General features: G+C 61.9%; 50 protein-coding genes, 1 tRNA gene, 1 pseudogene and 1 riboswitch (2 of these 53 only partly in view). Of the genes and pseudogenes, 32 read left to right on the top strand and 20 right to left on the bottom strand.

Annotated features, from left to right (window positions below; genetic code table 11):
• From Q1K29_RS08705 to Q1K29_RS08670, 8 genes are all read right to left on the bottom strand, one after another.
• A protein-coding gene (locus tag Q1K29_RS08705; RefSeq protein ID WP_300393425.1) for an ABC transporter ATP-binding protein crosses the window boundary here: on the bottom strand, positions 1-151 show its 5' end (the start). The gene continues 611 nt to the left of window position 1, outside the view; the window shows 151 of its 762 coding nt (coding positions 1-151); the start codon lies at positions 149-151; its stop codon lies beyond the left edge, outside the window.
• The gene (locus tag Q1K29_RS08700; RefSeq protein ID WP_300393422.1) at positions 144-1,136 is read right to left on the bottom strand and encodes an iron ABC transporter permease; all 993 of its coding nucleotides are present in this window, start codon (positions 1,134-1,136) and stop codon (positions 144-146) included. The genes Q1K29_RS08705 and Q1K29_RS08700 overlap by 8 nt, the downstream gene beginning before the upstream one ends.
• Positions 1,133-1,984 (bottom strand): ABC transporter substrate-binding protein, encoded by an 852-nt coding sequence (locus Q1K29_RS08695; RefSeq protein WP_300393419.1) that lies wholly within the window; start codon positions 1,982-1,984, stop codon positions 1,133-1,135. Before Q1K29_RS08695 ends, Q1K29_RS08700 begins: the two co-directional genes overlap by 4 nt.
• Positions 1,985-1,993: 9 nt before the next feature.
• On the bottom strand, positions 1,994-3,841 hold the full coding sequence (locus Q1K29_RS08690; protein WP_300393416.1) for a TonB-dependent receptor: 1,848 nt from the start codon (positions 3,839-3,841) through the stop codon (positions 1,994-1,996).
• Between the two features lie 167 nt (positions 3,842-4,008).
• Positions 4,009-4,200: riboswitch (cobalamin riboswitch) on the bottom strand.
• Between the two features lie 45 nt (positions 4,201-4,245).
• Entirely contained in the window at positions 4,246-4,704 is a 459-nt protein-coding gene (locus tag Q1K29_RS08685; protein WP_300393412.1) for a GIY-YIG nuclease family protein, read from the bottom strand.
• Between the two features lie 13 nt (positions 4,705-4,717).
• A complete protein-coding gene (locus tag Q1K29_RS08680; protein WP_300393409.1) occupies positions 4,718-5,953 on the bottom strand; it encodes an HlyD family efflux transporter periplasmic adaptor subunit in 1,236 nt (411 codons plus the stop codon).
• A gap of 3 nt (positions 5,954-5,956) precedes the next feature.
• Positions 5,957-8,320 (bottom strand): ABC transporter permease, encoded by a 2,364-nt coding sequence (locus Q1K29_RS08675; RefSeq protein WP_300393406.1) that lies wholly within the window; start codon positions 8,318-8,320, stop codon positions 5,957-5,959.
• The gene (locus tag Q1K29_RS08670) at positions 8,317-9,048 is read right to left on the bottom strand and encodes an ABC transporter ATP-binding protein (protein WP_300393402.1); all 732 of its coding nucleotides are present in this window, start codon (positions 9,046-9,048) and stop codon (positions 8,317-8,319) included. The genes Q1K29_RS08675 and Q1K29_RS08670 overlap by 4 nt, the downstream gene beginning before the upstream one ends.
• 203 nt (positions 9,049-9,251) lie before the next feature.
• Here Q1K29_RS08670 and Q1K29_RS08665 point away from each other — a divergent pair.
• Positions 9,252-10,205: pseudogene (locus tag Q1K29_RS08665) on the top strand (bifunctional enoyl-CoA hydratase/phosphate acetyltransferase); the annotation flags it as partial.
• A complete protein-coding gene (locus Q1K29_RS08660; protein WP_300393399.1) occupies positions 10,202-11,395 on the top strand; it encodes an acetate/propionate family kinase in 1,194 nt (397 codons plus the stop codon). The pseudogene Q1K29_RS08665 and the gene Q1K29_RS08660, both read left to right, overlap by 4 nt.
• 6 nt (positions 11,396-11,401) lie before the next feature.
• On the opposite strand, the gene Q1K29_RS08655 is transcribed toward Q1K29_RS08660, so the two are convergent.
• From Q1K29_RS08655 to Q1K29_RS08640, 4 genes are read right to left on the bottom strand one after another with little or no spacing between them, the layout of a single operon-like run.
• Positions 11,402-12,682: a TolC family protein gene (locus Q1K29_RS08655; protein WP_300393396.1), complete on the bottom strand. Its 1,281-nt coding sequence runs from the start codon at positions 12,680-12,682 to the stop codon at positions 11,402-11,404.
• Positions 12,679-12,882, bottom strand: a complete 204-nt coding sequence (locus Q1K29_RS08650; protein ID WP_300393393.1) for a DUF2892 domain-containing protein — start codon at positions 12,880-12,882, stop codon at positions 12,679-12,681. Before Q1K29_RS08650 ends, Q1K29_RS08655 begins: the two co-directional genes overlap by 4 nt.
• Positions 12,883-12,904: 22 nt before the next feature.
• Positions 12,905-13,372: a thioredoxin domain-containing protein gene (locus Q1K29_RS08645; protein WP_300393390.1), complete on the bottom strand. Its 468-nt coding sequence runs from the start codon at positions 13,370-13,372 to the stop codon at positions 12,905-12,907.
• Positions 13,369-14,652 (bottom strand): FAD/NAD(P)-binding oxidoreductase, encoded by a 1,284-nt coding sequence (locus Q1K29_RS08640; protein WP_300393388.1) that lies wholly within the window; start codon positions 14,650-14,652, stop codon positions 13,369-13,371. Before Q1K29_RS08640 ends, Q1K29_RS08645 begins: the two co-directional genes overlap by 4 nt.
• Positions 14,653-14,799: 147 nt before the next feature.
• Between Q1K29_RS08640 and Q1K29_RS08635 the strand changes: the two genes are divergently transcribed.
• From Q1K29_RS08635 to Q1K29_RS08600, 8 genes are all read left to right on the top strand, one after another.
• A complete protein-coding gene (locus Q1K29_RS08635; RefSeq protein WP_300393385.1) occupies positions 14,800-15,159 on the top strand; it encodes a rhodanese-like domain-containing protein in 360 nt (119 codons plus the stop codon).
• Between the two features lies 1 nt (position 15,160).
• The gene (locus tag Q1K29_RS08630; protein WP_300393383.1) at positions 15,161-16,150 is read left to right on the top strand and encodes an efflux RND transporter periplasmic adaptor subunit; all 990 of its coding nucleotides are present in this window, start codon (positions 15,161-15,163) and stop codon (positions 16,148-16,150) included.
• Entirely contained in the window at positions 16,147-19,440 is a 3,294-nt protein-coding gene (locus Q1K29_RS08625; RefSeq protein WP_300393381.1) for an efflux RND transporter permease subunit, read from the top strand. The genes Q1K29_RS08630 and Q1K29_RS08625 overlap by 4 nt, the downstream gene beginning before the upstream one ends.
• The gene (locus Q1K29_RS08620; RefSeq protein WP_300393377.1) at positions 19,437-19,781 is read left to right on the top strand and encodes a metalloregulator ArsR/SmtB family transcription factor; all 345 of its coding nucleotides are present in this window, start codon (positions 19,437-19,439) and stop codon (positions 19,779-19,781) included. The genes Q1K29_RS08625 and Q1K29_RS08620 overlap by 4 nt, the downstream gene beginning before the upstream one ends.
• A 108-nt stretch (positions 19,782-19,889) precedes the next feature.
• Positions 19,890-21,434 (top strand): AAA family ATPase, encoded by a 1,545-nt coding sequence (locus tag Q1K29_RS08615; RefSeq protein ID WP_300393374.1) that lies wholly within the window; start codon positions 19,890-19,892, stop codon positions 21,432-21,434.
• Between the two features lie 55 nt (positions 21,435-21,489).
• Positions 21,490-22,293, top strand: coding sequence for a hypothetical protein (locus Q1K29_RS08610; RefSeq protein ID WP_300393370.1), 804 nt, complete (start codon positions 21,490-21,492; stop codon positions 22,291-22,293).
• Positions 22,294-22,304: 11 nt separating this feature from the next.
• Positions 22,305-23,699, top strand: coding sequence for a hypothetical protein (locus Q1K29_RS08605; RefSeq protein ID WP_300393367.1), 1,395 nt, complete (start codon positions 22,305-22,307; stop codon positions 23,697-23,699).
• Between the two features lie 48 nt (positions 23,700-23,747).
• Positions 23,748-24,608: an NAD(P)H-hydrate epimerase gene (locus tag Q1K29_RS08600; RefSeq protein ID WP_300393363.1), complete on the top strand. Its 861-nt coding sequence runs from the start codon at positions 23,748-23,750 to the stop codon at positions 24,606-24,608.
• A gap of 6 nt (positions 24,609-24,614) precedes the next feature.
• Here the strand turns inward: Q1K29_RS08600 and Q1K29_RS08595 are convergent, their stop codons facing one another.
• The gene (locus Q1K29_RS08595; RefSeq protein ID WP_300393360.1) at positions 24,615-25,940 is read right to left on the bottom strand and encodes a glycosyltransferase family 4 protein; all 1,326 of its coding nucleotides are present in this window, start codon (positions 25,938-25,940) and stop codon (positions 24,615-24,617) included.
• A gap of 261 nt (positions 25,941-26,201) precedes the next feature.
• Between Q1K29_RS08595 and Q1K29_RS08590 the strand changes: the two genes are divergently transcribed.
• The 8 genes from Q1K29_RS08590 to Q1K29_RS08555 all read left to right on the top strand — a co-directional run bounded on the left by Q1K29_RS08590 (position 26,202) and on the right by Q1K29_RS08555 (position 35,377).
• Positions 26,202-27,629: a circularly permuted type 2 ATP-grasp protein gene (locus tag Q1K29_RS08590; RefSeq protein ID WP_300393357.1), complete on the top strand. Its 1,428-nt coding sequence runs from the start codon at positions 26,202-26,204 to the stop codon at positions 27,627-27,629.
• A complete protein-coding gene (locus Q1K29_RS08585; protein WP_350213456.1) occupies positions 27,629-28,567 on the top strand; it encodes an alpha-E domain-containing protein in 939 nt (312 codons plus the stop codon). The genes Q1K29_RS08590 and Q1K29_RS08585 overlap by 1 nt, the downstream gene beginning before the upstream one ends.
• A 15-nt stretch (positions 28,568-28,582) precedes the next feature.
• Positions 28,583-29,386: a transglutaminase family protein gene (locus tag Q1K29_RS08580; RefSeq protein WP_300393351.1), complete on the top strand. Its 804-nt coding sequence runs from the start codon at positions 28,583-28,585 to the stop codon at positions 29,384-29,386.
• A complete protein-coding gene (locus Q1K29_RS08575; RefSeq protein WP_300393348.1) occupies positions 29,387-30,121 on the top strand; it encodes a proteasome-type protease in 735 nt (244 codons plus the stop codon).
• Positions 30,122-30,194: 73 nt separating this feature from the next.
• Positions 30,195-30,270: transfer RNA gene (locus Q1K29_RS08570), tRNA-Lys, on the top strand.
• Between the two features lie 216 nt (positions 30,271-30,486).
• Entirely contained in the window at positions 30,487-32,823 is a 2,337-nt protein-coding gene (locus Q1K29_RS08565; protein WP_300393345.1) for an EAL domain-containing protein, read from the top strand.
• A gap of 173 nt (positions 32,824-32,996) precedes the next feature.
• Positions 32,997-34,571: a hypothetical protein gene (locus Q1K29_RS08560; protein WP_300393342.1), complete on the top strand. Its 1,575-nt coding sequence runs from the start codon at positions 32,997-32,999 to the stop codon at positions 34,569-34,571.
• Positions 34,572-34,603: 32 nt separating this feature from the next.
• On the top strand, positions 34,604-35,377 hold the full coding sequence (locus Q1K29_RS08555; RefSeq protein WP_300393338.1) for a hypothetical protein: 774 nt from the start codon (positions 34,604-34,606) through the stop codon (positions 35,375-35,377).
• Between the two features lie 49 nt (positions 35,378-35,426).
• Here Q1K29_RS08555 and Q1K29_RS08550 read toward each other — a convergent pair whose 3' ends face one another.
• The 5 genes from Q1K29_RS08550 to Q1K29_RS08530 form a co-directional block, all read right to left on the bottom strand.
• Positions 35,427-36,431 (bottom strand): NAD(P)-dependent alcohol dehydrogenase, encoded by a 1,005-nt coding sequence (locus Q1K29_RS08550; protein ID WP_300393334.1) that lies wholly within the window; start codon positions 36,429-36,431, stop codon positions 35,427-35,429.
• A 145-nt stretch (positions 36,432-36,576) separates the two neighbouring features.
• Positions 36,577-38,898, bottom strand: coding sequence for a TonB-dependent receptor (locus Q1K29_RS08545; protein WP_300393331.1), 2,322 nt, complete (start codon positions 38,896-38,898; stop codon positions 36,577-36,579).
• 252 nt (positions 38,899-39,150) lie between these two features.
• Entirely contained in the window at positions 39,151-39,930 is a 780-nt protein-coding gene (locus Q1K29_RS08540) for an enoyl-CoA hydratase-related protein (protein ID WP_300393327.1), read from the bottom strand.
• Positions 39,931-41,214: an amidohydrolase family protein gene (locus Q1K29_RS08535; RefSeq protein WP_300393323.1), complete on the bottom strand. Its 1,284-nt coding sequence runs from the start codon at positions 41,212-41,214 to the stop codon at positions 39,931-39,933. It lies immediately after the preceding gene.
• A 92-nt stretch (positions 41,215-41,306) separates the two neighbouring features.
• On the bottom strand, positions 41,307-42,794 hold the full coding sequence (locus tag Q1K29_RS08530; RefSeq protein WP_300393320.1) for an amidase: 1,488 nt from the start codon (positions 42,792-42,794) through the stop codon (positions 41,307-41,309).
• 122 nt (positions 42,795-42,916) lie between these two features.
• On the opposite strand from Q1K29_RS08530, the gene Q1K29_RS08525 reads away from it, so the two are divergent.
• The 14 genes from Q1K29_RS08525 to Q1K29_RS08460 all read left to right on the top strand — a co-directional run bounded on the left by Q1K29_RS08525 (position 42,917) and on the right by Q1K29_RS08460 (position 56,315).
• A complete protein-coding gene (locus tag Q1K29_RS08525; protein WP_300393317.1) occupies positions 42,917-44,296 on the top strand; it encodes an L-serine ammonia-lyase in 1,380 nt (459 codons plus the stop codon).
• Between the two features lie 64 nt (positions 44,297-44,360).
• On the top strand, positions 44,361-45,425 hold the full coding sequence (locus Q1K29_RS08520; protein WP_300393314.1) for an MBL fold metallo-hydrolase: 1,065 nt from the start codon (positions 44,361-44,363) through the stop codon (positions 45,423-45,425).
• A gap of 88 nt (positions 45,426-45,513) precedes the next feature.
• Complete coding sequence (locus Q1K29_RS08515; RefSeq protein WP_300393311.1) at positions 45,514-45,780, top strand: hypothetical protein; 267 nt, start codon at positions 45,514-45,516, stop codon at positions 45,778-45,780.
• A gap of 11 nt (positions 45,781-45,791) precedes the next feature.
• Complete coding sequence (locus tag Q1K29_RS08510; protein ID WP_300393308.1) at positions 45,792-46,106, top strand: YbjQ family protein; 315 nt, start codon at positions 45,792-45,794, stop codon at positions 46,104-46,106.
• The gene (lepB, locus tag Q1K29_RS08505; RefSeq protein ID WP_300393305.1) at positions 46,103-46,975 is read left to right on the top strand and encodes a signal peptidase I; all 873 of its coding nucleotides are present in this window, start codon (positions 46,103-46,105) and stop codon (positions 46,973-46,975) included. Before Q1K29_RS08510 ends, lepB begins: the two co-directional genes overlap by 4 nt.
• Before the next feature lie 75 nt (positions 46,976-47,050).
• Complete coding sequence (locus Q1K29_RS08500; RefSeq protein WP_300393302.1) at positions 47,051-48,223, top strand: GNAT family N-acetyltransferase; 1,173 nt, start codon at positions 47,051-47,053, stop codon at positions 48,221-48,223.
• Between the two features lie 73 nt (positions 48,224-48,296).
• Positions 48,297-48,905: a histidine phosphatase family protein gene (locus Q1K29_RS08495; protein ID WP_300393299.1), complete on the top strand. Its 609-nt coding sequence runs from the start codon at positions 48,297-48,299 to the stop codon at positions 48,903-48,905.
• A 75-nt stretch (positions 48,906-48,980) separates the two neighbouring features.
• Entirely contained in the window at positions 48,981-49,229 is a 249-nt protein-coding gene (locus Q1K29_RS08490; protein ID WP_300393296.1) for an exodeoxyribonuclease VII small subunit, read from the top strand.
• Positions 49,230-49,239: 10 nt separating this feature from the next.
• The gene (locus Q1K29_RS08485) at positions 49,240-50,124 is read left to right on the top strand and encodes a polyprenyl synthetase family protein (protein ID WP_300393293.1); all 885 of its coding nucleotides are present in this window, start codon (positions 49,240-49,242) and stop codon (positions 50,122-50,124) included.
• Between the two features lie 44 nt (positions 50,125-50,168).
• Complete coding sequence (dxs, locus tag Q1K29_RS08480; RefSeq protein ID WP_300393290.1) at positions 50,169-52,091, top strand: 1-deoxy-D-xylulose-5-phosphate synthase; 1,923 nt, start codon at positions 50,169-50,171, stop codon at positions 52,089-52,091.
• Positions 52,092-52,174: 83 nt separating this feature from the next.
• The gene (locus tag Q1K29_RS08475) at positions 52,175-52,792 is read left to right on the top strand and encodes a hypothetical protein (RefSeq protein WP_300393287.1); all 618 of its coding nucleotides are present in this window, start codon (positions 52,175-52,177) and stop codon (positions 52,790-52,792) included.
• A 76-nt stretch (positions 52,793-52,868) separates the two neighbouring features.
• Positions 52,869-53,522 carry a hypothetical protein gene (locus Q1K29_RS08470; protein WP_300393283.1) on the top strand — a complete coding sequence of 218 codons (654 nt, stop codon included), beginning with the start codon at positions 52,869-52,871 and terminating at the stop codon, positions 53,520-53,522.
• Positions 53,523-53,867: 345 nt separating this feature from the next.
• Positions 53,868-55,613: an AMP-binding protein gene (locus Q1K29_RS08465; protein ID WP_300393280.1), complete on the top strand. Its 1,746-nt coding sequence runs from the start codon at positions 53,868-53,870 to the stop codon at positions 55,611-55,613.
• Positions 55,614-55,631: 18 nt separating this feature from the next.
• Positions 55,632-56,315, top strand: a complete 684-nt coding sequence (locus tag Q1K29_RS08460) for a DUF938 domain-containing protein (RefSeq protein ID WP_300393277.1) — start codon at positions 55,632-55,634, stop codon at positions 56,313-56,315.
• A 51-nt stretch (positions 56,316-56,366) separates the two neighbouring features.
• Here Q1K29_RS08460 and Q1K29_RS08455 read toward each other — a convergent pair whose 3' ends face one another.
• Positions 56,367-56,798 carry a hypothetical protein gene (locus Q1K29_RS08455; protein ID WP_300393275.1) on the bottom strand — a complete coding sequence of 144 codons (432 nt, stop codon included), beginning with the start codon at positions 56,796-56,798 and terminating at the stop codon, positions 56,367-56,369.
• A gap of 49 nt (positions 56,799-56,847) precedes the next feature.
• A protein-coding gene (locus tag Q1K29_RS08450) for an acetyl-CoA acetyltransferase (protein ID WP_300393272.1) crosses the window boundary here: on the bottom strand, positions 56,848-57,220 show its 3' portion. Its footprint extends 1,136 nt past the window's final position; the window shows 373 of its 1,509 coding nt (coding positions 1,137-1,509); its start codon lies beyond the right edge, outside the window; the stop codon is at positions 56,848-56,850.

Below are 57,220 nucleotides of genomic sequence, written 5' to 3'. Positions count from 1 at the left end.
CGAGCGCGGCGCGCAGCAGGCTGGTCTTTCCCGCGCCATTGGGGCCGAGCAGGGCGACAAGCTCGCCGGGCACGAGGCGGAGCGTTGCGCCGTGGACAAGCGTCGCCGAACCGGCATCGATGGAGAGATCCTGCGTGACGAGGTCAGCCATTCAGCGCCCGCCTCCTCATTGCGATCCAGACGAAGGCCGGTGCGCCGATTAGCGCTGCGACGACGCCGAGCTTCAACTCGTTGGTGGTTGGCAGCAGCCGTACACCGATGTCTGCGAGAACGAGAATCAGGCCCGCCAGAAGGGCAGACGGAATGAGCGAGCGGGCCGGGTCATGGTTCACGAAGGGCCGGATGATATGCGGCGCGACGATACCCACAAAACCGATCGCACCAGCCAGCGCCACCGAGCCCCCGGTGGCGAGGCCCGCGCCGAGCACGGTCAGGATACGCTGGTTGCGGAGGTTCAGGCCGACACCGCTGGCGGCTTCCTCGCCCAGGGTCAGGGCCGACAGGCCGCGGCGCGAGGCGAGCAGGATGGCGGCGCCGGCCATCAGGAAGGGCGCAGCAAAGCCGATCTCACGGAAGCTGCGATTGGCGACCGAGCCGAGCATCCAGTTGATCATGTCCGACAGGGTGAAAGGGGTCGGCGCAAGGTTCATGAGCAGGCTCATCGCCGCGCCCGCGAAACTCGATATGCCGACGCCGATAAGGATGAGCGTCACGACAGAGCGGGTGCGGATCGCGGCCAGCGCGATAAGGGCGGTCGCGACGAGCGCGCCCAGTATCGCCGCAATGGGAAGCACCCATGGCGAGAGGGCGGCCACGCCGTAATAGAGCGAAACGGTTGCGAAGAGCGAGGCGGAGGCGGAGACCCCAAGCACGCCGGGTTCGGCGAGCGGGTTGCGCAGGAGCCCCTGCAGGCTCGCGCCACTGATGCCCAGCGCAGCGCCGGCCACGAAGGCGGCCAGCGCGCGGGGCAGGCGGATCTGCCAGACGACCAGCTGGTCGGCTGCATCCGCGCCGCCGAACAGCGCGGCCAGGACACGGCCTGCGGGCATGGGTGTCGAGCCGAGCAGGCAGGCGGCGAATAGCGCCATAAGCGAGGCGGCTGCGAGGGCCGGGATGAGGAGGCGGTTGCCGGTCATGGGTCTTTCTTTCCGGCAAGGGCCTCGATGGCATCCATAAGGAACCACGCCCCGCAGGCCGTCCAGGCCCCTTCGATCGGCACGACATCTTTGCGGGCAAGTTGTGTTCGGGCGATCGGGTGGTGCATCGGACTCCACACATCCGGACTGGCCGCATGATCGGCGTTGAACAGGGCCGGCACGATGATGTCTGGCTGGTCCCGTGTGAGCCGCTCGAGCGGGATCGGGCGCCAGCCGGGCGTCTGCTGGAAATTGTCCAGCCCTGCGGCGAGCAGCATCTGGTGGACCAGTGATCCCGGCCCGGAGGTGACGCCGCCTGATGTCATGTAAAGGGCCGTCTTGCCGTCATGCTGCGCCTTGAGCGCGTCGAGCCGTGCGCGGAAGTCCTTGGCCAGGGCCTCGCCGCGTTCGCCCTGCCCAAGCCCGTCAGCCATGTGCTGGATGACGCCCGGAATGGAGGTCATGTCCGATCCGTCGATGCTCGATGTCCAGCCGACATTCAGCACCGGAACGCCGGCCTGTTCGAAGAAGGCTGAGGCTCTTGGCCCGCCGCCATAGGAGCGAACGATGAGATCAGGTTTGAGGACGAGAACGTTTTCGGCGGAGGGTCTCACGGTCGGCACACCTTTGGCCGCCGCACGCATATAGGAGAAATCCTTCGTCGCATCCGGCGAGATGGCGAGGATCTGCTCGCGGTCGGCGAGCTTCAGGACATACTGGTCAGCGCAGTAGTCGAGACTGACGATCCGCATCGGACGGCTGCTCTCTTCTGCTCGCGGCGTGGGAGGGGCACCGCAGGCAGCAAGCCCGATGGCGAGAGAAGCAAGGAGGATCGTCAGTCTCGACATGGACGGGTCCTAGTAACGCAGCCGGATGCCGACCGAGCCGGACAGGCCCGGCGTGCCATAGCCGAGGATCTGCTGATAATCCTCGTCAAACAGGTTTTCGACGCGGCCATAGAGCTCCACGCCATCATTGAGGGTGTAGCGGCCCGTCAGGTCGACCCGCGTCCAGCCATCAAGCGTTGTGCCGTCGGTATTGGCCTCGTCGCCATTATAGCGGACCAGAACAGCGCCTGAGAACGGCCCATCCGGATCAAGCGAGACGGTCACATCGCCGGACTGCTCGGGCAGGCGGCTGAGTTCGTTTCCGTCACCGTCCTCGGCGTCGAGCCAGGCATAGTTCGCCGACACGTTCAGCCAGTCGGTCAGGGCATAGCCACCGTAGAGTTCAATGCCTTGCGAGTTGACCAGCGCGATATTGTCGTAGCCGGCGCTGAAAGAGAAATCGATCATGTTCTCCGTTTCCTGATCGAAATAGGTGATCCCGGCCTCGGCCCGGCCATCGCCTGAGCGCCAGTCGATGCCGACATCGAAAGCTTCGGAGGTTTCCGGCTGGAGATCGGCATTCGGCTCGGTCAGGCCGCAAAAGGTGCAGATATAGGTGAGCTGGTAGATGCTCGGCGCCTTGAAGCCCTGAGCCCAGCTTGAGCGGAGCGTGACCTGTCCGGTCGGGTTCCACGCTGCGGCGACCCGGCCTGTGGTTTCGGAGCCGAACGTCTCATGATCGTCCATACGCACACCGCCCGTCAGGGTAAGCGTGTCGACAGGTTTGACTTCATAAAGCGCGAACAAGCTGTCGATGGAGGATTCCTCGCCGCCTGAGCTGGTCTCCTCACGCTCGGCCCCGAAAGCGAGCGTATTGCGCTCGTCGATGTCGAGCGTGCCCTGATAGCGATAGAGCAGCCGGTCGCCCTCAGCGGAGAAGCTCGGAGCGCCATTGGCGAAGCTTTCGCGGGAAATGTCGGAATAACCGAGCTGGACGAGGTTCTCGAGTCGGCCATCGAAAAGCGGGGCCTTGAGAGAGACGGTCGAGGCGAGGGTCTCGTTTTTCGTCATCTCGTCGCCATCGCCGACGCTGCCTTCGCCAGTGGCACTGAAGCTGTCATAATCGGCTTCGGCATCGGTCCAGAGCGTGGTCGCTTCGAGACGGGCGCCGGCAGGAAGGTTCAGCCCGCCGCGGACCGACAGGGTGGTCGACTCATAGCCATCGTCTTCCGTGTTGCCATTGTCCTCGTCGGCCTTGGATATGCCGTCCGACGAGATACCACTTGCGCCGAGGCGGAAGTCACCGGCATCGCCAGCCCCTTCGAGCGAGACACCGCCGCGAACGGTGTTGAACGAGCCGTATTCAGCAAAGGCCTGGCCGCCAAAGCCCTCTTCGGGCGTCTTCGTGGTAATCGAGACAACGCCGCCAATGGCGTCTGCGCCCCAGAGGGTCGATTGCGGGCCTTTCAGCACCTCGATCCGTTCGATGCTGGAGGTGTCGAGGAAGCCGAAATCATAGGCACCGCCGACCGCGCTTGGATCGTTCACCGCAACGCCGTCGATGAGCACCAGTGTCTGGTCGGTCGATGCGCCGCGGATGCGCACGCTTGCGGCGCCGCCAAAGGCACCGTTCTGGTTGATCGTGACGCCCGGCGCGGAGGCCACGGCATCGACCGCGAAGTCGAAGTCGAGTTTTTCCAGATCCTCCTGGGAAATGATGTTGACGCTGGAGCCGACTTCCGTCGCCGTCTGGTTCAGGCGCGAGCCTTCAACGATGACCGGGCCAAGCCGGTTTTCTTCACTGTCTGAATCCTGTGCGAAGCCCGGCAGAACAATGCCGAGAGCCGCCGCGCTGAGCAGAGCTGTCTTGTAAGACATGGGTATACCCCTCATGCGCACCCCGCCGCCCGGAAGACAGGTGCACGTCATAACGACAAATACTGGCCTCATGACGGATGCCATGCGGGCGGCCAGGCCGGGTTTTCGGATGTCGCTACAAAAGGACAGGCATACGCCTTCCCGCCCGCTGAGACTTTCCCCGGTCTCCGGGCGAACGACGCGATGGCAGGTCTCCTGGCTCGCCGATCGTCGCTTTTGGCCGCCTTCCCAGGGCGAAGTGCCCCAGTGGCTTGAGTGGCCATCAGCTCCTGGCTGACAGTTGCGGGTACAGCACCGGATTTACACCGGCTTCCCTCTTAGCCCCCTGTTAGGGGAGCACCATCTGAGCGCTCTGATGTTGCAAGTGCGAATGGCTGTCAATAGGCGCCGGATGAGACGTCCCGCTATAGTGGCTTCAGCAGATGGCTCCTGCAGCGGGTGCAATCCGTGCTGCCGAAGCCGTCAATGGCGATGCCAAACCGGCCGGTCCTCAGGAGATGTGCGGCCAGTTCGCACTCATCGGCGCCGGCGATCGCCAGTGCGCTGAGGGCATCGGCTTCCACGGTCAGCGCGTCGACATGCCAGTGATGTTTCTTGTCCCTGCGAAAGTGACGCCTGAGACGCGCGGCAAGACCGCCCGGCCCCTTGGCGCTGCCGGCATAGATATAGGCGCCTGGCGGGAGTTGGCCGGTGCTGCGCCGATTGACGCGGGTGCCTACGGCCTTGCTGAGCTCGATCACGAGCAGATAGGCGCCCGCCTCGGCGTTCAGCGAACTCATATCCTCAGGCACGGCCCGAAGGGGCGCCATTCCCGCCGTTTCCAGCGCGAGGCGAATATCCTCAACCGTCGAGCGTGCGCTCATCCGGACGCCGCGATTATCGCTCTGTGACGCGGATGCCATCTTCAAGGTCGGGGCCGGGATAGAGGATGACCGCTGTGCCCGCGCCGAGCCCCGATTCGATCGCGGCGAGATTGCCGTTGTTGCGGACGACCTCGACAGGGATTTGTCTCGCCCGGCCATCCTCAACGGTGAAGACAGACCAGTCACCATTGTCGCGAAACAGGGCCGCGGAGGGCAGGGTGAGTGCATCTTCGTCTTCCCAGATGACGATGCGGACCTCGACGCGATAACCGTGCCCGAGGCTTGAGCGGGCATCGAGCGGGTCGGTGAAGCGGATGATGGCGTTGACGCGCTGTTCTTCCACACCGAGAGCGGAATATTTTGTGAAGCCCCAGGGTTCAACGCGCTCGACCACGCCGTTCAGCACGGCATCGCCGCCCCAATTGTCGATGAGAACCTTGTCGCCGGCTTCGACCTGCACCGCATCAGAAGACAGGAGTTCGGTGATCACTTCGAGGTCGTTCGAGACATCACCGATTTCGAGGATGGGCTGGCCGGGGCTGAGTGTGGTCTCGCTCTCCTGCATGACGCGCAGGACGCGTCCGGTTATCGGCGCCTCCAGCGGGATCGCGCCACCCTCGCCGGGATTGCTTGTGGCAGCCGGTGATCCGGTATCGCTTTCGCGGAATTCGATCAGGCGCGCGCGGGCGTTGGCGAGCTCGGCTTCACGCATGGAAATCGCTGCCTTGGCCGTGTCGACGGCAGAATCAGCCGCGCGCTTCTGGCGCTGGGCCTGCTCGAGATCGGCCTGGGAAACGGCGCTGCTCTCGCGCAGGCGCGTGGCGCGGGCGAATTCTGTGTCGGCGAAATCCTGTTCGGCCAGCGCGCTGTTGAGATCGGCGCGGGCCACCCGTAAGGCGGCCTCGGCCGCGCTGACCCCGGCGCGGGCCTGTTCACGGGTACGCATGTCGAGGGCGGAGGGTGGCGCTGCAAGCATCCGCGCAATCACGCTCTCGCCACCTGTTACTTCGTCACCGGCTTCAACTTCCACCCGTAACAGGCGTCCGCCAATCGGCGCAGCGACGACATAGGCGTCACGCACGCGGGTTCGGGCTTCCTCGTCGACCGTGACAGCCATCTGCGTTCGTTCGACCGTGCCAAGATCCACCGCTATCGGGCGCGGCCAGAATGACCAGGCCAGCAGGAGGACAAGTGCAACGGCAGCGATGCCGAGGATGATGGGGCGTGAGCGCAGAGACTTCCGGGCCATGTCCTATTCCCTCGATTTTAGAGCAGAAACGAGTTCGAGCCGGTCCACGTCACGCTTCACCAGCCAGCCTGCAATGATGGCAGCGATAATGACGGCCATGGCGCCATTGCCGATACTGTCGGGACCGACGTCTGCCGGAATGGTGTAAAGATCAGTTGAAAATCCGGCTGCGATAGCACCAGCAAGCCCTATGCCGATCAGCGCGCCTATTGGCAACGCGGCAAGGGTGATGAGCCCCAGTTCGCCAAGCAGGACGTAAGCCGCCTCGCCCTTGGTGAAACCAAGGACCCTGAGACTGGCGAGATCATGCGCCCGCTCGGCATAGGCGATCCGTGCCGAGTTGTAGACGATGCCGAAGGTAATGATCGCCGCAATGATCGCCATGTAGTAGCGGGTGGCGCCGGCCCCCTCATTCATCATGCGCTCTAGCGACTGGCGGGCGTCTGCCTTGAGCGTGATCCCGGCCACAGCGGGCATGTTCTTGATCGCTTCATAGACCTCTGTCTCATTCGCGGCATCGATCCGCAAATAGGCACCGGAGACGCGCTGAGGTTCGTTGAGGGCGTCATTCAGGGCCCCGATTTCATAATAGGCCGGCGCGCCAAGCAGGCTGCGGAACGTTCCGGTGACAGGCAGGGAGAGGACGGGCCTGCGCCCCTCGCGGACTTCCACGGTGACCTCGTCCCCCGGCTGTATCGCCAGTTTCCTTGCCAGCGGGTCAGACAGGATGACGCCATCCTTGCGGGCATAGACCTGCTCGACATCCTCGCTCATGGCGCGGTTGAGTTCAGCCGGGCTGACGGACCCGCTCAGCGCGCCGCGATGGGTCTTCACGCCATTGCGGAAGACGACCGAAACACTGCGGAATGGCTCGACCTCGATCACCCCGTCGAGGCGTTTGAGTTCAAACAGTGTCTTCTCGCCAAGCGGTTCCACGAATGTGACCGTTGCATCGCTTCGGTCGATCACATTGAAGCCCAGCGAAACCGCCTTGTCGAAGCCGCCGAGGACGCCAAGCATGGCCACCGCCAGACCCATCCCGACGGCAATGCCGATCGTCGACGCGAAAGCACGCATGGGTTGGCGCGCGACGCGGCGCACGATCATGCGGGTCGGCTGGTCGAGATAGCGTTTGAGCGCGGCGACGAGCCGGGCGGAGCCGGAATAGTCTGCGGGGGCAGGCGGGCGCATGGCCACGGCCGGCGCGAGCGCGAAGATCTTGCGAAGGACGAGAAACCCTCCCGCAGACGCAGACGCGACACTGACCAGGATGGCGGTCATGAAGGAGCCCGGATCGACCCTGAAGAGCAGGAAGGGAAACTTGTAGTATTGCCGGTAAACACCTGACAGGGCCTGGCCGGACAGGACGCCGAGCGCACACCCCAGCAGGGCCCCGGTGATGGATACGAGCAGGATGAATTTCAGATAATGCCAGCCGATTTCGGTGCTGGTATAGCCGAACGCTTTCAGGAGGCCGATCTGTGTCCGCTCCGCCTCGATCATCCGTGAGATGACGATGTAAAGAAGGAAAGCGGCGACCCCCATGAACACGGGAGGGACGGATCGTGATGAGACGCGCAGCCCGCTGATTTCCTCCGTGATGAAACGGTTGGAAATCTGGTCGACCAGACCATAGGCGCCCGTCCCGCCATAGCGCATGAGGATACGGTCCGCCGCATCGATGATGGCTGGAGCCTGTGCGCCGCGCTCCAGCGAGATCAGCGCCTCGTTGAAGGCGCCATCGAGATCGAGGGCGGCAGCAAGGGCCTCCTCATTCATCCAGATAACGGCGAAGCGGGCGTCGTCGGGCGCCAGTTCGCCCGGTGCGGTCGAGTAGAGAAATTCCGGCGCCTGTGCGAGGCCGGCAATCCGGAACGTATGCCGGGCTCCATGGATCGTTGCCGAGATGCTGTCTCCCGGCTCGAGATCATGCGCGTCTGCAAATCCCTGAAGCAGCAGGATTTCATCCATATGGCGCGGGTCGAGCCGTCGGCCCTCGGCGAGATAGACCGCATTGAGGCGTGGTTCGCCGAACGCAGGCAACGACACGGCCTGGGCGCGGACCGGAACGGTCTGATCCTCGATGTCGACGAGCGCTCCGCCGACCACCCGGCCTTCAACGGCGGCCACGCCCGGAATCTCTGACAGCCGAGTGAGCAGATGGTCCGGCGCACGCTTTACCGGGGCAAAGACATCGGCCAGCCGGTAGCGGTCGTAATAGGCTTGCCGCGTCTGCTCCAGCGAGTTTACCAGTCCGCCCATCATCACCAGAAGCAAGACGCCCACAGCGATGACGAGCCCGATGGCCGAGGTCTGCAGCTTCATCCGCCAGAGATCGCGCAGCAGCTTCCGGTCGAGCGGACTCACCACTCGATCTCCTCTGCAGACAGGCGTGTCTCGTTGACTGTCACGTTCCGCACTGCGCCATCGGCCATTTCGATGACGCGGTGGGCCATGGCGGCTGTGGCGGCGGCGTGGGTCACGATCATGACCGTGGTGCCGAGATTTGCGTTCACATCCTGCAGCACGCGAAGAACCTGACGCCCCGTGGTGGAATCGAGGGCACCCGTCGGTTCGTCGCAGAACAGGACGGTGGGGCGCTTGGCAACCGCACGCGCAATGGCCACGCGCTGCTGCTCCCCACCGGACAGTTCTGACGGGAAGTGATCCTGACGATGATCGAGCCCGACAAGGCTCAAGGCCTCATCGGCAGGCAACGGGTCGTCGGCAATCTCGGTGACCAGATCGACATTCTCCCGCGCCGTCAGGCTCGGCATGAGGTTATAGAACTGGAAGACAAAGCCGACATGATGGCGGCGGTACCGGGTCAGCGCGACATCGGCCATTGCCGTCAGCTCCTGATCGAAGAAGTGCGCGGTGCCGGCTGTGGCGCGATCGAGCCCGCCAAGGATGTTGAGAAGCGTTGACTTGCCAGAGCCGGATGCGCCGAGGAGGACGACGAGGTCGCCTGCCGGCACCTTGAGATCCACACCCCGCAGGGCATGCACGGCCGCCGGGCCCTCGCCGTAAACGCGCGTGAGCTGCTGTACGCGAAAGGCCGTGCCTGTCCGTTCCGCCTCACGCGACCCTTTCATACATTCATCCCCAAACCATTGTCCTTGTCTGACATTAGCGCGTCCGGCGGCTTCTGTCGTGGTCTGCGGAGATGCAAGCGCATGCCCGCCTTGAATGGTATTCCCACACTCAACAAAATCCGGCCGGGATCAAATCCGGCAGAATACCTAGAACCTGTCGGGGGTTATCGTGTTAGTCAGGGGAGCGAAGAGAGAAGGTCTATTCACGGATGCCAACTATGCCCCCATCAGCCGCCGAGGCCGGCAAGGAATTCAGGAAACTTATCGAGCGCGCAACAGGGGCGCCCCTGCGCACAGCGGTGGTACATCCTGTCGACCACCTGTCCCTGACCGGTGCCATGGACGCCAGGGAGGCCGGCCTTATCGACCCGGTGCTCGTCGGCCCCGGGGACAAGATAAGATCGGCGGCCGAGGAGGCCGGGCTTGATCTTTCCGGGGTGGAGATTGTCGATACGCCGCACAGTCATGCAGCGGCGGCCAGAGGGGCCAGTCTCGCAAGGGAAGAGGCGGTCGGTGCCATCATGAAGGGGGCGCTGCACACCAATGAACTGATGCAGGCCATCATTGACCGGGCGGCCGGGCTGCGGACCGAACGGCGCATGAGCCACGTCTTCGTGCTCGAGACGCCGGCATATCCCAGGCTCCTGCTGATGACGGACGGGGCCATCAACATCGCGCCGGACCTGATGTGCAAGCGCGATATCGTGCAGAATGCGATTGACCTGGCCCACCATATCGGGATCGACGCGCCACTCGTTGCCATCCTCTCCGCCACCGAAGAGGTCGATCCGAACATCGCCTCAACAATCGATGCCGCCGCGCTCTGCAAGATGGCCGACCGGGGACAGATCAAGGGCGGTGTCGTCGACGGGCCACTGGCTTTCGACCTTGCCGTTTCGCCAGAGGCGGTCGCGACGAAGCGGCTGGTCTCTTCTGTGGCCGGCGCAGCTGACATACTCGTCGTGCCCACGCTGGAAGCCGGCAACATGATTGCCAAGCAGCTCGACTATCTTGCTGGCGCTGAAGCCGCCGGGCTGGTTGTCGGTGCGAAAGTGCCCGTCATCCTGACCAGCCGGGCGGACAGCGCGGCTGAACGGGTCGTGTCCTGTGCGCTGGCCAAACTTCACGCCCGGCCTGCGGAGGAGGGGCCGGTTTGAAACGTCAGGGCGTCCTCACCGTCAATACCGGCTCATCCAGTATCAAGCTCTCTGTCCACGGCCTTGAGGGAAACCGCCTGGGAGAGCGGCTCCTGCGGGCTGATCTTTCCAGAATCGGTGGTGATATGGACTTCGCGGCAAGCTGGCCAGGGGGAGAGACGCACGACGTCCCCGGACGCATTGCCGAGGCCGGGCGCAAGTCGGAGAAACTGGTCGCCGCCTTCGCCCAATGGGCGTCCGAGCGTCTTGATGTAGACCTTCGTGCTGTGGGTCATCGGATCGTACATGGCGGCGGGCGCTTTGCGGGACCTGTGCGTGCGAGCGATGAAGTTGTGTCGGAGCTTCAGGCGCTTTCGCCGCTGGCTCCGTCTCACCAGCCAGCCAATCTTTCAGGCGTGGCTGGCATTTCAGGTCTCTGGCCGGACATGCCCCAGAGCCTGTCCTTCGATACGGCCTTTCACAGACGCCAGCCTGACGTCGCCCAGCGCTATGCGCTCCCACGCCGGCTGACAGAGGAAGGGATCGTGCGCTTTGGCTTCCATGGGCTGTCCTATGCGCATGTTGCCGACGTGCTTCCAAGCCTCGTGCCCGGGCACGATCATGGCCGGACGGTCGTCGCGCACCTGGGAAGTGGGGCAAGCCTGTGTGCGCTTCTGGATGGCAAGAGCGTCGCAACGACGATGGGTCTCACGGCGCTTGATGGCCTGCCCATGGCGACGCGTTGCGGTGACCTCGATCCAGGCGTGGTGCTGCACCTCTTGGGGGAGGGCGGATACAGCCTGAAAGAGGTCTCGCACTTGCTTTACAAGCAATCCGGCCTGCTCGGCGTCTCCGGCCTCAGCGGTGACATTCGTGACCTTTTGGCAAGCGACGCCCCTGAGGCGGCAGAAGCGGTCTCGCTGTTCGTCTATCGAACGGTAAGGGAGATCGGATCGCTTGTTGCGGCATTGCACGGGCTCGAAACCATCGTGTTTACCGGCGGCATCGGGGAGAATTCCGCTGTCATCCGCCGTGATGTCTGCCGGGAACTCGACTGGCTCGGCGTGGTGATCGATGACGCTGCGAATGAGGAAGGCCGCACGATCGTTTCGGCGAGCGGCTCTTCCGTCCAGGTCCTCGTGATTCCCGCAGATGAGGAAGCCGTCATTGCCCGCGAGACGGCCGAGGTCCTGAGCGCAAGCAAGGCGTAAGACCGGTCAGAAGCCTTCGACCAGCTGACTTTCCAGGCCTGACAACATGGCCAGAAGCCGTGCCTTTGCCACGAGCAGGTCGGCTTCGGCGGACCGGCGCGCAATGGCAGCCCGGCGATAGTCGTCTTCGGCATCGAGCATATCGACCAGCGTGCGAAGGCCGAGGTCCTGTTCACGGCGGGCGCCGTCGGTTGCGATCTCGGCGGCTGTTTCGGCGCTGGAGGCGGCCTCAAGCGCTTGTCGCTGCGCGATCACCCTGTACCAGAGCGCACGCACCGTATCGTCCAGCTCAAGCTGCCGGGACCGAAGCGCTGCGGCCGCGGCCCGGCGTCCAGCGCCGGCCTTGTTGATGGCGGCAGGCTTCACGCCATTGGTGAACAGCGGAACTTCGACACTTACAAATGCGCCGGCATCGGTGATCTGGTCCTCGAAGAAGAAGTAGACGTCTTCTCCTGTCGAAGCCCGCGCCTTGAGCGATACCTTCGGCCCGAACTCGCCGCGGACCTGGTTCTCCCGTGATCTTGCTGCCTCCAGTTGCGCGCGAGCGGCCGCGAGTCCCGGATTGTTCTGACGCGCCATCGCCAGGGCTTCGGCCTGTGTCGGGGGAAGGGTGAGATCGACGGTTTCGGGGTTGAGGGGCGTTGCCTCATCCAGCCCGGTCAGACGCTCAAAGCGTGACCGCGCGGCGGCAAGGTCTGCCTCCCGGCTGGCGAGGCGGGCGCGGGCCGATGCCAGGCGCGAGGCGGCCAGGGCTGTATCGGTTCGCGTTGCAAGCCCCTGATCGAGCCGGCTGGCCGTCTCGTCATTGCGAAGCTGCAGCGTCTCCACCTCATTTTCGGTGACGTCCAGTGCCTGCAAGGCCAGCCACAGGCGCGTATAGGCCTCTACGGTATTCAGTGCGACGGATTCCTTCGTTCCTGCGATGGTCTCTTCTGCAGAGCGGATCCCATGCCGCGCGGCGCTTTCAGCGGAAGCGAGGCTGCCGGACGTGTAAAGCGGGAGTTCAGCCTGCAGGCCGACCTGGCGGGGAACCTGGCTGATGCTGCCCGTCGTGAAGTCCGTTTCCGAGACGCCAAGCTGGGCCTGCGCGCCAACGCTGATCCCGCGCTGGCCACGGGCCTGATCGAGGTCTGCCGCAGCACTGTCCAGCGAAGCTTCGGCGCTCTCGATATCGGGCGACGTCGCGATCGCCTGCCGGACCGCGTCGGCGAGGCTGACCGGTTCTGCCACCGAATATGGAGCAGACAAGAGCAGGGCAGCGAGGGAAAGCGTCAGCACCCGCATCATTTGAATGCGTTCCCGGGGCGCACGCCGGCAAGCTTGAAAAGGATCGCTGCCGGGCAGAAGCCGGTTATCGACGCCTGCAGCATGTTCAGTCCGGCAAAGGCTGTGAGCAGGAACCACCAGGGCGAAACCCAGTATCCGAGGGCCAGGCTTATCAATACGATCAGCCCGGCAAAGGCGAGTACAGCACGATCAAGGTTCATTTTCGAATGGTCCTTTCTACGGTCAGGATGAAGGTGTCGGCGTGAGAGCTGCCGAATTCTGGAGCCAATTGATGAGGGCCGGGGTGGTCATGGCCCCGGCATGCTGGTCGGCGATCCGGCCATTATCGATCAGGAAGAGGGCCGGGATGCCGCGAACCTGCAGGCGGGCGGCTGCTTTCGGGTGGGCATCGGAATCAACCTTGAGAAAGCGCAGATCGCCCTCGAAATGCTTTGCGGCCTCAGCGTAGGCGGGGGCCATCATGCGGCACGGCCCGCACCAGGGGGCCCAGACGTCCAGGAGAAAGGCGCCTTCGTCGCGAGCCATCAGCCGGTCGAGCGTTTTCGCATCGATGTCGACGGGCGTATCGGTGGCAAGCGATGCGGCGCAGGCGCCGCATTTGCCCTTGGTCAGCCTGCCTTCGGCCGGGACGCGATTGACTGCGCCACAGCTGAGGCAGACGACGTGTTGTTTCTGGCCGCCGGAGGTCATCCTCTTTCCACTCCTTTCAGCTTGTGCGTCTTGAGCAGGCTGAGGGCGGCGTTCTCATAGAAGGTTTCGGACTGTCCGGTGCGCAGCTTGTGCAGGAAGTATTTTTCGAAGCCGACTTTTGCGAGGTGGACCCAGCCGCCGGAGGCCGACCAGTTCACATTGCGGGGCGGGATCTGCGGCTGCGCAATGAAGGCTACGCCGCCATCGCCGAAGTCGGCGAGACAGACCGCATTCCAGCTTGCCCGGTGATCGGGTTTCTCGCCCTTGATCATCTGCGCGATGTTGCGCGCCGTCGCCTCGACCATGGATTCGATCATGAAACCGGTCTTTGGCACACCGACCGGGACCGGCGTCTTTCCGACAGGGGGGATGGCGATACAGACGCCAATGCCGAAAATCTCGGGGTAGGTCGGGTTCTGCTGATGCTCATCGGTCAGGATAAAGCCGCGCGGATTTGAAAGACCCTCGACATCGCGGACCGCAGCCACGCCCCGGAAGGGCGGCAGGAACATTGAATAGTCCGATGCAATCTCGTGGGTCTCTTTCACCGAGCCATCATCGTTCACCTCTTCGGCAATGACCTTGCCCGCTTCTGCGCGCACGATACGGGCATTGGTGACCCATTTGATGTGGCGGTCGCGCATCTCGCTTTCGAGCAGGCCCTTGGTATCGCCGACGCCATCAAGGCCGAGATGGCCGATATAGGGTTCGGGCGTCACGAAGGTGATCGGCACGCGGTCGCGGATCTTGCGCTTGCGCAGTTCGGTCTCGATGATCATTGCGGTCTCATAGGCCGGGCCGAAGCAGGAGGCGCCCTGTGTTGCGCCGATGACCATCGGTCCCGGCTTCTCGCAGAAGACCTCGAATGCCTTGGCGGCATCCTCGGCATGATCGATATGGCAGACGGATTGTGTATGGGCGGATGGTCCGACGCCCTCGATCTCATCGTAGGCCAGTTCGGGTCCGGTCGCGATGACGAGGTAGTCGTAATCGACCTTTGATCCGTCGGGCATGTGGACGCATTTGGCGGGTGGATCGACTTTCTCCGCCTTGCCGACGATCAGCTCGATACCGCGCTTGCGCAGCGGCTTGGCGAGATCGATGGTAATCTCTTCCCGGTCGCGCCAGCCAACCAGAACCCAAGGGTTCGATGGAACGAACTGATAGTAGTCACTTTCGCTGATGACGGCGACATCGTGCTTTCGATCCAGCGTTTTCCTGATCTCGAAAGCCGCGACAAGGCCGCCCAGTCCAGCGCCCAGAATAACGATTTTTGCCATGGTCTTTTCCTCCACCGCTCATAATTAATGTATTTTAGAACTTTAGCAACTAAGCAATATCCCTTATATCGCGTTTTCGAACGATGAGCTAAATCAAAACCTGATAAGCCCGGCTTGGGTATTCAGGCCTGGGCAGAGGAGATGAAAATGACCGACGAACGTGATCTGTCGCCGGAAGACGTATTGGCTGACCTGAAGCGGGGTGACGCCTTGCTGGTCGATGTCCGCGAGCCGGCGGAGTTCGCCTATGAACGCATACACGGTGCGCTGCTTCATCCGCTGTCAACATTCGAGCCGAAAGCGATCCCCACGGATGGTCATCGCCGGGTAATCTTCCAGTGCGGTTCCGGCAAGCGCTCGCGCAAGGCGCTGGACACCTATATGAAAAGCACCGGTGGCGATGGAGCCCATCTCGCCGGTGGTCTTGGCGCGTGGAAGCAAGCCGGTCTTCCCTGCATCCGAATTGATCCGTCCACGGGCAACGTCATCGACAGCGGGAAATACTGACATGATCGCACGCATTCTCTCAGGCCTGGTTGCGGCAGTGCTGATCAGCCCGCTTGCGACCGCCCAGACGATGACGGTCCAGGAGGCGGTCATCACTGACTACCGGCCGGTCGTGGCCCGTATCGAGGCGACGGACTCCGCGGAGGCAACCTCCCGCCTGCAAGGTGTCGTCACCCGTCTGACGGTTGACGAAGGCCAGACGGTGAAAGCTGGCGAGGTCATTGCTGTCGTCATCGACGAGAAGATTGCGCCCCAGATATCGGCCCTGACCTCACGCATTGAGGGGCTGACCTCCCAGATCGAGCAACAGGAAGAAGATCTCGCACGGGCCGAGACGTTGCTGGACGATGGGTTTTACCCGCGGGCCCAGTTCGAGCGGGAACAGACGGCACTCAATGTTCTGAAAACCAACCGCACGGCAGCCCGGCAAGAGCGCCAGAGCGTTTCGGCCCGCCGGTCGGAAGGCGAAATCCGCTCACCGGCGGATGCCCGCGTGACCGATGTTCTGATTGTCGAAGGCAGCGTTGTCTCTCCGGGACAGGTCATCGCCCGTCTGGCCACGCTGGGCGGCCTTGTCCGGATTTCCCTGCCTGAACGCCATCTGAGTTTCCTTGAAGAGGGCAAGCAGGTCTCCCTGCGCCTGCCGGCCCGTGACAATGAGACCCGTACGGCTCGGATCGAGAAGATATATCCGGCGCTGCGCGACGGCGCCGTGATTGCTGACGCTGTTGTCGATGGCGGCCTGAATGCGCTTGTCGGCGAACGCGCGGATGTACTCGTGCCGGTCGGAGACCGCCGGGCTATCGTCATTCCGCGAGAGTTCGTTACTACGCGCTACGGCGTCGATTTTGTCAGTGTCAGGGTTGGCGAGCGGTTTGTCGAAGCACCGGTTGTGCTGGCGGAGCCGCTGGCCTCCACCACCACATATGAGATCCTGTCCGGTCTCCGGCCGGGTGACGTCATCGCGGCAGCGGAGACCGAAAGTTCATGAAAGCCGATATCTCCGGGTCGATTACGCGCGCGACCATCCGCTCGCCTCTGACCCCGCTCCTGCTGCTGGCCGCACTGGCCGTCGGTCTTGTCGCGCTCCTGACGATCCCGCGCGAGGAAGAGCCCCAGATTTCCGTGCCGATGGTCGATATTCTCGTCCAGTCGCCGGGCCTTCGTGCCGCAGATGTCGTCGAGCAGGTCAGCGAACCGCTGGAGGAGATCGTCAAGGCGATCCCCGATGTCGAACATGTTTACAGCCAGAGCCGTGATGACGGCGCCGTAGTGACCGCGCGCTTCATGGTCGGCACCGATTCCGATGATGCCATCCTGCGCATCCACGAAAAGATCCGTGCCAATATCGACCGCATTCCGCCGGAAGTCCCGATGCCGCAGGTCGTCGGGCGCGGCATTGATGACGTCGCCATCGTGACGCTCACCCTCTCGCCAGAGCCGTGGACCGGGCAGGTCTGGACCGATACCAGCCTGCGCATGCTCGGCGATGAGCTGATGAAGGAGCTTCTCAAGATTGAGGATGTCGGCCTGACCAACATTGTTGGCGGCCGCTCGCTGGAACTTCGCATCGAGCCCGATATCGAAGCCCTCGCGACCTATGGCATTCCCGTGCAGTCCGTCGTGGAAGCTGCCTCGCAAGCCGTGCGGGCCGGGCCTGTCGGTATGGCGCGCCAGGAAGGACAATCCATTCTCGTCCAGGCGGGCGACCGGCTTGTCGCGATTGGCGAACTGGAGCGTTTGCAGCTCCGCGCGGCCGATGGCCGGAACGTCTATCTCAGTGATGTCGCATCCATTCGCGTCTCGGGTGTCGAGATGGAAGCGCGGGCCTGGACGCTGGAACGCTCCGAAGCCGGCGCAGGCTTCAGGACCCTGCCAGCCGTCACCCTGTCTCTTGCCAAGCGGCCCGGCGCGAATGCGGTTGTCGTTGCCGAGCAGATCCTTGAGCGCCTTGAGCATCTCGAGGAAGAGATGATCCCCGAAGGCGTGAACATCGAGGTCACGCGAAATTATGGCGAGACGGCCAATCACAAGGCCAATGAGCTGCTCTTTCACCTGGGGCTGGCAACCGTCTCCATCGTGATCCTGATCGCTTTCGCCATTGGCTGGCGCGAGGCGCTGGTGACGCTGATCGTTATTCCGACGACCATCCTCCTGACGCTCTTTGCGTCGCTGATGATGGGCTACACGATCAACCGCGTCAGCCTGTTCGCGCTGATCTTCTCCATCGGTATCCTCGTCGACGATGCCATCGTGATGATCGAGAATATTGCGCGCCACTGGGCGATGAAGGACGGGCGCTCGCGGGTGCAGGGCGCCATCGACGCCGTCTCCGAGGTCGGTAACCCGACCATCGTTGCGACGCTCACGGTTATCGCGGCCCTCCTGCCGATGATGTTCGTCTCCGGCCTGATGGGGCCATACATGGCGCCGATCCCGGCGAATGCGTCGGCAGCCATGCTGTTTTCCTTCTTCGTCGCTGTGGGCATTGCGCCCTGGCTGCTCATGAAGATCGCCGGCAATGCGCCGCTGCACGGTCACGGTGCGAGCGGCGAGGAGAACGCGCTGTCTGGGCCTGAGGCCACGCGCCTTGGCCGTTTCTACCGCTCGGTGGCCGGCCCGATCGTCGCCTCGCGGCGCAATGCCTGGATATTCCTCGCGCTGGTCGGCGTCGCTACGCTTGCCTCGCTCACCCTGTTCGCGACAAAGGCGGTGACGGTGAAGCTGCTGCCCTTCGACAACAAGTCGGAAATCCAGGTCGTGCTCGACATGCCGGAAGGCGCGGCGCTGGAAGATACCGAACGCACGCTCTTTGCGCTGGCCGCTGAAATGCAGGATGTCGAGGAAGTGGAGTCCGTCCAGGCCTATGCCGGCACGGCCGCACCTTTCAATTTCAATGGGCTCGTGCGCCACTACTTTCTGCGCAAGTCGCCCGAACTGGGTGACCTGCAGGTAAACCTGCTGGAAAAGGGAGAGCGCAAGCGGTCCAGCCATGACATTGCGCTGGACCTTCGTGACCGCCTGTCGGTGGTTCCCCTACCAGAAGGGACGCGTGTGAAAGTGGTCGAGGTTCCGCCGGGGCCGCCCGTCCTGTCGACGCTGCTGGCTGAAATCTATGGCCCCGATACTGAAACACGCCGTGAGACGGCGGCGATCCTCGAGCAGCTCTTTGTCGAGACGCCATTTATCGTCGATGTCGACAACTCCTATGGCCGTCCACCGCCGCGCATGGTGCTGTCGGTCGACGAGACGCTGGCCACGGATCGTGGCGTGGCCGAGCAGGATGTGCTCGACACCATCGCGCTCGTCTATTCCGGGCAGACCGTGGGTGTCGTCCCCCGCGGCGAGGGGCGGGATCCGCTTCCCGTGACGATCCGCCTGCCAAAGGCCGCCAAGGTCTGGTCGCAGCAGGTGGCGAGCCTTCCGGTTCCGCGCAGGCTCGCATCCGGCGCCAGCCAACCCGTCGAGCTTGGCACGCTGGTCGCCCCCGTCATGGAGCCCGGCTCGCAGACCATCTTCCGCCGTGATGGCTATTTCGCTGACATGGTCATGGGAGAACTGGCGGGCCGGTACGAGGCGCCGATCTACGGCATGCTGGAAATCCAGGACCGTGTGGCCGCCTTTGACTGGGCCGGAGCAGGCCTCGAAGAACCCGCCATCCGCCTTTACGGGCAGCCCGAGGACGAGACCTCGACAACTATTCTCTGGGACGGCGAATGGGAGATCACCTATGTCACCTTCCGGGACATGGGGATGGCTTTTGGCGTCGCCCTGATTGCCATCTACATCCTGGTGGTCGCCCAGTTCGGGACCTTCCGCACGCCGCTGCTCATCCTAACGCCTGTGCCGCTCACGCTGATCGGCATCATGATCGGGCACTGGATCTTCGGCGCGGCCTTCACGGCGACATCCATGATCGGCTTTATCGCGCTGGCGGGGATTATCGTCCGCAATTCGATCCTGCTGGTGGATTTCGTCAAGCACGGCCAGACCGGGGAGCGGCCGATCAAGGAGGTCTTGCTTGATGCCGGCGCGATTCGCTTCAAACCGATCCTCCTGACGGCGCTCGCTGCGATGATCGGGGCGGCAGTGATCCTGACCGATCCAATTTTCCAGGGCCTGGCGATTTCACTGCTGTTCGGCCTTGCTTCTTCCACCGCGCTGACTGTGCTTGTAATACCAGCGATCTATATCGCCTTGAGGGGGCCCGACTGGACCCCGGAGCCCAAGACAGAGCCGGATGAGGGCTCGATGCAAAACACGAAAGTTTCGCCCGCATGAGCACACCCGCAACCCGCCCGACAAATGCCGATGCTTTTGAGGTGCTATCCACCCAGTTGGAAGAAGCCTGCGGCACGCTGCGCGCCATGGCCAATGAAACGCGTCTGAAGATCATGTGTACGCTGACCAATGGCGAGATGCCGGTCCACCAGCTTGCTGCAACAGCCGGACAGTCGCTCTCTGCGGTCTCGCAGCATCTCGCGAAACTGCGCGCCGAGGGCCTGGTCGAGACACGCCGTGATGCGCAGACGATCTATTACCGGATAGTTGACGGTGTCGGGAACGCGATCATTGACACACTTTGCAACTATTACGGCGAGGGGCCGGTCGGGGAGGCCTGAGCATCCTCACTTGGAGTGCTCTCCCGGCAGTCCGGGGTCGGCCCGGACGTCCCCTTGGACGACCCCCTGCTGAAATGTATGGTCCAGTCGGGAAGTCGAGAGTGCGGAATGGTGCAGAGCAGAGCCGCAAGCCGAACAAGCGCTGATATGCTGGCCGATCTGATTGAGGCCGGCGGCATTGAGGATGTGGCTGGCCCTGTCACCCGTTTCGAAACCCACCTCAGCGAAATCCTTCTGGCCGGCGATCGGGCGTTCAAGCTCAAGAAGCCCGTTCGCATGCCGTTCGTGGATTTCTCCACCATCGAGCGCCGCCACGCGGCCTGCCGCGCTGAAGTCGAGATCAACCGGCGCATGGGAAGCCCGCTCTATCTCGGGACCTTCGCCCTGGCGCGCGATGCCGACGGCCGGCTGCATCTCGACGGGGAGGGCGAGGCGCTCGACTGGGTCGTCACGATGAAGCGTTTCGATACCAGCCAGCAGCTCGACCAGCTGGCAGACGCCGGATCGTTCGATACCGGTCTTGCCGTGCGCACGGCCGACCGGATTGCCGAGATGCATGCCGGTCTGGCGCCGGTACTGACTGCCGGTCATACGGCAGACTACCGTGACGTCATCCGGGGCCTCCGCAAGACTGAAGCCGATGGCGCAGAGCGCCAGGGCCTGAAGGTCGGGGAGCATGCGCCGTTTGACGCCCTGGATGCGGCGCTGGCGCATCTCGACCCTCTGATCGAGAGACGCCGCGCCGGTGGCAAGGTCCGGCGCACGCATGGCGACCTTCATCTTCGCAATATCTGCGTGTTCGAGGGGGAGGTGACACCGTTCGATGCGCTGGAATTCGATGAGCGCCTCGCTACGATCGATGTGCTTTACGATCTCGCTTTCCTGCTGATGGACATGCGCCATAGCGGGCTGCGCCGGGAAGCCAACATCATCATGAACCGCTACTGGGACAGTTCGGGCGAGACCGAAGAAGCGCTGGCGCTCCTGCCTTTCTTCATGGCGCTGCGCGCGAGCGTGCGCATGGCCGTGGCGGTGGAAGCCGGCAAGCTGGACGAGGCGCAGACCTATCGCGCTCTGGCCTTCGATCTGATGAAACGGGAAAAGCCACTCTCCGTCGCGATCGGCGGACTGTCTGGCACGGGCAAGTCGACCGTTGCGGCCGAGGTCGCTCCGTACCTTCCCGGAGCCGTGGGCGCGCGGCTGCTGCGCAGCGATGTATTGCGCAAGTCCGGAACGGGTAAAAGCCCTGAAGCCACGAGAGCCGCAGCGGACGCCTATTCGGATGACCAGCGGGCTGAGGTCTATCATGCCCTGCGGGACCATGCCGGGGCAGCGGTTTCATCTGGCGCGAGCGTGCTGGCCGATGCGACGTTCAAGGAACGCTCGGCCAGGGACCTGATCGGGAGGATAAGCGGCGTACACACCCAGGCCTTCTGGCTGGAGGCGCCTCGGGAGGTTCGGCTGTCGCGCGTGTCGGGCCGCCACAACGATGCATCCGATGCGGATGTGCAGGTCGCCGCGGCACAGGCTGAACCCGATGATCTTGGCCCTGACTGGCGCTCCGTGGATGCCGACAGGCCGGTGGACGCCATAAGCCGGGACATCCTTGCGCAGATCGCGCAAGCCGATGAGACCGCAGCGGATGGCCGTTAAAGGCCATGGCCTGCCCAAAGAGTGCCTTTGCCTTGCCTGCGGGCTGGTGTAGGCCTTGCGCCAGATGACATCTGACGAGGTCCGGGAATTGGAAGATCTGACACCGGTAGAGCGGGGCGTTCTTGTGGCCTTGATGGCAGCCGGCGGCCTGCTGAAGGAAAGTGCGGAGCTGGGCGGACGCTATCAGATCAGGATGACCCCTGCGCATCGAAAGAAGCTTGCCGGGCTCGGGTTGATCAAGACCACCCGAAATCCTTTCACGCACCAGCTTACGGACGCCGGCTGGGCCTTTCTGGCCCGCGACTTCCCGATGGATGTCCCGCGCGAACCGATGAAGCTGGGCGCCATGAATGCCCTGGTCGAAGGGGTGCTGAAGCAGGCTGGCGGAGATCCCGGCGCGCTCGAAGCCTTCTTCAATGGGAAATCCGGCAAACTGAAGCCATCCGAACCGACCCAAAAGGAAACGAAGACGCCTTCTGCCGAATCAGACCTCAGCGATGCGGCCTGGAGCGACAGCGAAGAAGCGCTCGCAATGGCGCTGCAGGACATGGCGGCCTTTGGGGTGCGCCTGCAAGCGGTGGAGCGGTCTGCCGGAGAGACGCAGGCCAATCCTTTGAAGCAGCTTTCCCTCAATGCCGACGCGATCTTCCAGAATGTCCGTCTCGCCGCGCGCAAGCGTGGGCTTGAGACCGACTTCGAGCGCGGCGAGGAGATCGATTTCGATCCGGTCTATTTTGACTGTTTCGAAGAGCTGGATGCGGGAGAGGCGGCAATCGTCATGAAGCAACCAGTCATTAAGCATACTGCGAGAGACCAGAAGATCGTTGTCCTGCGGGGCCTTGTGAGCCCGGCAGACTGAGGAGGAGCCTCATGGCGAAGAGCTGGATTCAGAGACTGTTCCAGAAGCGCGATTATACGCATATCGGCTGCATCGACTTTGGCACGGCCTATTCGAAAGTCTCGATCGTCGCTTCGGAAATGTCCGAGGACCTGATGGCCCAGGACATCCACGGACTAGCCATTGGTCGGGATGTCTCGACCAACCCATTCCTCCTGCCATCGCTGCTCTATGTGGACGAAGACACAGTGCGTTTCGGGGCGCATGCCGAGACCGCAGCCCGTCGTGGTGAACGCCGCGGGCGCGCCCCTTTCATGTCGCCGAAACAGTATCTGAGCACGCATGCGCTTGATGAACTGGACGACAGGCTGCCGGTCGAGATCGATCCGACGGAGGGCTATTCGGCCCGAAAGCTGATTACGCTTTACCTCGCCTTTCTCCTGCGCCGTGCCGAAGATGCGGCCCGCGAGATCAAGCTCGACTGGCCGCCGCGCTTCCGGATCGCTCGCCCGGCCTGGGACCGTGAGCGGGCCGACTGGGGCGAAACCACGCTGCGCACGCTTGTTCGCCATGCCTTCATCCTTGTGGACAGGTTCGGCGACGATATCCTGTCCAAGGAAGGTCTTGCCCACGACGCGATCCACGACGCGTTCGATGCCATTCCAGACACGTCCGACTTTCCTGACGAGGAGATCTTCGAGATTTCCGAAACGGGCACTGCAACGGTACCGGAAGCAACCGCTGTTGCGGCTGCTTCACTCAGACCGGGTGAGCGCCGGGTTGTTGTCGTGGCCGATATTGGGGGCGGCACATCCGATTTCGCGGCCTTTGTGACCGGCCGGCCCGGCCATAATGTTGTTGCCGAGATTGAAGGCAGTGCCTGTGTGCTGCGTCAGGCGGGCGACTTTCTCGATATGCAGTTGCGCCGGCTTCTCGTGAACAAGGCGGGGCTTCTCCCCGATGATCCGGCCGCGCGTGGTGCCGTCGCCATGATCCGTGCGCGACAGCGCAGCCTGAAGGAGACACTCTTCGCCGAAGGCCGTGTTGTTGCCGAAGCGGGGGATCAGTTTGTCGAGATGACGCTGGATGAGTTCCTTGCAGACGAGCATGTCCAGGCCTTTGCCGAACGCCTGCGCGACACGTTCAAACAGTCGGTCGATCTGGCGGTCGATTTCGCGCGCTACCTCTCGCAGGGCTCGCATACGCAGGTGCGTGTCGACATCCTGCCAACCGGGGGTGGCCATGACCTTCCCATGGTACGTGAGATGATCCGCAAGATCGGCCATGACTGGCGGTTCAGCACGATTGCGCCGGAACTGCTGGCATCCAACAATGATGACTTCAACGCCGTCAGCCGCCAGCTCGCGGTCTCGGTCGGCGGGGCAGTTCTCGAACTCCCGCGACAGGTCGGCGCGGTTGCGGCCTGACTCTGGTCGTGGTGTTCAGCGGGCGGTGAGTTCGCTAGTCTGCAGACCATGAGCCACGCCATCATTACGCCCGATCAGATGTATGCCGCCGAAAAGTACGTTTTCGAGGCGGGCACAGACAGTTTCGAGGTGATGAAGCGCGCCGGGACAGGCGTCGGCGAGCATCTGGAGGCCACGTTTCCGAAAGGCAGCATCCGCGTGCTCTGCGGTCCGGGCGGCAATGGCGGGGATGGCTTTATCGCTGCGGCGCATTTGCGCAATGCCGGACGCAAGGTCAGGGTCTATCTGCTGGGCGCTACAGATTCGCTTAAAGGCGACAGTGCGCGCGCGGCAGCACTCTGGGACGGGCCGGTCGGCGTTCTGGAGGATGCGTTGGAAGATAAGGCCGAGATCACGCTCGATGCGCTGTTCGGTGGCGGGCTGTCACGGCCGCTCGATGGCGTTCCGGCGAAGCTGGCCGGGCAGGAGGGGCCGGTTGTATCCGTTGACGTTCCCTCGGGCCTCGATGGCCTGTCTGCCAAGCCGCTCGGACCATGCTTCACCGCAGCCCTGACGGTCACCTTTGCCGCCCTCCGTCCAGCGCACGTGCTGATGCCGGGCCGACAGCTCTGCGGAAAGGTCGAGGTTCAGGAAATCGGCGTGCCGGTGCCCGATACCGTACAGCTGGCCACGAGGGGAATGTCCTCACAGCAGGAGGCCACAGCCATCTTCGGCGAAGAGGTCCGCCTCTTTGAGGCAAAGGAATTCGACACGTCTTTTCTGGACATTGCTGGGAAGGCGTCCAACCGGATTGCGGCGGTTCAGCAGGCGGCAGCCAGGGAGAACCATGTCCTCGCCCTGCTGGGGGAGGAAGCGATCATTGCGCATCCTGACGGACGGTGCGTCGTCGATTTTCAGCCGGGCGTATGACGACGCTTAGCCCCGCGCGTAGCGATTTCTGACGAGACCGGTTTCGCGAGCCGGCTTGAGACCGGGAAGCTCGATTTCCGAGAGGTTCATTGCGCGGCGATAGGCTTGGATCGTCCGGGCGCCGAGCGCTTCGCGTGACCAGGTCGCGGCATGCTCCAGACCGGCATGACGGCAGGCAAGCTGCATTTCCCGGTCTTCGAACAGCGCGAGGACGGTACGGGCGATCTCTTCCGGCGTGCAGGCGTCGGCCATGACACCGCAATCGTGACGGCGGATGAAATCCCGTGCGATCGGATCCTCGGCGCAGGCGATGAGCGGGCGGCCAAAGGCGGCAGCCTCATGATAGACCGACCCGAACGACTGGTAACGTGAGGCAGCGATCACGAAGTGGCAACGCGCCAGCACATGGCCCATTGCGTGATCCGGCAGGCGGCCATGGTTGAAGATTTGCGCTGGTGTCTCGGCATCGAGATCCAGAATGTCCAGAACATGTTCAAGATCACCAGTCTGAAGGCCGATCAGGTGAAGCTCCGGCAGGGCTTTGCCCTCGGTGCGAAGCTGGCGAAGCGTTTCGTCAAAGCCAAGCAGCGTCTCGGTGAAGCCTGAGCGGATACTGGCATTGCCGATCCGTGCCATGCGAAGTTTCGCATGCGCTGGCGGATAGGGCGCCTTGCGGCCCTGACGGTCCAGGCCCGGCGAGACGGAAAGCGGCGTCACCTGATGAAAGTGCCCCGGCTTGATGTCGTACCAGTCCTTGATCATCCCGGCATGGGCACGGCTATTGGAAATGACGGCGTCTGATTTCGCAACGCAGCGGGCTTCCAGTCCGCTCGCAACCGCTGCGGACAGGCGGTTCAGCGTGCCGCTCTGCTCGGCAGCGTCGAGAGCGTAAGGGGAGCCATTGCGGATCACCATGGGCAGGCCGCAATCCATCAGCATGGCGGCCGGCGCCCGGTGATTGGCCGCCTCGATCAGGTCGAAGGGGCGGCGGTCATGTTCTTCATGGACGCGCTCGCGAAAAGCTGCAGCCGCTGCGATATGGTCGAGCCCTGGCACATGTCTCATCAGGCGGCGAAGCCCGGTTATCCGGTTCGCGCAGCCAATGACCTCAATACGCTCATTATCCGTGCGGACCCGGTCTTCACGGTCCATCGTGAAGACGCGGACATTCGCGCCGTGCTGGGCGAGACCATGGGCCACCTCACAGGCAACGCGGCCCTTTGCCGAGGGAATGGGGGGATATTCCCAGGTCAGCAAGGCGACTTCGAGGGGCGGCTGTTCTGGCGGCCCCTCAACCGGCGCGGCTTGGTGTGTACGTTGCAGCTCTGTCATGATCGGCCCAACGCAAGGACACGCTAAACGGTTGCATGCGGGCACACCATCGCGTCATGGTGGTGTTGCGCGGAAAGCACACGCGTTGAGACCGAATCACAGGCCATTAACCATGGCGATTGGAGCACTTGCTTGAGTTGCGCCTATTTTTTGGGCACTTACAGTCAACCATGCGCGTTGTAGAGAAACGATTTTGCTTGCTGAGAGCCAGCGCGGCACGATCACACCGAAGAAGGTAGAGGAGCAGCCGGCGCGCCATTTATGTCCAGTAAACCTGACCCATTTGATGAGATGTTCGGCCGCGGGGACACCCCGCGTGATCCATATGTAAATTACTGCAACTGGTTTGAGGGCGAGGATACAAGACGCCTGAAACGCAAGGCGAAAGATGCCGAGCATGCTTTCCGGCGCACAGGCATCACGTTCAATGTCTATGGCCGCGAGGAAGCGAATGAACGGCTGATCCCGTTCGACATCGTCCCGCACATTCTTTCCGCGCGCGAGTGGCAGACGCTTTCTGAAGGCATCGAGCAGCGGGTGCGGGCCCTGAATGCTTTCCTGCACGATATCTATCACCGTCAGGAGATCCTTCGCGCCGGGCGTGTGCCGCGCGAGATGATCAGCGAGAATGTGGCTTATCTGCCCGAGATGATTGGCGTTGAGCCACCGGGCAGCATCTACACCCACATTGTCGGGACCGATATCGTGCGCACCGGCGAGAACGAGTTCTTTGTGCTGGAGGACAATGCCCGCACGCCATCCGGGGTCTCCTACATGCTGGAGAACCGGGAGACGATGTTCGAGATGTTTCCGGATCTCTTCATCAAGAACAAGGTCCGCCCTGTCTCCACCTATCCCAAGCGGCTGCGCCGTTCGCTTGAAGCCTGCGCCCCACCGGCCTGCACAGGGCGGCCGGTCATCGCTGTGCTGACGCCGGGCATTCACAACTCGGCTTATTTCGAGCATTCCTTCCTCGCCGACGAGATGGGCGCGGAGCTGGTCGAGGGGCATGATCTGCGCGTCGTGGATGGCCGTGTCGCCATGCGGACAACGCAGGGCTACACACCGGTCGACGTCCTCTACCGCCGCGTGGATGACGACTTTCTCGATCCGCTGAACTTCAATCCGGAGTCGGTCCTCGGTGTTCCGGGTATTCTCGACATCTACAGGGCAGGGGGCATCACGATCGCCAACGCCCCCGGCACCGGCATTGCCGATGACAAGGCGATCTATTCCTACATGCCGGACATCGTGGAGTTCTACACAGGCGAGAAGGCGAAGCTGCCGAATGTGCCGACCTGGCGGTGCTCTGAGCCGGATTCTCTGGCCTATGTGCTCGATAACCTGCCCGACCTCGTTGTGAAGGAAGTTCACGGCTCAGGCGGGTATGGCATGCTGGTCGGCCCGGCAGCGACGAAGAAGGACATCGCCGATTTCCGGAAGAAGCTGCAGGCCAAGCCGGATGGCTATATCGCGCAGCCGACGCTGTCGCTTTCCACGGTGCCGATTTTCACGTCCAAGGGCCTTGCCCCGCGCCATGTTGATCTGCGTCCTTTCGTTCTGGTGTCGCCGAAAGGCGTCGACATTACGCCGGGCGGGCTGACACGTGTCGCGCTCAAGAAAGGCTCGCTGGTTGTGAATTCGAGCCAGGGCGGCGGCACAAAAGATACCTGGGTGCTTGAATCATGATGCTCGGAAAGACAGCTGGCGGCCTGTTCTGGATGTGCCGCTATCTCGAACGCAGCGCGAATAATGCACGCCTGATCGAGGCTGGCTCACGCATGACGATGACGCGGGCCGCCGAGGAGCATGCCGAATGGGATTCGGTCCTCGAGACCGCAAATGTGAAGCGGATATACTCTGAGCGTCACGAAACGGTCGACCGAAATTCGGTGATCGATTTCCTTCTGCGCGACCGGTCCAACCCTTCCAGTGTGATGTCGGTGGTGGAAGCGGCCCGCTTCAATGCCCGTATGGTCCGCGTGGCGCTGACACGGGAGGTGTGGGAAGCGGTCAATGATACCTGGATGAAGCTCAAGGATGCGCTGGCCCGCCCGGTCAAGGAAACCGACCTTCCGGACGTGCTGGAACTGATCCGTCAGCAGAGCGCGCAGGTTCGCGGGGCGCTGCATGGAACGATGCTGCGCAATGACATCTTCAATTTCTGCCGCATCGGGACCTTTCTCGAGCGCAGCGACAATGTCGCCCGGATTCTCGACGTGAAATACTATGTCCTGCTGCCATCGGTCTCCATGGTCGGGACGACCATCGACAATTACCAGTGGGAAGCCATCTTGCGGTCCGCCGCTGCTGAGCGAAGCTTCGCCTGGCTGAACAAGGAGTCGGGCCCGCGCGCGATCGCGGAATTCCTGATCCTCGACCGGCGCCTGCCGCGCTCCATCGCTTTCTGCTACCTGAACCTCGCCCGGAACCTGGGCTATCTGGAGACCGAGTATGGGGAGGCCAGGCCCTGTATGGAGCTCTGCGCCGAGACGCTGAACCGGCTGACCTCGACCGATATCGAGACCATCTTCCAGGGCGGCTTGCACGAATTCATCCAGTCCATCCTCCAGGCCAACAATTCGCTCGGCCTGCAGATCGAAAAGGACTACCGCTTCTATGCGTAAGGGACAGACAGCCGAATGCGCCTGAAGATCGCCCACCAGACCCGCTACCACTTTGCCCACCCGGTGAGTTACGCGCTGCAACAGGTCCGCCTGACACCCAAGTCGCGCCAGGGGCAGATTGTGACCAATTGGTCGATCAGCCTGGAGGGCGGCAAGGAAGAGGCGACTTTCGTTGACCAGTTCAACAACCAGACGCAGCTCATCAGCGTTTCCGACGAGGCCCGCGAGCTCGTGATCCATGCGGAGGGCGAGGTCGAAACGCAGGATCAGGCCGGCATTATCGGGGGGCATGGCGGATGGACGCCGCTCTGGCTCTACCGCCGGAAGACACCCCTGACGGCGCCGGGGCCGACATTGCGAAAGCTCGCGCGGGGCCTTGGCGACGATTTCAACGATGACGTTGCCCGCCTGCATGGCCTGATGGCGCTGATCGGACAGGAGATCGCCTACGAGTCCGGTCACACGGATGCACAGACGAGCGCTGAAGAGGCCGCTGCGGCTTGCCATGGCGTCTGTCAGGACCATACCCATGTCTTCCTGGCGTGCGCGCGCCTGCTCGGTTTTCCCGCCCGCTATGTCAGCGGCTATCTGATGATGACCGACCGTGTGCAACAGGACGCTTCCCATGCCTGGGCGGAAGCGTATGTTGAAGGCTTGGGCTGGGTCGGATTCGACGTCTCCAATGCCATCTCGCCGGACGAAAAATACGTCGCGGTGGCCACTGGTCTCGATTATCTCGACGCAGCACCCGTGTCCGGACTGATGTTCGGACCAGCTCAGGAGGGGTTGGATGTGTCAGTGCAGGTGCAACAGCAATAGATGACGTATTGCGTCGGGTTACGCCTCAACCGGGGTCTTGTCTTCATGTCGGATACCCGGACCAATGCCGGCGTCGACAATATTTCGAAGTATCCCAAGATGTTCACCTGGCAGGTGCCGGGGGAACGGGTCATCGTGATGATGACGGCCGGCAATCTGGCGACAACCCAGGCTGTTGTCAGCATGCTTGATGAGCGCACCAAGGCACCCGAAGAGCGAAATCCGTCGATCCTCGAAGTGCCGTCCATGTTCCAGGCGGCCCGGACGGTCGGCAAGGTGCTGCGCGACGTGATCAGCGAAAGCGCGCCGAGCCAGGGGCCGGATGCCCAGTCGCCTTTCAAGGCCACGATCATCCTGGGTGGACAGATCAAGGGCGCGCCGCCACGCCTGTTCATGATCTATCCGGAAGGCAATTTCGTCGAGGCGAGTAACGAGACGCCCTTCTTCCAGATCGGCGAAACCAAGTATGGCCGCCCGATTCTCGTTCGTGCCTATGATGCGGACATGAGTTTCGAGGCAGCGGTCAAACTCATGATGGTTTCCTTCGACTCCACGATAAAAGCCAATCTCTCCGTCGGTCTGCCGCTCGACCTACTGCTTTACGAGACCGACAGTCTCGAGGTGAAGGCGGAACGGCGCATCGAGGAAGACGATCCTTATTTCAACGTCATTTCGGACAATTGGGGCGAAGCGCTCAAGGCGGCCTTCGCTTCGCTGCCCGACTACAAAATCTGACGTAATATCCGACCTGAAAAGGCCGTTTGCCTTTTGCTTCAAGAGCGATTATGTCGCCTGTTCTTCAAACGGCGCGCCCATAGCTCAGTTGGTAGAGCAGCTGACTCTTAATCAGCGGGTCCAAGGTTCGAATCCTTGTGGGCGCACCATTTTTTCTGACAAAGCCTACCGGCTCCCCTCAATGCCCTTCGTCCGGCGACGGAAGATCGCTTTTGCATGGTCCGTCAGGTGGGATGTGCAGAGAAACAGGAATTTTATACTTTCTGTTCAAATGCTGTTAACCGCCGGATAAATAGCAGCTTTTTTAATACTGCGTACACCATGTAAATCTACAGCCTGTCACAATGTATCAAGTGTATTCATGCGTGACCGGCGCGCACAACCTTTTCTATGTCCTTGCGGCTGTGCTCGTTCTGGCGACAGGTTCGGTCTGTTCGGTGATTGTCTATCATCGCGGCGTTCTGGCGGAAACACACTTGCGCAAGCAATTATGGGCCGGCCTGTCGGGCATTGTCACGGCGCTGGGGATATGGGCGACGCACTTTGTTGCGATGCTCGGTTTCCGCCCGGGATTCGTGTTGCACTTTGACGGGCTGACAACCCTTGCTTCGGCCCTGATCGCGATGGCCGGGTTCCTGGTCACCAGCCAGATGCTGATTTCCTCCATGACAGCCCTGAAGCGGGCAGCCTGCGCCCTTATCGCGACCGTGACGGTCAGCGCGATGCACTATTTTGGCGTCGGCGCTCTCAAGGCTGCGGCCCTTATCGAGTTCGATCTCGCCTACGTGATCGCGTCTGTGGCCTTCACCTTCGGCTTTTTTGCGATGACCTATTTCCTGCTCAGCACCACGAGCCGGAACCGGAACTTGCTGGCTCTTGCGACCTCAATGGCGGCAACCCTCTCCGTTCATTTTATCGGAATGACGGCGATGACCATCATTCCCATGCGCAATTTCACGCCTGCGAGCTGGGAGATAGCGCAGGCAACACTGGGCGTGTGGGTCATACTGGGGGTCGGGATCATTCTCTTTGCGGCCTTTGTGGCAGCCTTTGGCGACAAGCTGATTGCGCGTCTGCGCTTTCGTGAAGAGCGCAAGATGTCGCTCCTCGTCAATGCGGCGTCGGAAGCGATCCTGATTGTTCGTGACGATGGACGCATTGTTGAGGCCAATGACGCCGCAGCCATCCTCTTTGGGACATCCAAGGAAGCGCTTGCGGGTGAAACCGCCAGTGACCTGATCGGCCTCGATCCGATGGCGGCAGCAAGTTCGGCCGTGAGCGAGCACCATCTTGATATCGGCAGTGAAGACGTCCCGGTGGACCTGAGCGTGCGGGATCTGGAGGATGAAGAGCGGGGCCTTGTGGCCGTCAGTCTTTACGATTTGCGTGAGCGCATCCGCAATGAGGCGCATATCCGCCGGCTGGCCTATCTCGATCAACTGACCGAATTACCGAACAGGACGGCCTTCCAGAAGGCCCTGCAGGAGCGCACAGCCGCTCATGCGCCGACAGCAAGAAACTTCAGTGTCTTTCTGGTGGATCTGGACAAGTTCAAGGATGTGAACGACCAGTTCGGGCATGAGGCGGGTGATGCTGTGCTGATCAAAACGGCGAGCCGCCTAGAGGCCGCGTTTGGTGAAGGCGCGCTGGTCGGCCGGCTCGGGGGGGATGAGTTTGCTGTTCTCTACCCGGATGGAGAGAACGTCGACGCGCTGCTGGACCTGGCCGCGAAAACTGTATCCATTCTGTCAGAGCCCATCCGCTACGGCGCCGTTGCCATCAAGTGCGGGGCAAGCATCGGCATTGCCTCTGCGCAAATGTGGGAAGACCCGGCGGCACTCCTGAAGGCCGCTGACAGGGCGCTATATGTCGCCAAGGACCCCGATCATCCTGATGTGCGGTTTTATGATGAAGAGCTTCACGCGCAGTCGGAGGCAAAGCGCACCCTTGAGGCGGATCTCGAACGGGCCGTGCGCGAGGAAGAATTCGTGCTGTATTACCAGTCCAAGGTTTGTTCGAAGACCCGCAAGGTTCTGGGCTATGAGGCGCTGATCCGCTGGAATAGGCCAGGCCATGGCCTCGTCCAGCCGGGGGAATTCATCGATATTGCCGAGCAGAGTCTGATCATTCAGGACATAGGCCGCTGGTCTATCTATACCGCGTGTGAGGCCGCCGCGAAGTGGACGGAGAAGGTCAGCGTCTCGGTCAATCTATCGGCACGCCAGTTCATGGACCCAGGCCTTTACGCCACTGTGCGTGATGCGCTCCGCAAGAGCGGCCTGCCGGCCCACCGTCTCGAGCTCGAGATTACCGAGACCGCGCTTATCCAGAACACCATGGTTGCGGCCCGCATCCTCGAACAGTTGAAAAAGCTTGGCGTGCAGGTGGCCCTCGACGATTTCGGGACGGGGTATTCCTCGATGCGCTTCGTCCAGCAATTCCCGTTCGACCGCATCAAGATCGACAAGTCCTTCATCCTCTCAATGGAGAGCGACAAGAAGGCCCTTGCCATCGTCGATGCGATCCTGCGGCTTGGCTCAAGCCTGTCCATTCCGGTGGTGGCAGAGGGCGTCGAGACCGAAGCGCAGGCCCTGCAATTGCTTCAGGCGAAATGTAACGAATTACAGGGCTATCTTCTCAGCCGTCCGGCGCCGCTGGCTGAGGATGGAAGCGTGTTAGCCCGGCTCGCTGAAGCCTCGTAACATTAGCTTTCCGTAAGAAAGCTCGCCTCTCACGCGAAAAAACCGAAGGAAGTCAAAGGCCCTCTCATGGGGGCTTGCTGACGGCTTTTCGTGTTTAGCACTCTGTTAAGCCTGACCTCGCAATTTCCCCTCATTCGTTAACCGAACTGGGGCTATTGTTAAGAGGGTCCGGCATGTTGAAGAAGCAGGTGCGCTGGGGCGCCGAACTGGGGTATTCAAAACCCGTCAAATCACTCGACCCGAATGTCGAGCAGCGCGGGCACGGGCTGAAGGGGTCGCTCAAGGACGGCGAGCTTGGCTATTCCCGCATGATCACGCGCCGGGTTGCGCGCAAGGATGCCCATGACGGTATCCCGACATCAGAATCCATCACGGAGGACCAGTGGAGCGAGCGCGAACAGCAGATCGCAGAGCGCGCCGAACAGATCCGCCGCGGCCTGAAGACCTGGATGAGTGCCACCTCAGCCTCTGTCCGCAACTTCATCTCTGATTGCACCCCGGGTGTGATCTATCCCGAACAGCTCAAGGAAGCGATCAAGGCTGAGGAGAGCGAATACCGGCACTACGAATTCGACGACTCCTCCGATGCCAGGGCCCACCATGAGGCCACAGTGGTCGAACTGGAAAGCTTCAAGCACCGCTATGGCGACCAGCTCCAGAAGCGCACGCCCGACATCAAGAAGAATGTCGAACAGGCCGTTGCCATCCTGATCTTTATCATGATCGTCGAGGGCTGTTTCAATGCGCTCCTGTTCAAGGATGCCCAGTCGTCAGGCCTGCTTGGCGGCATGATGGTCGCCTTTGGCATCTCGGCGGTGAACGTGCTCTTCGGCGTGACCGGTGGCTTCGTGGGACTGAGAAATCTCAACCATCCCGAGACCTATATGAAGGTGCTCGGCGGGATCGTTGCAGCCGTCTGTATCGGCTGCGGCCTGTTCGTGAATTTCTTCGTCGCTCACTTCCGTGATGCTGTGGAGCTCGCGCTTCATGAGGCCCTGGCCGAAGGATCGCTTGCCGGCTTCTCGATGTTCGCCATTCCACCGTCACAGGTGATGGCGGATATGTTCCCGAACGTATTCGGCCTCGACAGCCTCGTCGCCATTGGCCTTCTGCTGATTGGCCTGACCGTCTTCGCCATCGCGCTTTATGAGGGCTATGACCGGATTTCCGACCGTTTCCCGGGCTATGGCCGGGTGTGGCGCAAGGAGCGCGCGGCCTATGAGAAACGCCAGCAGGTGCGCAATGGCGTGCGCGACGACCTGTCGGACTATTTCAGCCGCTCGCGTATCTGGTTCGAGACCCAGCAATCGCGCCACCTTGCCGCCAAGCGCGAAATCGAGAAGGCGATGAACTTGCTGGAAACACGCCGTGACGTTGCTGTTGAAATTGCGGCGCGGGCTGGAGACCAGGAACGTTCACTCAAGGTGGCCTATCGCCAGGCGCACCGCCGGGCGCGGAATGCCGTTCGCGACAAGCTGGGCGAACAGGCCGCCGTACCCGCCTATTTCGATGAGATCATTACGCCGAATATTCCGCCCCTCGACACGCAGAAAGAGCGTGAACAGGCGAACGCCGCCATCAAGGCGATCGAGGAAAATCTTCAGGCGCTGAACATCGTGCGCGAATGGATGGAGAGCCATATCCAGCAGGTCCAGAAGGGGCTGTCCTCCATCGAGCAGCGTGTCGGCGAACATATCCAGGCCTTGCGGGACAAGCGTGAACGCCAGGACCACCAGAAAAGCGCCTGAGCGACTTGGTCAGACGAGAAGGAGTCTGAAGAATGGCACGAGCAAGAGAGAAGGGGCCCTGGTTCTGGCGGGGCATGGTCGGCGCGATGCTGGCAAGCGTGTTCGGCCTGTTCGCCCTTGCCGCCTTTAGCGCCAATCCGGCCACGACCGCCGAGACAGGCTGCCGGATGGACCGCAAGGACCCGGCCCATACGATCGTGATGATCGACCAGTCGGATCCGTTCAATCCGAACGATCTCGGCTGGGTCAGCGAGTTCATCGACAGCGAAGCGCGCACGCTGCCGCGCTTTGGACGCCTCACCGTCGTCACGCCGAACTCTGATGATCCCTATGATGCGAAAATCGTCTACAGCCATTGCTCGCCGGGTTCAGCCGAGCACGCGAATGCCTTCCTGCAGAACCCGCGCATGATCGAGGATACCTGGCGCGAGACTTTCTATAAGCCCCTTTCGACCGAGATCGAGACCGCGCTGACGGACACCCGCCAGCCGAGTTCACCCCTCTTCGAGGCGGTCTATTCCATCGCCGACCGGGCTGACTTCCAGGCCTCGCGCGGGGACCGGCGTATCATCCTCATCTCGGATCTGATGCAGCACTCCGACGAGTTTTCCTTTTACCGGACGGGGACGGATGAAGCGGCCTTTGCTGAAACCCGTCTGGCTGACCAGGTGCCGGAAATGGACGGCGTGGAGATTGTTGCCCGCGTTGTCCCGCGTCAGGAATACGACCTGCCCATGAGCGAGGTGAAAGGCTTCTGGCGGGACTATTTCGCCCGGACGGGGGCTGAGTTCAGCTCTGTGAACTGAGTTCGTGAAGTGTTTGGCCCCGGCAATGATTTGCCGAGGCCAATCGATTCTATATCTCCACGACGATCTTGCCGAAGTGCTTCTGGCTGGCCTGGTGCGCGAAGGCGTCCGCAAGCTTGTCGAGCGGGAAAGTATCTGAAATCACCGGCTTGATGCCATTGGCTTCAATGGCCGCGATCATGTCCTCCTGCGACTGGCGTGAACCCACCGTGATGCCGGAGACGGTGATGTTGGAGCTGAACAGGGCCGCCGTCGGCACTTCGCCTGAAATCCCGGTCAGGACCCCGATCAGCGAGATATGGCCGCCGATCCGGCAGGCCGCGATGGATTGCGCCATCGTGCCCGGGCCGCCGATCTCGATCACTTCGTCGACCCCGCGTCCGCCTGTCAGCTCCTTGGCCTTGGCGCCCCATTCCGGGGTTTCCTTGTAATTGATTAGATGATCGGCGCCGAGTTCCTTGAGTTTCTTGAGCTTTTCGTCGGAGGACGACGTCGAAATCACCTTGGCGCCAGCGGCTTTCGCAAATTGCAGGGCAAAGATCGAAACCCCGCCCGTGCCCTGCGTCAGGACCCAGTCCCCAGGCTTGATCCGGTTTTCGACCATGAGGCCCCGCCAGGCTGTCAGCGCCGCACACGGGAGGGTCGCGGCCTCAGTGTAACTGTAGCCTTCCGGCATGCGTGTCAGGCCTTCGGCAGGCACGGCGACCAGTTCCGCTGAAAAGCCGTCGATCCTGTCACCGGGGACGGCCAACATCTTGTCGAGCTCCGGCGGGCCGTCGCGCCAGCCCGGGAAGAAGGTGGACAGCACCTTGTCACCTTCCTTGAACCGTGTGACGCCCTCGCCGACGCCAACCACCTCGCCAGCGCCGTCCGACATCAGAATGCGGCCGTCGGGGCAGGGGATGCCGCCCTGGGCGACGACGAAGTCGTGATAGTTGAGTGAGCTGGCGCGCACCCGCATGAGGACTTGCCCCGGAGCCGGTTTCGGATCGGGACGGTCCCCGATCTGGATGTTCTGCAGGCCGCCGGGCTTCTTGAGGCTGGCAACTTTCATGGCGTGTCTCTCCCTTGAGGTTTCGCTTTGCCGCCCAACAAACATCACTGCCCCAGCGACAGCCAAGCGGGATCAATTGCCAACCGGAAAAAAGAAAGGGCGGCAGATCGCTCTGCCGCCCCGTCCTGTTGGTCTGTGTGTCGCTCTAGCGGGCGATCGTGAATTCCACGCCGACGACGCGGCCCTTCTTAAGCGGGCTGAATGTGCCGCCGCCCGGCAGGGCCGGGAAGGGCGATTGCGTGCCGTTCGACAGCGGACCCGGGAAGGGAAGCTGCGTGTCGTTGCCGACCTGGACTTCGTCAAGCAGGTTGTCGCCGAAGAGCGAAACAGCAAAGCCTTCGTATGGGGTCTCCCAGGTGAAGTCTGCGGCCACCTGCGTCGTACCCTGCACCCAGCCGAAGTTGCTGTCAGTGTAGGCGATGCGGTCACGATACTGCAGGTTCAGTGTCGAGACGAGCGAACCCATATCACCAAAGTCCGTGTCGTGGATGACGCCGAAGCCATAGGTGAGCTGCGGAACGCGCGGAAGCTCGAGCGCTTCGTCACGTTCGTCGACCACCGTGTCACCACTGATGTCGAAGCGGACTTCGTCATACTCGGCATCGATCATGCCGACATTGAAGGTGAAGAGCAGATTGTTGGTCGCTGCCCAGCGGCCGTCGACCTCGACACCCTTGATCGTCGCATCGGCGGTGTTGAGGATGTTCTGGACCACGCCGGACGGGCCGGCGGTGTTCACCTCGCGCTGCATGTTGCCGATCTCGGTGTAGAAGGCGGCACCATTGAGTTGCACGCGGCCATCTTCGCTGCCCGACTTGAAGCCGATTTCATAGGCATCGACTTCTTCCTCGTCGAAGCCGAAGTCACCGGTGTTCGGGACGATCTGGTTCTGGAAGACGTTCACGTCCGTGATGCGGAAGTTGTAGCCGCCCGAACGGAAGCCCTTGGTGTAGGAGCCGTAGGTCTGGAAGTTATCCGACCAGAAGTATTGCAGGCCCAGCTTGGGCGTCCAGTTCGACCAGTCGTCCCCATCGGAGAAACCGTTATCTTCGCCGGTATACGGGTTCGTGCCGTCAATCGGGCAGGTGCCGTCCACCACGGAGCACTCAGGGCGCGGACGGATATAGGTAACGTCTGCATCCTTCTCCTCGCTTGAATAGCGAAGGCCGACTGTTGCGATCAGGTCTGGCGTGATCGAATAATCAACGTTGGCAAAAGCACCGTACACCGTGTGGTCCTGGCTGCCGCCGCCATAGAAGCCCCAGGGCAGAGCTGCCGGGAAGGCGGCCGGCCGGGTGGTCGGCAGATTACGGATCTCCGTGTAATCGAGGGTCTGGTTGAAGTAGTAGAGACCCGTCGTGACATCAGTATTCCCGAAAGTGCCAGCGTAGCGAAGCTCGTTCGAAATCTGCTCCTGCGCGATTTCCGCGTTGGAGTGGAACAGGGTGAACGGGGTCGCGTCGATATCGCCGGAGCTGGTGCCCGAATAATCGCGATAACCGACGATGTTGGTGATCTGGCCGTTGCCGAAATCGACATCATAGTCGGTGCGGAGCGAGACAAAGGTCGTTTCGCTGTCGCCAAAGCCCGGATTGTTGATCGAGAAGTCGAAGCTGTCACGATCGAAATAGGACCGGTTCTGGCCGCTTGGGCCATCGACATAGGAGTCGTTGTACTGGGCATTGAGCAGGAAGGTCAGCCGATCGGTCGGGAACCATTCCAGTGCGCCCTTATAGATGGCGGTCTGGGCTTCACCGTGATTGTCGCCGTCATACAGGTTTTTGAAGTAGCCGGCGTCGGTGTTGTAGTAGGCGCCGATCTTGCCATTCAGCACGCCGTCGATCAGCGGGCCGGAGACGATGCCTTGCACGGTTGAGTTCAGGCCGCCGCGATCATCATCGATCGGGCCATCAAAGCGGGCGCGGGCCTTGTAGGTGAAGTCATCGGTCGGACGTGCGGTGTTGATCACCAGCGCGCCACCCGTCGTGTTGCGCCCGAAGAGCAGGCCTTGCGGGCCACGCAGGACTTCGACGCTTTCGAGGTCGAACAGGTCAACCACGACACCATTGTTGATGCCGAGATAGACGCCGTCGACAAAGACGCCGACAGCCGGGTCGATGGACGGGATGGAGGAGTTCACACCGAGCCCGCGAATGGCGAAGTTCGCCGTGCCGCGTGAGGTGCCGACATCGTCGAGTGAGACGTTCGGTGAGGTGTAGGAAAGGTCTTCGACCGTGGTGACGTTCAGGGCGTCGAGCGTGTCGGCATTGAAAGCCGTGACGGCGATCGGAACCGACTGGACGTCTTCGACGTCTTTCTTCTTCGTAGCCGAAACGGTCACTTTCTGGAGGACACGGTCCACGGCGTTTTCGCGGTCCTCGTCAGTCTCCTGCGCGTGCGCGGGCATGACGCTGAAAGCGGTCGCGAGGGCCACGCCGGACAGGAGGAGGGTTTTGCGCTGCATCATAAGGACTCCCATTAGATGTTATGGTTATGTTTTTGACGGTTATATCCGCCTGATTCTGAAGTGCCACGGGCGATTCAGTCGAGGTGAGCCTTAATTTAGGTGCAAGCGATTCCGCAAGGGACACATACTGTCGCATGATGAAATGTGTGTGCAGGTGATGTGTTATTGCATCACATCTTTCGCTCGTGCGAAATGTAATTTGACGCGGAGCAATATGAATCTAGGGGGACGGCAGAGCGTGGTGTATCTGTCTTAATCCCCAGGAAAATCAGGGGTGCGCTTATCGAGGAAAGCCCGGTAGCCTTCAGCAAAATCAGGTCCGGTCGCCGCTCTCACGAAGGCAGCGCGGCGATCGGTGGATGATATTCTCTCATCATTTAGCATGTTGATCATGCGCTTGGTGGCGCGCACCGAGTACTGCGATACCGCAGCGATTGATTCGGTCTTGCCGCGTGCCTCCGCCAGAGCGGCGCCCGGTTTGCAGACCTCATCCACAAGGCCGATCCGAAGGGCTCGCCCGGTATCGAAGATTGCGCCTGTGAAAAGGATATCCTTCGCCTGCGATGCGCCGACCGTCTCCACCAGGCGTCGGGTATCGTCGGCAGGATAGACGAGGCCAAGGCGTGCGGGTGTCACGCCAAACCGGGCAGCTTCAGAGGCGATGCGAATGTCGGCGGCAAGCGCGAGCGAGACGCCTCCACCAATGCACACGCCTTCGATGGCCGCGATGACGGGCTTCTCGCAGGCCGAAATCGCATTCAGACCGCGTGCGATCGTGTCAGCACTTTCGCCGGCAATCTTCTCGTTGGCATAGATCGTCTCGAATTCGGAGATGTCAGCGCCGGCCGCGAAGTGACCAGTCTCACCGCCGTGCAGGATAACAGACTTTGCGTCGGGGGCTGCTTCTGCTTCGGCAATCAGCCCGGGCAGGGCCGCCCACATCTCCATGTTGAAGGCGTTGCGCCGGGCCGGGGCGTGGAACACGATCTCGGCAGCCGGGGCTGCCAGCGACAGCGTGATCTGTGCGGGCATCTATTCACCCAGTTCATCGGCAAAGACCGAGCCGTCGACCATGACGAAGTCAACGTCTTCAAGCTCTTTCACATTGTCCAGAGGATTGCCGTCGACGGCGATAATATCGGCTTCCTTGCCGACCTCGATGGCGCCAATAGAGTCCGACATGCCGAAGAGTTCGGCATTATTGATGGTCGACGCCTGGATCGCCTGAAGCGGGCTCATGCCCCACTCGACCATATAGGCGAACTGGCGTCCGTTGAGACCATGGGCGTAGACCCCGGCATCGGTCCCGAAAGCCATCTTCGCACCGGCCTTCACAGCACGCTGGAAGCTCTCGCGTTGAGCGCGCCCCACCTGGCGCTCCTTCTCCAGGGACTCTGGCAGGATGCCGGCCTCTTCGCCTTCGGCGAGGATGAAGTCGGACACATAGACATCCATGGACAGGAAGGTGCCTTTCTCCTTGGCGAGTTCGATACTCTCATCGTCGATGAGGCTGGAATGCTCCACGGAATCCACGCCGGCCTCGATGGCGGTGCGGATGCCTTTGGTCCCGTGTGCATGGACCGCGACCTTCAGGCCGAGCAGGTGCGCTTCGTCGACAATGGCTTCCATTTCTTCGGCGGTGAATTGCTGGGCACCGATCTTGGTGCCCTTGGAGAGCACGCCGCCCGTCCCGCAATACTTGATGACCTCGGCCCCGTATTTGACGTTCTGGCGGACCTTCTGGCGAACGCCCCATGGGCCATCTGCGACGCCCTCGGCGCGGTCCTTGTACTCAAATGGCAGGAGGTTGGTGTCGCAATGTCCACCCGTAATGCCAAGCGCGACGCCTGCCGGGATCACCCGCGGGCCCGGGATCTCGCCATCCATGATGGCATCGCGCAGGGCCACATCGGAATACCCTCCCGCCCCGACATTGCGCACTGTGGTGAAGCCGGCCCGCAGCGTCTTCTGGGCATTGGCGACGCCGGAAATGGTCGCGCGCGGCAGCGAGACGGCGAGGCCGCGATAGCCATGATCGTCATGCCGGCTCGTCAGGTGGACATGGCTGTCTGACAGGCCAGGCAGGACGTAAGCCCCTTGCATATCGATCACCGTCTCCGCGCCATCGAGACCAAACGAATCTTCTGAGCCGACGCCGACGATCCGGCCATCCTCCACGAGGATCGAGGCGTCAGTCATGATGTCTCCGGTTCTCACATCAATGACATTGCCGCCGGAGAGGACGGTGCGCTCGGCCATGGCGGTCGAGGCCGCAGAAAGGGCGGCAAGTGAAAGTGCGGCAAGGCGAAGCGTCATGTCAGGTCTCCAGGTGACGAACAGGATCAATGGCGCGCAACCTGTCGCCAGCCGCTGACGCTGGCACGCCGGTTGCGCGCCGAAAACCGGCCTCAGCCGAGAATGCCCGGCTTGCGGTCAATCCAGGGCTGGGCTGCCTCAAGCTCATAGGCCAGCGCGAGAAGCAGGCCATCATCGCCGCGCCTGCCGGAGAAGAGTGAGCCGACCGGGATGCCGCCTGATGTCCACTGAAGTGGCACACTCATCGAGGCGGCGCCCGAAACATTCATCGGGGCGGTGAAGGCAACGAAATCGGTGACGCGCTTCATGGTCTCGTCGAAGTCGCCGGTCGGCGACTGGGTGCCGATCGCTGGAGGGAGGGTAGACACGGTCGGGGTCAGCAGGACGTCGAAATCGTCGAACCATGAATGATATTCACCTTCGAAGGCCTGCAGGTAAGCAATGGCGCTTTCGAAGCGGTCTTTCTTGGCCATGAAGTCCTGCGCGAGGCCGAGCGTCCACGGCTCGAGGATTTCCTCGGGGGCCTTGCCCGGCGAATAGGCCATGGCCTGCTGCATGAACTCGGCAGCACCGGCGGCCCAGAGCAGCAGGAATTCGTCCTGGAAGGCCTTTCCGTCCATCGGGACGGTCCAGTCTACAACCTCGTGGCCAAGCGACCGGCAGAGGTCGGCTGTGCGCTCGATGCCGGCGCGAGTTTCGCTGTCGAGGCTGGCGCCATTGGTCGGCTCCGGCGCAAAGGCGATCTTCAGGCGACGGCTGGCCGGGCCGGTGATCCGGCCTGTCGGCGTGAGGCCTTCGCGCGGATCTTCGGCGGCTGCGAACAGCGCGGCGCTGTCGCGCACGGTCAACGTCACCGCATGATTGACGGAGAGTTCAACCGGCTGGTCCAGCTGCGGGCCGGCCAGTGCGCCGCGGGAAGGCTTCAGGCCGAACAGGCCACAGCAAGCTGCGGGGATCCGGATCGAGCCGCCACCGTCGCTGGCATGGGCGAAGGGGGTCACCCGTGACGCCGTCAACGCAGCTGCGCCGCCTGAGGATCCGCCCGGAATACGGCTCAGGTCCCACGGATTACGGGTCGGGCCGGTCACCAGCGGCTCGGTGGACGAGATGAGGCCGATTTCTGGCGTCGTCGACTTGCCGAGCGAAACAACGCCCATCTCGCGCCAGCGGGTTGCGAAGACGCCATCTTCCTCAGCGACATAATCCTTGAAGGCGCGGCTGCCATAGAAGCTCGGCGCATTTTTCCAGTTCATCAGGTCCTTGATGAAGGTCGGCACGCCGCCAAACGTCCCGGCCGGGCTCTCTGCTGCACGGACGCGCGCCATGTCATAGGTCTTCGAGGCAATGGCATTGATCTGTGGATTGACCCGCTCGGCGCGGGCAATAGCGGCTTCTGTGAACTCGAGCGACGAGACATCGCCATTCGAAATCAGCTGCGCCATGCGGACGCCGTCCATATCTCCGGAAGGCAGGCTTGTGGCTCTCAGGGCCCGGACCGGGGCGCAGGCGCTTGCAAACGGCAAAAGGGCTGCCGTGGCAGCCGTACCGCGCAGGAAATGGCGGCGGGTGTAATTCGTCATGAGATAGTCCTCCCGGGTCGTATTTTGTTGTTCTTGCGCCGGGACGTTGTCGCGAGCTTGCTCGAAACGCAAGCGCAAGCTAGCCCATTGTTTCAATCGAAACCGTTTTCCTGCGAGCCTCCATGCTTTCCATTCTCGACCTCTTCCGCATCGGTCTAGGGCCGTCCAGCTCCCACACGGTGGGCCCGATGCGGATCGCGAGACGCTTCCTGCAGGAGGCGGCGAAGGCTGGAAAGCTGGCAGGCGCGACGCGCATCCATGTTGAGTTGCAGGGGTCGCTCGCTCTCACAGGGATCGGGCACGGCACCGACAAGGCGGTGATTCTCGGGCTGATTGGTATGCAGCCGGAAACCGCCGATCCGATAGAGGCCGAAGAGACCTTCCGGCGGATTGTGCGCGACAAGCGTATCGCGCTTGCTGACGGGCCGGAGATCGACTTCAACCCGGTCAAGAATATCGAGTTCTGTACCGAGATCGTCCCGGTCCTGCACCCCAACGGCATGGTGCTTCACCTTTATTCTGGCGGCGAGGCGCCGGTCTATTCGCGGACATATTTCTCGACCGGCGGCGGCTTCATCGCCTCGAAGCAGCAGCTTGAGAAGCCAGCCAAGGGCGATGTCGTACCAAGCGCCAAGGGCGCACCTTACCCGTTTGAGTCGGCCAAGGAGATGATCGCGCTCTGCAAGGCGCATGGCTGGCGCGTCGATGAGCTGGTCCTGCACAATGAAGATGCCCGCCGCGCCCGCGAGAAGACACTGAAGCGCCTCGACAAGATCGCTGAGACGATGATGGCGTGCATCGATAATGGTCTATCCCATACCGGTATCCTGCCCGGCGGCCTCGAGGTGACGCGCCGCGCGCCGGGGCTGTACCAGAAGCTCAAGAACAATCCCGGTTCGAATGAGCGCGAGGAGCTGTTCGACTGGCTGAATGTCTACGCGATGGCGGTGAATGAGGAGAATGCCGCCGGTGGGCGAGTTGTCACCTCGCCAACGAATGGCGCGGCCGGGATCATTCCGTCGGTGATCCGCCACTATTGCTACGAAAACGGCAAGCTCGACCATGCCATGGCGCGCCGCTTTTTGACGACGGCGGGGGGTATCGGGCTGCTCTACAAGCAGCGCGCGTCGATCTCGGGCGCCGAGATGGGATGCCAGGGAGAGGTGGGCGTTGCGTGCTCGATGGCTGCCGGCGGGCTGGCGGCGGTGTGGGGGGCGGATGCCGAGTCGGTCTGTGTGGCTGCCGAGATTGGCATGGAGCACAATCTCGGCCTGACATGCGATCCGGTCGGCGGACTGGTGCAGATTCCGTGCATCGAACGCAATGCTTTCGGTGCCGTGAAGGCAGCCAATGCGGCGCGGCTGGCCCTGCACGGGACCGGGCAGCACAAGGTTAGCCTCGACCAGGTGATCGAGACCATGCGCCAGACCGGGCTCGACATGTCGTCCAAGTACAAGGAGACCAGTACGGGCGGTCTGGCGGTGAATGTGATCGCCTGTTGAGCGGCCTGACGCTTGACCCGCGGTCAGCCTTGGAGGCGTGAATCCGCCATGTCATGATCCGTGGATGGATGGTTTTCAGACAAAGACACCGGCGCGTACCGGGCTTGAATATCCCATAGACACAGTGCCATCGGTTGGTGACACGATGGAGATCCTGCCCGGCCTCCATTGGGTGCGGATGCCACTGCCGTTTTCGCTGAAATGGATCAATCTCTGGCTGATCGATGACGGCGAGCCCGGCTGGACGATTGTCGATACCGGCATGCCGCTGGAGGACACCAAGGCCGCGTGGAGACAGATCTTCGAGGACAAGCTGGATGGCCGCCCGGTCTGGCGGATCATCGTTACGCACATGCATCCGGATCATGTCGGCAATGCCGGCTGGCTGTCACGCAAGTTTCCGGGCGCCGAGTTGTGGATGACCCAGCTCGAATACATCACCTGCCGCATGCTGATTGCCGATACAGGCCGCGAGGCGCCCCAGGCCGGCATCGATTTCTATCGCGCCGCCGGCTGGACCGACGAGCAGATCGGCACCTACCAGAAGCGCTTTGGCGGCTTTGGCCGGGGCGTCAGCCAGATGCCGGACTCCTATCGCCGCCTGAGCGATGGAGAGGTTATCCGTCTTGGCGGCCAAGACTGGCAGGTTGTTGTCGGCAATGGCCACTCGCCGGAACATGGCTGTCTCTACAGTTCGAACCTCAATGTCATGATTGCAGGCGATCAGCTGCTCCCGCGGATTTCGTCGAATGTGTCCGTTCATCCGACCGAGCCGCGCGCCAACCCGCTGGAAGACTGGATCTCGAGCTGTCGCAAGCTCAAGGGCGTGCTGGCGGAGGACGCGCTGATCCTGCCAGCGCACAATGAGCCCTTCAGGGGCGCGCATCAGCGCCTGGATCATCTGATCAAGGGCCATGAGACCGCCCTCAAGCGTCTCAGGCAGCGGATCGAGGCTGAGCCGCGCCGTGTGGTTGACGTTTTTCCAGCGGTGTTCGGCCGGAAGATCGACGATGATGTCCTATCCATGGCGACGGGCGAGGCGATCGCACACCTTCGCTGCCTGATCGAGCGCGGGCAGGTCACCGTTCGCCGCGACGAAGACGGAACAGACTGGTACAGCGCGGCCTGAGGCCGCCGCCGGTTTCGTCACAGCAATTCAAGGGTCGCCTTGGTTTCGCCATGGCGCTAGTCTTCCTGTGTTGAGAAGGGAGACCTCCATGAGCGAACGCGGTTCGACCAGCTTCCTGTTTGTCATCGGCATCGGCCTGATCGTTGCCGGGGCAGCGATCTATGGCGTGCTTGCCCTCATGGGCGTGAGCCTTGCTGTCGGCGAAGCCTCCGAGAGCGCCGGTGTTCCCATCTTCGCAGTCCTGGCCCTGCCGGGCCTTGTCTTCCTTGGCCTCGTCCTGCTTTGCATCAAGGTCGTGATCGACCGGTTCTTCAGCAAGGAAGATGACCACTACGCCCGTACGGTCGACAAATAGGAGCTTCTGACATGATCGTGACCATGGCGGACACGGTGCCCGGCCGTGAGATTTCCGAAGTGATCGGCATTGCGCGCGGGAACGTGGTTCGGACCCGTTTTTTCGGCCGCGATATCATGGCCGGTCTTCGCAATCTCGTGGGCGGCGAGGTGCCTGAATACACAAAGCTAATGGCAGAAGCGCGCGAACAGGCTCTTGACCGCATGCTCGCGGATGCTCAAAGGCTTCAGGCCGACGCCATCGTCACGATGCGCGTGACCACATCGATGATCATGGGCGGTTCTGCAGAGCTGCTCGCCTACGGAACGGCCGTCAAACTGTTATGAGTGAATCCTCCCGGACAACTGAGACGCCTGCAGAGAAGCGCTCGCTCAAGGAAAAGATACTCCACGAAGCCCGGGAATGGGCCGTCACGCTGGCGATCTTCATTCCAGCTTTCTACATCTTTTCCTTCCTGATCTATGAGCAGCGCGTCATCCCGTCCGAAAGCATGGTGCCCAACCTGCAGGTCGGTGATCGTGTCGCCGTCAACAAGTTCGCCTATGGCTACAGTCGCTACAGTTTGCCGTGGGGCGCGTGGCGGCTGATTCCGGAAGGTGAGGGGCGTGTGTTCGGCGGCAAGCCTGACCGCGGCGATGTGGCCGTCTTCATGCACCCGCATACCGACCGCGTCATGATCAAGCGTATCATCGGCCTGCCGGGCGATGAGGTGCAGATGATTGACGAACAACTCTATCTGAATGGCGAGCCGATCGAGCGGGACTTCATTCGCAGGATCAAATATGTCCCGCACCAGGTGAGTTATACCGAGACGGCCCGCGAATACCGCGAGACGATCAATGGCAAGTCCTGGCTCTCCCATCAGTGGCTGCAGGGCGACAATCAGGTCCGCTCGCTCGACACCACGCCGGTCTTCAAGGTGCCTGAAGGCCATTACCTTTTCATCGGCGACAATCGGGACAATTCCGAAGACGGCCGGTCGACAACCGGGCATTGCCCGCCGAACGCCCAGGGGGTGATCGACCGGGCCGGATGTGAACTCGCACGCGGTATCGATCCTGAAGACGCCTCTGTTGGCTTTGTTCCGGCGGAAAACCTGATCGGGCGCGCTGATACGGTGCTTTTCTCGACCTATTCCTGTGGCGATGCCCATGCCGAGCCCTGCATGAAGAAGCGCCTCTGGCGAGGTCTCTGAGCAAGTTTCCCCTTTCAGGCGAAACTGGCGCAGGGTTTGCACCAGCTGTCTCTGACCCCGGAATGGTGATCAGGGATGGGACAGATGAAGTACCGGCTGCTGCGCCCGGCGCAAATGACAGAAGATCTTTGGGACGCCTTCGCCGCCTTGCGCGATGCCCGTGGGCTCTATGACGATCCATTCTTCGACCCGCTTTATGCCCGTCTGGTTGCAAACCTGCGCACTGATACCCGTATTGCTGTGGCAGAGGAGGGCGGAGAGCCTGTCGGCTTCTGGGCCCTGCATCGCAGGCCTGGCGCCTGGGCGCGCCCGATCGGCGGTCCGTTCTCGGACTGGCACGGCCCGGTCCTGTCAGCCGGCACATCCCTGTCCCCGCGCGACTTTCTGAGAGGTGTCGGCCTGCTCGGCATGTCGACTTTTGGCTGGCTGCCGCAGGACCCAGGCAGTGAGACCCGGCTGAGGCTCGCTGGCGCCAACATGACTACTGTCGAACATGGCTGGGCCGGTTTCATTGACGAGCAGACGCGCCGTTGGCCGAAACACTTCAAGAAGATGCGCCGGCTTGCCCGCAATATCGAGCGGGACTTCAGTGAATGTGAATTCCGGTACGACGATCAGAGCGATGAGACCTTCGAGCGCCTCATCGCGCTGAAACGGGACCAGTTTGCCCGCACCGGTCGTCATGACGTGCTGGCACCGGCATGGGTCCAGTCTATGCTGGAACGGTTGCGGTCCGCGGAGGGCCCACGCTTTCGGCTACGGCTTGTCAGCCTGCACTTTGACGGACAGCATGCCGCCAGTGAGCTCGTTCTCCAGTCCGACAAGGTCACGCATGGCTGGATCACGGCCTTTGAGCCGGAGATGGCGCAATATTCGCCGGGGAATATGGTTGTCCAGATGATGCTGGAGCGGATGGCAGGCGAACAGGGCCCGAAAATCTACGATGCCGGCCCCGGGCTTGATCATTACAAGCGTCATTATTCCAACTATCAGGTGCCGGTTGGCTCTGGCGTGGTGCGCGCCCGTTCTCTCGCTTTCCGCCCAGACCGCCTTCTGGGGCAGGCCTGGCGAAGTGGTGAACACATCATACCGGGCCGGGCTGCACAGCTTATGACTCAATCGCGCCGCCGCCTTGATCAGATATGCCTCTCCGAGACCGGCACGCTTGGTCGTCTCTCCGGACTTGGCAAGGCGTTCGGGCGGACAAGAGCAGCCATGGAGCTTGCCGAGTCCGGTCAAGCCGACTAATCGCCCTGTTGAAGGTTTGTCCCGGACAAAACAGTCTTGGACATAACGCAATTGGGGTGAGGCCGTCGCAGCGATGCCTGGCAGCAAGACTGACAGACAGAAGCACATCCGCGGACCGATCATTGTCTCACGGCATGGTCGCCCGTCGCTGGACAGGCGCGCCGGCCCGCGCCTCGACTGGCAGGAATATCGTGACTGGTGGGACCAGTACGAGGCGGGCAGCCTCGCGGAAAACCAGGCCATTCCTGACAATCTCAAACAGGTCGTGGCTGACGCCGATGTGATTCTCAGTTCGCCGGCGCCTCGAGCTGTTGAGACAGCCAGACTTGCCAGCGGCCGTGAGCCGGAGACTGATGAGCTGTTCTGTGAGGCCCCTCTGCCGCCGCCGCGTCTGCGTAACCGGAAATACCTTCCGAAGACCTGGAATGTGATCGCCCGTACAGCCTGGCTTTATGGCCATAGTCTTGATGGGGAGAGCAACCGGCAAGCGCGCGACCGGGCCAAGGCAGCCGCGCAGCGCCTGCATGAAGCGGCTGAAACCGGAAAGGTTTATCTGGCCGCGCATGGCTGGTTCAACCGTATGCTTCGCCCGGCCATGGCCCGGCTCGGCTGGGTATGCGTGCGCGATGGTGGCGACCAGTACTGGAGCTACCGGATCTATGAATACCGCGGCAAATCTTGAGCCGCCGCCATTGTGAAGCGTGCGGCAGGTGCTTAGGGTGCGGCCGGGCAATCTCAACATACGGGGAGCGACCGAATGGCCGAAAAGGCAACTCAGGCAATCGATAAAATGAGCTTCGAGGAAGCCCTCAAGGAGCTTGAGGAGATTGTTCGCCGTCTTGAGGCAGGCGATGTCGAGCTGGAGAAATCGATCGAGATCTACGAACGCGGTGCAAAGCTGAAAGCACACTGCGAATCACGCCTGAAATCAGCCGAGCTGAAAATCGAGCAGATTGTGCAAGGCGGCGACGGCAAGCCCCGCACCGAACCTGCCAGCTTCGACTGAGGACGTCTGAATGGATTTCGAGCAGCGCCTGACCGAAATCGCCGATAGGGTGACTGTGGCGCTGGACCAGTTGATTCCGCCGGCACAGGGGCCGGAAGCGAATCTGATGCGGGCCATGCGCCATTCCGCGCTCGCCAATGGCAAGCGGATGCGCCCTTTCTTCGTGATCCAGACCGGCGCGCTGTTCGATGCGGACGAAACCTCCCTGTTGCGGGCGGCCGCCGCCCTGGAGTGCGTACACTGTTACTCGCTGGTCCATGATGATCTGCCGTGCATGGATGATGACGATCTGCGCCGCGGCCAGCCAACCGTCCACAAGGCATTTGACGAGGCAACCGCTATCCTCGCCGGCGACGCGCTGTTAACCCTCGCCTTCAAGATTCTCGCGGCTGAGGATACCCATTCCGACGCGAAGGTCCGCCTGCGCCTGATTGAGCGGCTTGCAGATGCTGCCGGGGCCAAGGGCATGGTTGGGGGCCAGATGATCGATATGCTGCAGGAAGACAGCCCGCGCGACCTCAATACCATCACCCGGATGCAGCGGCTCAAGACCGGCGCACTGATTTCCTATTCCGTCGAAGCCGGCGCCATCATTGGCGGGGCGAGCGAAAACGCGCGCCATGCGCTTGCAGGCTTTGCACAGGATCTCGGTCTGGCTTACCAGATTGCCGATGATATCCTTGATGCCGAAGGCGATGAACTCATGGTCGGCAAGACCCTGCGCAGTGATGAAAGTGCAGGGAAAGCGAACTTTGTGACCGTTCTGGGCGTTGATGGTGCACGCCAACGCGTGCGGCTCCTTGCCGCGCAGGCCAAGCAGCACCTCGCTTTTTTCCGCAGTGAGGCCAATATCTTGCTGCAATCGGTTGATTATGTGCTCGACAGGAAACGATAGACTCAAACAAAACTGTTACAGAGCCCGTCTGAAAGGACGATTGCATGACGCTCCCCTCAAAGACCCGCCTTCTCGATACCGTCTCTACTCCGGCTGACCTCAAGGGCCGCTCGCGCGATGACCTGAAGCAGATCGCCGACGAGTTGCGTTCGGAAGTCATCGATGCGGTATCTGTGACCGGTGGTCATCTCGGTGCCGGCCTGGGCGTGGTTGAACTGACGCTCGCAATCCACTCCGTCTACGATACGCCGGAGGACAAGCTGATCTTCGACGTGGGCCACCAGTGCTATCCGCACAAGATCCTCACCGGCCGGCGCGACCGCATTCGCACGCTGCGTCAGGGGGACGGCCTGTCAGGCTTTACCAAGCGTGCCGAGAGTGAATACGACCCCTTCGGTGCCGCGCATGCGTCGACCTCTATTTCCGCTGGGCTCGGCTTTGCCAAGGCCCGCGATCTGACGGGCAAGGACAACAAGGTCGTCTGCGTCATTGGTGACGGCGCGATGTCGGCCGGCATGGCCTATGAGGCGATGAACAATGCCGGTTCGGACATGAGCCGCATGCTCGTCATCCTGAACGATAACGACATGTCCATTGCCCCGCCGGTCGGGGCGATGAGCCACCATCTCTCCAAGCTCGTCTCGTCGCGCTCCTATCGCGGGCTCAGGAAGTTCGCCAAGAGTGTGGTGAAACCGATCGGACTGACCAACCAGGCGCGGAAGGCGGAAGAGTATCTTCGCGGTTTCGCCATGGGCGGCACGATGTTCGAGGAGCTTGGCTTCTATTATGTCGGACCAATCGATGGGCACGATCTCGACGTGCTCCTGCCTGTGCTTGAAAACTGTAAGGCCATGGAATCCGGCCCGGTCCTGCTTCATGTCGTGACGCAGAAGGGCAAGGGCTATGAGCCTGCCGAGAACTCCGCCGACAAGTATCACGGCGTCGCAAAGTTCAACGTTGTTACGGGCGAGCAGCAGAAATCCAAGTCCGGCCCGCCGAGCTACACCAAGGTGTTTGCCCAAAGCCTCGTAAAGGAAGCGCGCCAGGACGACACAATTGTCGGGATTACCGCCGCCATGCCGGGCGGTACAGGCATGGACCTTTTCGAGAAGGAATTCCCCGAGCGCATGTTCGATGTCGGCATTGCCGAGCAGCATGCGGTTACCTTTGCCGCCGGTCTGGCCGCTGACGGTATGAAGCCTTTTGCCGCGATCTATTCGACCTTCCTGCAACGCGGCTATGACCAGGTTGTCCATGATGTCGCGATCCAGAGCCTGCCGGTCCGTTTCGCGATTGACCGGGCTGGCCTCGTCGGCGCCGATGGCCCGACACACGCGGGCAGCTTCGACATCGGTTATCTTGGTGCGCTGCCGGGCATGGTCTGCATGGCAGCTGCCGATGAAGCCGAACTGGTCCACATGGTGCGCACCGCTGTCGAGATCGATGACCGCCCGAGCGCCTTTCGCTATCCGCGCGGCTCCGGCACCGGCGTGGAGCTGCCGGAGCAGGGACAGGCGCTTGAGATCGGCCGTGGCCGGATCGTCCGTGAAGGGACAAGCATTGCGATCCTGTCCTATGGCGCACGGCTGAGCGAGGCCTTGAACGCGGCCGATATGCTGGCCGCGCAAGGGCTGTCCTGCACCGTCGCCGATGCGCGTTTTGCCAAACCGCTCGACGAGGAACTGGTCAACCGGCTCGCCAAGGAACACGAAGTCCTCATCACGATTGAAGAGGGCGCACGTGGCGGGTTCGGCGCATTCGTGCTGCAACACCTTGCAGACGCTGGCGCGCTGGATACCGGGCTCAAGATCCGGACCATGCATCTCCCCGACATCTTCCAGGATCAGGACAAGCCGGAGCTTATGTATGCTGCCGCCGGGCTTGATGCCCGCAGCATTGCGGCCTGCGCTATCGAGGCGCTGGGGCGTGGGAATGTGCAGGATATCGACCGGCTGGCCCGGGCCTGAACTGTCTTACAATTTGGAAACCTCCTAGCGGGCATCGACGGCTCTCTATAGGCTTGCCGAAAGGTATCGTGCTGGAGGAAACCATGTGGCGTAGAACTCTCTCGGGTTTGTTTTGTCTTGGTATTGTCGCCTGCGAGACAGCGCCACCTGTCCCCACTGAAATGGAACCGGCGGCTTTCGAGCAGGCCGTTGGCGAAGCCCGGGACAAGCCACATCCATGGAGCACGATCCAGGCCTATACAGACCTTCTCGACTCCGGACGGCTGTCTCAGGGCCAAAGACTGGAAGCGCTGTTTGCCCGCGGCTCTGCGCGCCGCCAGGCCCGAATCAACCTGCCCGGTGCCGTTCAGGATCTTGAGGAAGCGCAGATCCTTGCGGGGGCGGACTCACCGCTGATCGAGAACATCGCCACCGAAATCGAATATGCCAAGACTGACTGGGGCAGGGCTGCCGGCAAGCTAGAAGGCCTGCAAACCCTGCCGGAATGGTTTAATTCCAAGGTTGCCATGGGCGGGCTGCCCGAAGCGGCTGAACGCTATCGTGAGTCTGACCTCGCTCCCTCCCCAGACCAGGTCAGCCTGCTGGAAGCGGCCGGTTATCTCTGCAGGACATCCGGTGCGAGCGATGAGACCTGGACGGTGACGGAAGAGGCCGAACACCTCGAAGGGCTGGAATGGTGTGAAAACCCGGGAGTTTCCTGAAATCAGTCACATTCTTGCCTTGGCTCAAGGGCCTAAGTGGGCATTGTGTCATGAAGTTTACTGAGGAGATTCTCCAATGATCCGTTCAATGTTTGCCGGCGCCAGCCTTATCCTTTTGGCTGCCGCCTGTACCTCTTCGCCCGACCCCGAGACCGATGCCCAGGCAATCATGGATGCGGATCTGAGTGTGGAGCAGACCAAGTACGAGCTTGCCATGGGGACAGTGAGTTCACTGATTGAGGCGGGCAATGAGCAGATCGCGATCGACCGTCTCACCCAGATGCTGGGTGACCCGGGCATGAGCGAGGCCCAGATGGCTGAAGTGCTCTTCAAGCGCGCCGAGCTGCGCTATGGCGCAGGCAGTGATCTGGAAGGTGCCATTGCCGACCTGAAGGAAATTCAGGCGGACTATGCAGACAGCGATTTCGCGGATGATGCCTCATCGCTGCTCGAGCAGGCGGAGGCGGAGTATGCCACCCTGACAGACATGCTCGCCTCTGGCGACGTTTCCCCGATGGAGCGTTTCGAGATCCTGTTCCGTCTTGGCCGTCACCAGGAAGCGTCTGACCTCATGCTGGCTGGTGCGCTCGAGCCCGATAATGAGTACCTCGTCGACATGTATCAGATCGGCTACCTCTGCGATGGTGACGAGCTTGCCGGCCCCGTCTTCTCGATGACCGAGCCGGATGGCACGCAGCGAAACGTCCAGTTCTGCGAACTCGGCAAATAAGCTTACACATGCGCCAGACGCTGGCGCATACTGGCATGCTGATTGCTCCCCTCCATCCTCTTGTGGGACTGGAGGGGACACTGTTTTGAAAGATGCTATAACGATCTTCCTTGCCGGACTGGTTTGTGCCGGCGCGATGATCCTCTGGCCGGGGCTACATCAGGGCGATCCGGACGAAGCCGTAGTGGCTGCAGCTCAGACCCTCCCGATTCAATAGATTGTCAGGCGGGCCAGCATGGCTGACGCGTCGATCTGTCGTCGCAGTCGACGTGCTCGTGCTCTTTCCTTCCGCCCGCTCTCATGATTGATTTGCGCTGCAACAAAATCAGAGATGCGGAGGAATTCATGGCAGCGGATGCTGGATCGGCCTGGCCGGTGCTTTCAATAGAGGCGGCGAACAAGAAACTCGCAGAACCGGGTACGCCATTGGCCGTGAGCGAAGGCGTCATCGACGGCGTCGAGATGAAGTACTATTCCGAGGCGCCGCCGACGCTCCGTTTCCTCATTGAGGCCTCCGCTCTGCATGGCGATCGTGACTTCCTCGTCTATGAAGATGAGCGCGCAAGCTTCTCTTCACACCTGAAGGCCGTCGCACATCTTGCCCGTGCCCTGAAAGATGATTTCGGTGTGGAGAAGGGAGACCGCATCGCCATTGTGATGCGCAACTATCCGCAATGGTCGGTTTCCTTCTTCGCTGCACTCTCGATTGGTGCGATTGCGACGCCGATGAATTCCTGGTGGACTGGCGAGGAGCTGGAATACGGCCTGAACAATGCCGGTGTGAAAGTCGCCATTGTCGATCCGCAGATCTTCGAACGCGTGCGCGAGCACCTGGACGACCTGCCGGATCTGAAGTCCATCATCATTGCGCGTGAGACCGAGGAAGAACGCAATGACCCTCGCGTCCATAACCTTGAGACTATCATTGGTGAGACCAATGACTGGGGGAAACTCGACGCTATCAGCCTCCCTGAGATCGCCCTGGCGCCCGATGATGATGCGACCCTGATGTATACCTCCGGCACGACCGGCAAGCCGAAGGGCGCGCTGGCGACGCACCGGGCGGTCATTTCCAACTTCCTGAACTCGATGACCTGCCAGGCGCGCATGTTTCTGCGCCGCGGGGAACAGCCGCCTGAGCCCGATCCGGACGAACAGCGTGCTTCACTGCTCGCCATCCCCTTCTTCCATGCGACCGGATCCTTCGCGGTCCTGATCCCGACCATGCTGCAGGGCAACAAGATCATCTCGATGTATAAATGGGATGCAGGCAAGGCCCTTCCGATCATCGAGCGTGAGAAAGTGTCGACCATCGGTGGTGTGCCGGCTATTGCCTGGCAGGTGCTCGAACACCCGGATCGCGACAAGTATGACCTGTCCTCGATCCAGGTCGTTTCCTATGGCGGCGCGCCATCGGCGCCGGAGCTGGTCTCCACGATCAAGAAGCGCTTCCCGGATGCCCAGCCTGGCAATGGCTGGGGCATGACCGAGACCTGTGCGACGGTGACGCTCAATCTTGGCGAAGACTATATCCACCGTCCTGACAGTGCGGGGGCGCCTCCGCTGGCCGTCGATCTGAAGATCATGAGCCCGGAGGGCGAGGAACTGCCGCCCGGAGAAGTTGGCGAGCTCTGGTGCAAGAGCCCGTCCAATTGTAAATCCTACTGGAACCGTCCTGACGCGACCGCTGAGACTTTCCGGGATGGCTGGGTGGTCACGGGTGACCTTGCGCGGATCGATGAGGAGGGCTTCCTCTATCTGGTCGATCGCGCAAAGGACATGCTGATCCGGGGCGGCGAAAACATCTATTGTATCGAGGTTGAGAGTGCGCTCTACGACCATCCGGCCGTGATGGACGCTGCCGTTGTCGGCATTCCACACAAGGTGCTCGGCGAGGAAGTTGGCGCAGTCGTTCAGCTCAAGCCGGGAAAGACGGTCACCCAGGATGAGTTGCGCGCGCACGTCGCCAGCCAGTTGGCGGCCTTCAAGGTGCCGGTCGAGATCCAGTTCCAGGACGAGCCGTTGCCGCGCAATGCCAATGGCAAGATCCTCAAGCCGGACTTGCGGACACGTTTCAGCCCGCGATCGTAGGACGAAAGGGCGCTGGCCATGTCTGAAGACCAGGATGATATCGGGTCCTCGGGAAAGTCGGTTGCGTTGGAACAGCGCAATACCGGCGAGGATGGCCGGCGCTTTTCGCCCTCGGCGGCGCGCAACCGGCAGCCGATTGCCGAAGTCTTCGCTGAAGTCATGCCGCTTGAGGGGCGTATTCTGGAGATCGCCTCAGGGACGGGTGAGCATGGCGCATTTCTGGCTGCCCAATGCCCGGGGCTTGAATGGCTCTATTCGGATGTGGACCGGATCAGCATGGACAGTCAGCGGGCCTGGGCCGAGTATGCAGAAGCCGCGTCCCGGCTCTCCGGTCCGGTGCGGCTCGATGCAAGCGAAGATCACTGGAGCGAAGCTGAAGAGGGGGCACCCTATGATGGCATCTTCAACGCCAACATGATCCATATCGCCCCTTTCGCCGCTGCGCAGGGGCTGCTGAAGGGGGCTGGCCGCGTGCTCCGGGACGGTGGAAAACTGTTTCTATACGGCCCATTCGCGCGCGACGGACAGATTGCGGAATCGAATGCGCGGTTCAGCGACGACCTGAAGCGCCGCGACCCCGAATGGGGCGTGCGCGATCTTGAGCGTGACCTGATGCCAATGGCAGGCGAAGCGGGCCTCGTCCTCGACGCCATCGTCGAGATGCCCGCGAACAATCTCTGTGTGGTCTTTCGGAAGGGCTAGATCCAGCGCATTGGATTCGAAGCCGAGATGAGCCTGTTTCCGGCGCTGCCTTCAAGACCGCCAGCGGGTGTTCGCGATGTAGCTGATAGCTTCGACCCAGTCGATCACATCCTCGCTGACGCCTTCCTTGCGCAGGAACTGGCTGAAAGCGGGAATGAAATTGCGCGGCTCCCCGCACTGGGCGATGGCGCTGTTGATCTCCGGCATGACGATGCGGTCAAAGTCGCGAGCGAGGTCTTCGAAATCGACCATCAGGGCAGCAATCCGTAGCGCCATTATGGCGTCCGGATTCTCGATATTGCCGGGCATGTTGCGCAGGGCGCGGACCGTATCGCGGTTTTCTCCGGCGAAGCGTGTCAGGACCCTGTCAGTTTTCCATTCTATCCATTCCGGTGTGCACGGGTCGGGCTGGGTGGCGCAGCCGGCTCCGCTCACACAGAGGACAATCGCGAGCGCAGCATGGCTCAGGCGGTGAGGGAACATGGCTGTCTCCGTTCTGGGACGTGCCCGGACCCTACACGACTTGTCATGTTCAGGCGAAGCGGAAAGTGTTCACCTCGTCGCTTGTCTCGACATTGACTGTCTCGCCGACCGGGCTTTTTTCGTCGCGCAAGCGTTCCATGGCTTCGGGCGCCGCAACGGCAATGAACCGTTTGCCATCATCCGTTCGCCCAAAAATGACGCCGTGCTGCGGGCCCTTCTTCCCGTGGACCACTGTATAGGTCTCCACCTTTCCGGAAACGGGGGCGGGGTCGATATCGACTTGTTCTGTCGGCTTCACCGAAGGGGCGACCGGTTTGTAGAGGTCCGGCCGCGTGGTGGACCAGACGCCGACAGCCTCCTTGGTCATCCAGCCGCCATTGGCGAGGACGAGACCGAAGGTGCCAGGATCGCTACGCAGCGTT

It is taken from the genome of Henriciella sp. (assembly GCF_029937755.1).
Classification (GTDB): Bacteria; Pseudomonadota; Alphaproteobacteria; order Caulobacterales; family Hyphomonadaceae; genus Henriciella.
The sequence above is the reverse complement of the archived record's forward strand: the minus strand, read 5'-3'. Positions and strand labels throughout refer to the sequence as shown.

What these genes read in the sequence shown, in the direction of transcription:
- Q1K29_RS08460 (WP_300393277.1), top strand. Translation starts at nt 55,632, where the DNA reads ATGTCTGAAGACCAGGATGATATCGGGTCCTCGGGAAAGTCGGTTGCG.
- Q1K29_RS08650 (WP_300393393.1), bottom strand. Translation starts at nt 12,882, where the DNA reads ATGAACCTTGATCGTGCTGTACTCGCCTTTGCCGGGCTGATCGTATTG.
- Q1K29_RS08595 (WP_300393360.1), bottom strand. Translation starts at nt 25,940, where the DNA reads ATGACAGAGCTGCAACGTACACACCAAGCCGCGCCGGTTGAGGGGCCG.
- Q1K29_RS08630 (WP_300393383.1), top strand. Translation starts at nt 15,161, where the DNA reads ATGATCGCACGCATTCTCTCAGGCCTGGTTGCGGCAGTGCTGATCAGC.
- Q1K29_RS08580 (WP_300393351.1), top strand. Translation starts at nt 28,583, where the DNA reads ATGCGCCTGAAGATCGCCCACCAGACCCGCTACCACTTTGCCCACCCG.
- Q1K29_RS08690 (WP_300393416.1), bottom strand. Translation starts at nt 3,841, where the DNA reads ATGTCTTACAAGACAGCTCTGCTCAGCGCGGCGGCTCTCGGCATTGTT.
- dxs (WP_300393290.1), top strand. Translation starts at nt 50,169, where the DNA reads ATGACGCTCCCCTCAAAGACCCGCCTTCTCGATACCGTCTCTACTCCG.
- Q1K29_RS08575 (WP_300393348.1), top strand. Translation starts at nt 29,387, where the DNA reads ATGACGTATTGCGTCGGGTTACGCCTCAACCGGGGTCTTGTCTTCATG.
- Q1K29_RS08490 (WP_300393296.1), top strand. Translation starts at nt 48,981, where the DNA reads ATGGCCGAAAAGGCAACTCAGGCAATCGATAAAATGAGCTTCGAGGAA.
- Q1K29_RS08600 (WP_300393363.1), top strand. Translation starts at nt 23,748, where the DNA reads ATGAGCCACGCCATCATTACGCCCGATCAGATGTATGCCGCCGAAAAG.
- Q1K29_RS08645 (WP_300393390.1), bottom strand. Translation starts at nt 13,372, where the DNA reads ATGACCTCCGGCGGCCAGAAACAACACGTCGTCTGCCTCAGCTGTGGC.
- Q1K29_RS08545 (WP_300393331.1), bottom strand. Translation starts at nt 38,898, where the DNA reads ATGATGCAGCGCAAAACCCTCCTCCTGTCCGGCGTGGCCCTCGCGACC.
- Q1K29_RS08680 (WP_300393409.1), bottom strand. Translation starts at nt 5,953, where the DNA reads ATGGCCCGGAAGTCTCTGCGCTCACGCCCCATCATCCTCGGCATCGCT.
- Q1K29_RS08560 (WP_300393342.1), top strand. Translation starts at nt 32,997, where the DNA reads ATGTTGAAGAAGCAGGTGCGCTGGGGCGCCGAACTGGGGTATTCAAAA.
- Q1K29_RS08625 (WP_300393381.1), top strand. Translation starts at nt 16,147, where the DNA reads ATGAAAGCCGATATCTCCGGGTCGATTACGCGCGCGACCATCCGCTCG.
- Q1K29_RS08455 (WP_300393275.1), bottom strand. Translation starts at nt 56,798, where the DNA reads ATGTTCCCTCACCGCCTGAGCCATGCTGCGCTCGCGATTGTCCTCTGT.
- Q1K29_RS08640 (WP_300393388.1), bottom strand. Translation starts at nt 14,652, where the DNA reads ATGGCAAAAATCGTTATTCTGGGCGCTGGACTGGGCGGCCTTGTCGCG.
- Q1K29_RS08475 (WP_300393287.1), top strand. Translation starts at nt 52,175, where the DNA reads ATGTGGCGTAGAACTCTCTCGGGTTTGTTTTGTCTTGGTATTGTCGCC.
- Q1K29_RS08520 (WP_300393314.1), top strand. Translation starts at nt 44,361, where the DNA reads ATGGATGGTTTTCAGACAAAGACACCGGCGCGTACCGGGCTTGAATAT.
- Q1K29_RS08685 (WP_300393412.1), bottom strand. Translation starts at nt 4,704, where the DNA reads ATGAGCGCACGCTCGACGGTTGAGGATATTCGCCTCGCGCTGGAAACG.
- Q1K29_RS08700 (WP_300393422.1), bottom strand. Translation starts at nt 1,136, where the DNA reads ATGACCGGCAACCGCCTCCTCATCCCGGCCCTCGCAGCCGCCTCGCTT.
- Q1K29_RS08555 (WP_300393338.1), top strand. Translation starts at nt 34,604, where the DNA reads ATGGCACGAGCAAGAGAGAAGGGGCCCTGGTTCTGGCGGGGCATGGTC.
- Q1K29_RS08585 (WP_350213456.1), top strand. Translation starts at nt 27,629, where the DNA reads ATGCTCGGAAAGACAGCTGGCGGCCTGTTCTGGATGTGCCGCTATCTC.
- Q1K29_RS08535 (WP_300393323.1), bottom strand. Translation starts at nt 41,214, where the DNA reads ATGACGCTTCGCCTTGCCGCACTTTCACTTGCCGCCCTTTCTGCGGCC.
- Q1K29_RS08470 (WP_300393283.1), top strand. Translation starts at nt 52,869, where the DNA reads ATGATCCGTTCAATGTTTGCCGGCGCCAGCCTTATCCTTTTGGCTGCC.
- lepB (WP_300393305.1), top strand. Translation starts at nt 46,103, where the DNA reads ATGAGTGAATCCTCCCGGACAACTGAGACGCCTGCAGAGAAGCGCTCG.
- Q1K29_RS08590 (WP_300393357.1), top strand. Translation starts at nt 26,202, where the DNA reads ATGTCCAGTAAACCTGACCCATTTGATGAGATGTTCGGCCGCGGGGAC.
- Q1K29_RS08510 (WP_300393308.1), top strand. Translation starts at nt 45,792, where the DNA reads ATGATCGTGACCATGGCGGACACGGTGCCCGGCCGTGAGATTTCCGAA.
- Q1K29_RS08495 (WP_300393299.1), top strand. Translation starts at nt 48,297, where the DNA reads ATGCCTGGCAGCAAGACTGACAGACAGAAGCACATCCGCGGACCGATC.
- Q1K29_RS08670 (WP_300393402.1), bottom strand. Translation starts at nt 9,048, where the DNA reads ATGAAAGGGTCGCGTGAGGCGGAACGGACAGGCACGGCCTTTCGCGTA.
- Q1K29_RS08615 (WP_300393374.1), top strand. Translation starts at nt 19,890, where the DNA reads ATGGTGCAGAGCAGAGCCGCAAGCCGAACAAGCGCTGATATGCTGGCC.
- Q1K29_RS08635 (WP_300393385.1), top strand. Translation starts at nt 14,800, where the DNA reads ATGACCGACGAACGTGATCTGTCGCCGGAAGACGTATTGGCTGACCTG.
- Q1K29_RS08655 (WP_300393396.1), bottom strand. Translation starts at nt 12,682, where the DNA reads ATGATGCGGGTGCTGACGCTTTCCCTCGCTGCCCTGCTCTTGTCTGCT.
- Q1K29_RS08620 (WP_300393377.1), top strand. Translation starts at nt 19,437, where the DNA reads ATGAGCACACCCGCAACCCGCCCGACAAATGCCGATGCTTTTGAGGTG.
- Q1K29_RS08465 (WP_300393280.1), top strand. Translation starts at nt 53,868, where the DNA reads ATGGCAGCGGATGCTGGATCGGCCTGGCCGGTGCTTTCAATAGAGGCG.
- Q1K29_RS08605 (WP_300393367.1), top strand. Translation starts at nt 22,305, where the DNA reads ATGGCGAAGAGCTGGATTCAGAGACTGTTCCAGAAGCGCGATTATACG.
- Q1K29_RS08525 (WP_300393317.1), top strand. Translation starts at nt 42,917, where the DNA reads ATGCTTTCCATTCTCGACCTCTTCCGCATCGGTCTAGGGCCGTCCAGC.
- Q1K29_RS08695 (WP_300393419.1), bottom strand. Translation starts at nt 1,984, where the DNA reads ATGTCGAGACTGACGATCCTCCTTGCTTCTCTCGCCATCGGGCTTGCT.
- Q1K29_RS08500 (WP_300393302.1), top strand. Translation starts at nt 47,051, where the DNA reads ATGGGACAGATGAAGTACCGGCTGCTGCGCCCGGCGCAAATGACAGAA.
- Q1K29_RS08485 (WP_300393293.1), top strand. Translation starts at nt 49,240, where the DNA reads ATGGATTTCGAGCAGCGCCTGACCGAAATCGCCGATAGGGTGACTGTG.
- Q1K29_RS08530 (WP_300393320.1), bottom strand. Translation starts at nt 42,794, where the DNA reads ATGACGAATTACACCCGCCGCCATTTCCTGCGCGGTACGGCTGCCACG.
- Q1K29_RS08540 (WP_300393327.1), bottom strand. Translation starts at nt 39,930, where the DNA reads ATGCCCGCACAGATCACGCTGTCGCTGGCAGCCCCGGCTGCCGAGATC.
- Q1K29_RS08515 (WP_300393311.1), top strand. Translation starts at nt 45,514, where the DNA reads ATGAGCGAACGCGGTTCGACCAGCTTCCTGTTTGTCATCGGCATCGGC.
- Q1K29_RS08550 (WP_300393334.1), bottom strand. Translation starts at nt 36,431, where the DNA reads ATGAAAGTTGCCAGCCTCAAGAAGCCCGGCGGCCTGCAGAACATCCAG.